This is a genomic window from Janthinobacterium sp. GW822-FHT07H10 (assembly GCF_058798675.1).
The window spans coordinates 1-45,012 of sequence record NZ_JBXAKS010000021.1; the positions used below are offsets into that span (position 1 = coordinate 1).

General features: G+C 63.0%; 46 protein-coding genes. 8 read left to right on the top strand and 38 right to left on the bottom strand.

Annotated features, from left to right (window positions below; genetic code table 11):
* From AC1RDJ_RS27125 to rpsO, 5 genes are all read right to left on the bottom strand, one after another.
* Positions 1 to 1,844 (bottom strand): methyl-accepting chemotaxis protein (locus tag AC1RDJ_RS27125; RefSeq protein ID WP_493029292.1); only part of this gene is annotated, 1,844 nt, incomplete at its 3' end.
* Between the two features lie 120 nt (positions 1,845 to 1,964).
* Positions 1,965 to 2,261 (bottom strand): hypothetical protein, encoded by a 297-nt coding sequence (locus tag AC1RDJ_RS27130; protein ID WP_071322779.1) that lies wholly within the window; start codon positions 2,259 to 2,261, stop codon positions 1,965 to 1,967.
* 9 nt (positions 2,262 to 2,270) lie between these two features.
* On the bottom strand, positions 2,271 to 2,966 hold the full coding sequence (locus tag AC1RDJ_RS27135; RefSeq protein WP_493029293.1) for a hypothetical protein: 696 nt from the start codon (positions 2,964 to 2,966) through the stop codon (positions 2,271 to 2,273).
* Between the two features lie 222 nt (positions 2,967 to 3,188).
* The gene (gene pnp / locus AC1RDJ_RS27140) at positions 3,189 to 5,306 is read right to left on the bottom strand and encodes a polyribonucleotide nucleotidyltransferase (RefSeq protein ID WP_071322777.1); all 2,118 of its coding nucleotides are present in this window, start codon (positions 5,304 to 5,306) and stop codon (positions 3,189 to 3,191) included.
* 233 nt (positions 5,307 to 5,539) lie between these two features.
* A complete protein-coding gene (gene rpsO, locus AC1RDJ_RS27145) occupies positions 5,540 to 5,809 on the bottom strand; it encodes a 30S ribosomal protein S15 (RefSeq protein WP_010399743.1) in 270 nt (89 codons plus the stop codon).
* A gap of 185 nt (positions 5,810 to 5,994) precedes the next feature.
* Between rpsO and bamE the strand changes: the two genes are divergently transcribed.
* Positions 5,995 to 6,492, top strand: coding sequence for an outer membrane protein assembly factor BamE domain-containing protein (gene bamE, locus AC1RDJ_RS27150; RefSeq protein WP_493029295.1), 498 nt, complete (start codon positions 5,995 to 5,997; stop codon positions 6,490 to 6,492).
* Between the two features lie 18 nt (positions 6,493 to 6,510).
* Here the strand turns inward: bamE and AC1RDJ_RS27155 are convergent, their stop codons facing one another.
* The 9 genes from AC1RDJ_RS27155 to AC1RDJ_RS27195 form a co-directional block, all read right to left on the bottom strand.
* On the bottom strand, positions 6,511 to 8,055 hold the full coding sequence (locus tag AC1RDJ_RS27155; protein WP_289885743.1) for a 2-isopropylmalate synthase: 1,545 nt from the start codon (positions 8,053 to 8,055) through the stop codon (positions 6,511 to 6,513).
* Between the two features lie 48 nt (positions 8,056 to 8,103).
* Positions 8,104 to 8,955 carry a CDP-diacylglycerol--serine O-phosphatidyltransferase gene (gene pssA / locus AC1RDJ_RS27160; RefSeq protein WP_071322774.1) on the bottom strand — a complete coding sequence of 284 codons (852 nt, stop codon included), beginning with the start codon at positions 8,953 to 8,955 and terminating at the stop codon, positions 8,104 to 8,106.
* 158 nt (positions 8,956 to 9,113) lie between these two features.
* Positions 9,114 to 9,866 carry an SIMPL domain-containing protein gene (locus AC1RDJ_RS27165; protein WP_071322773.1) on the bottom strand — a complete coding sequence of 251 codons (753 nt, stop codon included), beginning with the start codon at positions 9,864 to 9,866 and terminating at the stop codon, positions 9,114 to 9,116.
* A 175-nt stretch (positions 9,867 to 10,041) separates the two neighbouring features.
* Entirely contained in the window at positions 10,042 to 10,797 is a 756-nt protein-coding gene (locus AC1RDJ_RS27170) for an SIMPL domain-containing protein (protein WP_493029296.1), read from the bottom strand.
* 207 nt (positions 10,798 to 11,004) lie between these two features.
* Positions 11,005 to 12,243, bottom strand: a complete 1,239-nt coding sequence (locus AC1RDJ_RS27175; RefSeq protein WP_493029297.1) for an MFS transporter — start codon at positions 12,241 to 12,243, stop codon at positions 11,005 to 11,007.
* Positions 12,244 to 12,468: 225 nt separating this feature from the next.
* Positions 12,469 to 13,290: an alpha/beta fold hydrolase gene (locus tag AC1RDJ_RS27180; protein ID WP_083412110.1), complete on the bottom strand. Its 822-nt coding sequence runs from the start codon at positions 13,288 to 13,290 to the stop codon at positions 12,469 to 12,471.
* A 316-nt stretch (positions 13,291 to 13,606) separates the two neighbouring features.
* Positions 13,607 to 14,623, bottom strand: a complete 1,017-nt coding sequence (ilvC, locus tag AC1RDJ_RS27185) for a ketol-acid reductoisomerase (protein ID WP_034750044.1) — start codon at positions 14,621 to 14,623, stop codon at positions 13,607 to 13,609.
* A gap of 71 nt (positions 14,624 to 14,694) precedes the next feature.
* Positions 14,695 to 15,186: an acetolactate synthase small subunit gene (gene ilvN, locus AC1RDJ_RS27190; RefSeq protein ID WP_071076341.1), complete on the bottom strand. Its 492-nt coding sequence runs from the start codon at positions 15,184 to 15,186 to the stop codon at positions 14,695 to 14,697.
* A 2-nt stretch (positions 15,187 to 15,188) separates the two neighbouring features.
* Complete coding sequence (locus AC1RDJ_RS27195) at positions 15,189 to 16,940, bottom strand: acetolactate synthase 3 catalytic subunit (protein ID WP_083411684.1); 1,752 nt, start codon at positions 16,938 to 16,940, stop codon at positions 15,189 to 15,191.
* A 497-nt stretch (positions 16,941 to 17,437) separates the two neighbouring features.
* Here AC1RDJ_RS27195 and AC1RDJ_RS27200 point away from each other — a divergent pair, with 497 nt between their 5' ends.
* From AC1RDJ_RS27200 to AC1RDJ_RS27220, 5 genes are all read left to right on the top strand, one after another.
* Positions 17,438 to 18,007, top strand: coding sequence for an RNA polymerase sigma factor (locus AC1RDJ_RS27200; RefSeq protein ID WP_071322770.1), 570 nt, complete (start codon positions 17,438 to 17,440; stop codon positions 18,005 to 18,007).
* Positions 18,004 to 18,408 carry a DUF3619 family protein gene (locus AC1RDJ_RS27205; RefSeq protein ID WP_071322769.1) on the top strand — a complete coding sequence of 135 codons (405 nt, stop codon included), beginning with the start codon at positions 18,004 to 18,006 and terminating at the stop codon, positions 18,406 to 18,408. The genes AC1RDJ_RS27200 and AC1RDJ_RS27205 overlap by 4 nt, the downstream gene beginning before the upstream one ends.
* 2 nt (positions 18,409 to 18,410) lie before the next feature.
* The gene (locus AC1RDJ_RS27210; RefSeq protein WP_493029298.1) at positions 18,411 to 19,205 is read left to right on the top strand and encodes a DUF3106 domain-containing protein; all 795 of its coding nucleotides are present in this window, start codon (positions 18,411 to 18,413) and stop codon (positions 19,203 to 19,205) included.
* Entirely contained in the window at positions 19,195 to 19,731 is a 537-nt protein-coding gene (locus AC1RDJ_RS27215; protein ID WP_493029299.1) for an RDD family protein, read from the top strand. Before AC1RDJ_RS27210 ends, AC1RDJ_RS27215 begins: the two co-directional genes overlap by 11 nt.
* Before the next feature lie 63 nt (positions 19,732 to 19,794).
* Positions 19,795 to 20,223 (top strand): group III truncated hemoglobin, encoded by a 429-nt coding sequence (locus AC1RDJ_RS27220; RefSeq protein ID WP_493029300.1) that lies wholly within the window; start codon positions 19,795 to 19,797, stop codon positions 20,221 to 20,223.
* Here AC1RDJ_RS27220 and AC1RDJ_RS27225 read toward each other — a convergent pair.
* From AC1RDJ_RS27225 to AC1RDJ_RS27295, 15 genes are all read right to left on the bottom strand, one after another.
* On the bottom strand, positions 20,220 to 20,978 hold the full coding sequence (locus AC1RDJ_RS27225) for an rRNA pseudouridine synthase (RefSeq protein WP_493029301.1): 759 nt from the start codon (positions 20,976 to 20,978) through the stop codon (positions 20,220 to 20,222). The genes AC1RDJ_RS27220 and AC1RDJ_RS27225 overlap by 4 nt on opposite strands.
* A 191-nt stretch (positions 20,979 to 21,169) precedes the next feature.
* The gene (locus AC1RDJ_RS27230; protein ID WP_493029302.1) at positions 21,170 to 22,084 is read right to left on the bottom strand and encodes a class I SAM-dependent methyltransferase; all 915 of its coding nucleotides are present in this window, start codon (positions 22,082 to 22,084) and stop codon (positions 21,170 to 21,172) included.
* A complete protein-coding gene (gene iscX, locus AC1RDJ_RS27235; protein WP_071322763.1) occupies positions 22,071 to 22,265 on the bottom strand; it encodes a Fe-S cluster assembly protein IscX in 195 nt (64 codons plus the stop codon). The genes AC1RDJ_RS27230 and iscX overlap by 14 nt, the downstream gene beginning before the upstream one ends.
* A gap of 1 nt (position 22,266) precedes the next feature.
* On the bottom strand, positions 22,267 to 22,608 hold the full coding sequence (gene fdx, locus AC1RDJ_RS27240; protein WP_034750070.1) for an ISC system 2Fe-2S type ferredoxin: 342 nt from the start codon (positions 22,606 to 22,608) through the stop codon (positions 22,267 to 22,269).
* A gap of 194 nt (positions 22,609 to 22,802) precedes the next feature.
* Complete coding sequence (hscA, locus tag AC1RDJ_RS27245; RefSeq protein ID WP_071322762.1) at positions 22,803 to 24,683, bottom strand: Fe-S protein assembly chaperone HscA; 1,881 nt, start codon at positions 24,681 to 24,683, stop codon at positions 22,803 to 22,805.
* Between the two features lie 108 nt (positions 24,684 to 24,791).
* Positions 24,792 to 25,307 carry a Fe-S protein assembly co-chaperone HscB gene (hscB, locus tag AC1RDJ_RS27250; protein ID WP_071322761.1) on the bottom strand — a complete coding sequence of 172 codons (516 nt, stop codon included), beginning with the start codon at positions 25,305 to 25,307 and terminating at the stop codon, positions 24,792 to 24,794.
* A gap of 67 nt (positions 25,308 to 25,374) precedes the next feature.
* Positions 25,375 to 25,695, bottom strand: coding sequence for an iron-sulfur cluster assembly protein IscA (iscA, locus tag AC1RDJ_RS27255; protein WP_071322760.1), 321 nt, complete (start codon positions 25,693 to 25,695; stop codon positions 25,375 to 25,377).
* A 51-nt stretch (positions 25,696 to 25,746) separates the two neighbouring features.
* Positions 25,747 to 26,136 (bottom strand): Fe-S cluster assembly scaffold IscU, encoded by a 390-nt coding sequence (gene iscU, locus AC1RDJ_RS27260; protein ID WP_038493869.1) that lies wholly within the window; start codon positions 26,134 to 26,136, stop codon positions 25,747 to 25,749.
* Between the two features lie 52 nt (positions 26,137 to 26,188).
* Positions 26,189 to 27,445: an IscS subfamily cysteine desulfurase gene (locus AC1RDJ_RS27265; RefSeq protein ID WP_071322759.1), complete on the bottom strand. Its 1,257-nt coding sequence runs from the start codon at positions 27,443 to 27,445 to the stop codon at positions 26,189 to 26,191.
* Positions 27,446 to 27,487: 42 nt separating this feature from the next.
* Positions 27,488 to 27,964: a Fe-S cluster assembly transcriptional regulator IscR gene (gene iscR / locus AC1RDJ_RS27270; protein ID WP_065310626.1), complete on the bottom strand. Its 477-nt coding sequence runs from the start codon at positions 27,962 to 27,964 to the stop codon at positions 27,488 to 27,490.
* Positions 27,965 to 28,295: 331 nt separating this feature from the next.
* Positions 28,296 to 28,847 (bottom strand): riboflavin biosynthesis intermediates N-glycosidase, encoded by a 552-nt coding sequence (gene ybiA, locus AC1RDJ_RS27275; RefSeq protein WP_071322758.1) that lies wholly within the window; start codon positions 28,845 to 28,847, stop codon positions 28,296 to 28,298.
* A 38-nt stretch (positions 28,848 to 28,885) separates the two neighbouring features.
* Complete coding sequence (locus AC1RDJ_RS27280; RefSeq protein WP_493029303.1) at positions 28,886 to 29,665, bottom strand: uracil-DNA glycosylase family protein; 780 nt, start codon at positions 29,663 to 29,665, stop codon at positions 28,886 to 28,888.
* Between the two features lie 202 nt (positions 29,666 to 29,867).
* Positions 29,868 to 30,518: a maleylacetoacetate isomerase gene (gene maiA / locus AC1RDJ_RS27285; protein WP_493029304.1), complete on the bottom strand. Its 651-nt coding sequence runs from the start codon at positions 30,516 to 30,518 to the stop codon at positions 29,868 to 29,870.
* 14 nt (positions 30,519 to 30,532) lie between these two features.
* Complete coding sequence (locus tag AC1RDJ_RS27290) at positions 30,533 to 31,561, bottom strand: fumarylacetoacetate hydrolase family protein (protein ID WP_493029305.1); 1,029 nt, start codon at positions 31,559 to 31,561, stop codon at positions 30,533 to 30,535.
* Between the two features lie 55 nt (positions 31,562 to 31,616).
* Positions 31,617 to 32,150 carry a VOC family protein gene (locus AC1RDJ_RS27295; protein ID WP_493029306.1) on the bottom strand — a complete coding sequence of 178 codons (534 nt, stop codon included), beginning with the start codon at positions 32,148 to 32,150 and terminating at the stop codon, positions 31,617 to 31,619.
* Positions 32,151 to 32,275: 125 nt separating this feature from the next.
* Here AC1RDJ_RS27295 and AC1RDJ_RS27300 point away from each other — a divergent pair, with 125 nt between their 5' ends.
* Positions 32,276 to 33,241: a LysR family transcriptional regulator gene (locus tag AC1RDJ_RS27300; protein WP_493029307.1), complete on the top strand. Its 966-nt coding sequence runs from the start codon at positions 32,276 to 32,278 to the stop codon at positions 33,239 to 33,241.
* Between the two features lie 62 nt (positions 33,242 to 33,303).
* Positions 33,304 to 33,894 carry a gamma-glutamylcyclotransferase gene (locus AC1RDJ_RS27305; RefSeq protein ID WP_289887307.1) on the top strand — a complete coding sequence of 197 codons (591 nt, stop codon included), beginning with the start codon at positions 33,304 to 33,306 and terminating at the stop codon, positions 33,892 to 33,894.
* A gap of 33 nt (positions 33,895 to 33,927) precedes the next feature.
* On the opposite strand, the gene AC1RDJ_RS27310 is transcribed toward AC1RDJ_RS27305, so the two are convergent.
* The 9 genes from AC1RDJ_RS27310 to tssE form a co-directional block, all read right to left on the bottom strand.
* Positions 33,928 to 34,140 carry a hypothetical protein gene (locus AC1RDJ_RS27310; protein WP_493029308.1) on the bottom strand — a complete coding sequence of 71 codons (213 nt, stop codon included), beginning with the start codon at positions 34,138 to 34,140 and terminating at the stop codon, positions 33,928 to 33,930.
* 841 nt (positions 34,141 to 34,981) lie between these two features.
* On the bottom strand, positions 34,982 to 36,124 hold the full coding sequence (locus AC1RDJ_RS27315) for a PA0069 family radical SAM protein (RefSeq protein WP_493029314.1): 1,143 nt from the start codon (positions 36,122 to 36,124) through the stop codon (positions 34,982 to 34,984).
* A 128-nt stretch (positions 36,125 to 36,252) separates the two neighbouring features.
* Complete coding sequence (locus tag AC1RDJ_RS27320) at positions 36,253 to 36,945, bottom strand: tRNA-uridine aminocarboxypropyltransferase (protein WP_493029315.1); 693 nt, start codon at positions 36,943 to 36,945, stop codon at positions 36,253 to 36,255.
* A 382-nt stretch (positions 36,946 to 37,327) separates the two neighbouring features.
* Positions 37,328 to 39,115 (bottom strand): methyl-accepting chemotaxis protein, encoded by a 1,788-nt coding sequence (locus tag AC1RDJ_RS27325; RefSeq protein ID WP_493029309.1) that lies wholly within the window; start codon positions 39,113 to 39,115, stop codon positions 37,328 to 37,330.
* A gap of 259 nt (positions 39,116 to 39,374) precedes the next feature.
* Positions 39,375 to 39,887 (bottom strand): lipocalin family protein, encoded by a 513-nt coding sequence (locus AC1RDJ_RS27330; RefSeq protein WP_493029310.1) that lies wholly within the window; start codon positions 39,885 to 39,887, stop codon positions 39,375 to 39,377.
* A 21-nt stretch (positions 39,888 to 39,908) separates the two neighbouring features.
* Positions 39,909 to 40,727, bottom strand: coding sequence for a substrate-binding periplasmic protein (locus tag AC1RDJ_RS27335; RefSeq protein WP_083411683.1), 819 nt, complete (start codon positions 40,725 to 40,727; stop codon positions 39,909 to 39,911).
* A gap of 33 nt (positions 40,728 to 40,760) precedes the next feature.
* On the bottom strand, positions 40,761 to 41,795 hold the full coding sequence (gene tssA, locus AC1RDJ_RS27340; protein ID WP_493029311.1) for a type VI secretion system protein TssA: 1,035 nt from the start codon (positions 41,793 to 41,795) through the stop codon (positions 40,761 to 40,763).
* Between the two features lie 26 nt (positions 41,796 to 41,821).
* A complete protein-coding gene (tssH, locus tag AC1RDJ_RS27345; RefSeq protein WP_493029312.1) occupies positions 41,822 to 44,464 on the bottom strand; it encodes a type VI secretion system ATPase TssH in 2,643 nt (880 codons plus the stop codon).
* Positions 44,461 to 44,919, bottom strand: a complete 459-nt coding sequence (gene tssE / locus AC1RDJ_RS27350; protein ID WP_493029313.1) for a type VI secretion system baseplate subunit TssE — start codon at positions 44,917 to 44,919, stop codon at positions 44,461 to 44,463. The genes tssH and tssE overlap by 4 nt, the downstream gene beginning before the upstream one ends.
* Positions 44,920 to 45,012 lie beyond the last annotated feature (93 nt).

Genomic DNA, 45,012 nt, shown 5'->3' on the forward strand with positions numbered 1-45,012 from the left:
GCCTTCAGGCGCGCCACGGGGGCTGGCGCCGCGCCGGCACCGGCATCGCCGAGACGGAACATGCCGACGGCCTGCGCCAGGTCCACGGCCTGCTCCTGCAAGCTTTCCGCGGCGGCCGCCGCCTGCTCGACGAGGGCCGCGTTTTGCTGCGTCATGGTATCCATGTGCGTGACGGCCGTGTTGATCTCGCCGATGCCGGCGCTCTGTTCGCGGCTGGCCACCGTGATCTCGCTCATGATGGCAGTCAATTGCTGCACCGAGGCCACCACCTGGTCCATGGTCTGGCCCGCCTCATCGACGAGCCTGCCGCCGGCGCCCACTTTCTCCACCGAGTCGCCGATCAGCTCCTTGATTTCCTTGGCAGCACCAGCCGAACGCTGCGCCAGGTTGCGCACCTCGGACGCCACCACGGCAAAGCCCCGGCCCTGCTCGCCCGCGCGCGCCGCCTCGACGGCCGCGTTCAGGGCCAGGATATTTGTCTGGAAGGCGATGCCGTCGATCACGCCGATGATGTCGACGATCTTGCGCGAGCTTTCCTGGATGCCGGCCATGGTGCCCACCACCTGCTGCACCACGCGGCCGCCCTTGGCCGCCACTTCCGAGGCGGACACGGCCAGCTCATTGGCCGCATGCGCGTTTTCCGCATTCTGCTTCACGGTCGAGGTCAGCTCATCCATCGAACTGGCCGTCTCTTCCAGCGCGCCCGCCTGCGCCTCCGTGCGCGACGACAGGTCGGCGTTGCCGGCCGCAATATCGGCCGACTCGCTGCGCACCAGGGTGCTGATGCTGCGGATCTGCACCAGCACGCTGGCGATCTTTTCCACGAACAGATTGAACGCCTTGGCGATCTGCGCCAGCTCATCCGTGCCTTGCGCATCGAGGCGGCTCGTCAAGTCGCCGTCGCCCGTGGCGATCGCTTCCATCGCGTCGCGCACCAGGCCCAGGCGGCGCAAGGCGCGCGCCACCAGCGCGCTCAGCACCGTGGCGGCCAGGGCCAGCACCAGCAAGGCCGTCATGGCCGAGGCGCGCAGCATGGAGCTCAGTGCCTGCGTCGCTTCCGCGCGGTCCAGCACGGTGGCCAGCAGCCAGTCGCTGCCCGGCACTTTACTTACGTGCAAGATACCGTCACGCGCGCCCAGGCGGATGGCGGCGCCCACACCGCTCTGCTCAATACTGCCTAGCGCCTGCGGGCTGAGGCCGGCATCGAGTTCGGCCAGCGGCTTCAAGGTCAGCTTGCCGTCCGGATGGGCGATGATCTTGCCGCCGCCATCGACGAGGAAGGCGTAGCTGGCCGGCGTCGGCTTGATCGAGGCGACGTTTTGCACCACCGCATCCATCATCACATCGGCCGCCAGCACGCCCGTCATGCTGCCCTTGCCGCCCAGCGGTTCGGCGAACGTCACCACCAGCTTGCCCGTGCTGGCGCCGATATACGGCGGCGTGATGACGGGCTTGCCGGCCTCGGCCGCCTGCTTGTACCACGGACGCGCCGTGGGATCGTAGTCAGCCGCGCGCTGGCGCTCCTGCGAAAACACGGCGTGCTTGTCGGCAAAGCCGATATACGCCATGTCGAAGGTACCGGCCTGCTCGGCCGCCTTCAGGGCCGGCAGCGGATCGGCGGCGGTGGCGCCCTGCTTGAGCGAAGCCACCACGGCCTGCTTGGAACGCAGCCATTCGGCGATCGCCTGCGCATGGCTGTGCGACAGCTGCAGCATCTGCGTGTCGAGCGCGGCCAGCGTACTGCTACGCGTGGTAAAGAAATTGGCGATGGCGACGGCCAGCATGGCCAGCACGACGATGGAAACGGCGATGGCGATCAGCCGCGCCTTAAGAGAGGACAACATGGTGCACCCGATAAGAAAGAGGAAAGGGGAAGGATGCGCCATGGTCGGGGAATAAGATTTTGTCGTCAAGCAATACCGACTCTCAATTACCCATAAACAACAATTGATACCATATATCAATCAAATGTCGCCGCGCAGCTTGCGCAGGGCCGGCGACTCGCCGCCCGTCGCCGCGATGCGAAAGCGCGCGAAGGCCTGTTCGAGGTCGGCATACCGGCGCAAGCCGCCTTCGCTGAACCAGCGCCCGCCGGGGATCTCTCCCCACTCGAGCGGCGTGGCCAGGCTGCCAGCCAGCGCCTGCGCCAGCAGCGGGGCCAGCGCAGCGCGCAGCGCCTCCACCTCCGCATCGGCGGGCGCCAGGCGCGCCAGCAATTGATCGAGTTCGGCGGCAAGCACCTGCAAGCGCGACTGGTCCATATTCCCTCCTCAGTTCTTGATGGTGCCGATCAGCACGGGCGCCGACCACAGGCTTCGGTTGGGCAACAAGTACTGCTGCGCCCCGCCCTTGCGCCGCACCAGGCCGCCCAGCTCCTGCGTCGGCGCCACTTCGCTGACGAACACGTTGACGGTGCCCTTGGGCATGATTTGATACACATCATACAGCGGTGCTTCGCTCTTCAAGGGCAAGCCGAAGCAGTCCGCCAGGCTGGCGCAGCGGCCCGAAGCGAGCTGCAATTGCGCGCTGGTGGTGAAATACGGCGAATACGGCGATACGTTCTGACCCTGCGGCACGATTTTCACGAGGGCGGCCGCCATCGGCTGCAAGGTCGGCACGGTGGCGCCGGAAGCGAGCTGCTCGAGCGCCCGCGCATAGATGGTTTCCGCCGGCGCCGCCGGGTCGGCCGCGCTCAGTTCGCGCAGGAACTGCCGCCCTTCCACGCTGTCCAGGTAGGGATCGATGGCCTGGCGCTGCAAGCCCATCGTCTTGAAAGTGCTGAGGTCATTGATTTCGCGCGCATGCACGGCGCGCAAGGCGTCGATGTCCTGCACCGGCATGGCCGGGGTGGCGGCCGCCAGCGGGATCGGCAGCGGCACCGGCGTCGGGTTGTCGTCGGCCTGCGCCCAGGCGCCGGGGGCAAGCGCGATCAGGACCGCGGCGGCCAGCCAGTAAGGTTTCAGCATGCTGCATCTCCTTGATAGTAGCGAACGGGGAAAGAACCGTACCGAATCTACAAGGAGCAAGACAGGCCAATGCGAGCTGCATCAAGGCCGGCGCGGATAGCCGCGCCGGCCAGTGCGCGCCTTCGATGCAGCGCAAACAAGATGCAAAAAAACCGCCAGGCTTGCGCACTGGCGGTTTTTGATCAGGCGGCCGGAGCCGCCTTCAGGCACAGCTGAACGACATTACGCGGCTGGCGCTTCGTTGCCTTCAGCAGCTTTCATCGACAGCTTCAGGCGGCCGCGGTCGTCCGTTTCCAGAACCTTGACGCGGACCAGCTGGCCTTCTTTCAGGTAGTCGGCCACGGCGTTGACGCGCTCGTTGGCGATCTGGCTGATGTGCAGCAAGCCATCCTTGCCTGGCATGACTTGCACGATGGCGCCGAAGTCCAGCAGTTTCAGCACGGTGCCTTCGTAGGTCTTGCCCACTTCGACGGAAGCGGTCAGCTCCTCGATGCGGCGCTTGGCTTCCTGGCCGGCTTGCGCGTCAACGGAAGCGATGGTGACCACGCCTTCGTCGCTGATGTCGATCTGGGTGCCCGTCTCTTCGGTCAGCGCGCGGATCACGGCGCCGCCCTTGCCGATCACGTCACGGATTTTTTCCGGGTTGATCTTGATGGTGATCAGACGTGGTGCGAAATCGGACAGTTCGGTTTTGACGTGCGGCATGGCTTTTTGCATTTCGCCCAGGATGTGCTCGCGGCCTTCCTTGGCTTGCGCCAGTGCCACTTGCATGATTTCCTTGGTGATGCCCATGATCTTGATGTCCATCTGCAGCGCCGTGATACCGTTGCGGGTACCGGCTACCTTGAAGTCCATGTCGCCCAGGTGATCTTCGTCGCCCAGGATGTCGGACAGCACGGCAAACTTGCCGCCTTCCTTGATCAGGCCCATGGCGATACCGGCCACGTGTTCTTTCATCGGCACGCCGGCGTCCATCAGTGCCAGGCAGCCGCCGCAGACGGAAGCCATCGACGAGGAACCGTTCGATTCCGTGATTTCCGATACCAGGCGCACCGAGTAGCTGAACTCTTCAGCTGCTGGCAGGGCGGCGATCAGCGCGCGCTTGGCCAGGCGGCCGTGGCCGATTTCGCGGCGCTTGGGCGTACCGACACGGCCCGTTTCGCCGGTGGCGAACGGAGGCATGTTGTAATGCAGCATGAACGAATCGGTGAACTCGCCCATCAGCGCATCGATCTTCTGGCTGTCGCGGGCGGTGCCCAACGTCGCCACGACCAGCGCCTGCGTTTCGCCGCGCGTGAACAGGGCCGAACCGTGGGTGCGTGGCAGCACGCTGGTGCGGATCGAGATCGGACGCACGGTGCGCGTGTCGCGGCCGTCGATGCGTGGCTCGCCGTCCAGGATCTGCGTACGCACGATTTTCGCTTCGATGTCGAACAGGATGTTGTTCACTTCGGCGCTGTCGATGGACGCGCCGCCGGCGGCAGCCGCTTCAGCGCTCAGGTCGGCGATCACTTCCGACGTCGCCGCTTTCAGCTTGGCCGTGCGCTCCTGCTTGTCCTTGGTTTGATATGCATCGTTGATCTTGGCGTTGGCGAAATGCGCGACGCGGGCGATCAGGGCTTCGTTTTTCGGCGCAGGCGCCCATTCCACTTCCGGCTTGCCGCCGTCACGCACGAGGTCGTGAATCGCGTCGATGACAACTTTCATCTGGTCGTGGCCGAAGACCACGGCGCCCAGCATGATTTCTTCGGACAACTGTTTCGCTTCCGATTCGACCATCAGCACGGCCGTTTCGGTACCGGCGACAACCAGGTCCATTTCCGACGTTTTCAATTGCTGAACGGTTGGGTTCAGGATGTACTGGCCGTTGGCGTAACCGACGCGCGCGGCGCCGATAGGACCGTTGAAAGGCACGCCCGATACGCACAGGGCAGCCGAGGCGCCGATCATGGCGGCGATGTCCGGATCGATTTCCGGGTTGACCGACAGCACGTGAATGATGACTTGCACTTCATTCAGGTAGCCTTCCGGGAACAGCGGACGGATAGGACGGTCGATCAGACGGGATGTCAGTGTTTCTTTTTCGGAAGGACGGCCTTCGCGCTTGAAAAAACCGCCCGGGATTTTACCGGCAGCATAGGTTTTTTCAACATAATCAACCGTCAAAGGGAAGAAATCCTGGCCTGGCTTGGCATCTTTGCGTGCCACCACCGTTGCCAGAACGACGGTATCTTCGATCGACACCAGCACTGCGCCGGATGCCTGACGTGCGATTTCGCCGGTTTCCAGGGTCACTTGATGTTGACCGTACTGGAAGGTTTTCGTAACTTTGTTAAACATGGGGTATCCCTTTTCTAATTGCCGACAGATTTTCAGGGGCTGTCGTTCACCTCACCACAGGCGGCGTAAAAATGCTGCCTTTACTTGTTACCACCTTTGCTACATTGCTGCTAAAACATGATATCGGTAAGAGAATACTTCACTTACGGACATAAATCCGGAATTCAAATGACAAAATGCCCGCGTCAGCGAACTGGCGCAGGCATTTCTGTATAAACCTTGTACGGCAAAAATTACTTGCGCAGACCAAGTTTAGCGATCAGGTCGCGATAACGGGTAGCGTCTTTAGCCTTCAGGTAGGACAACAGGCTCTTACGACGGTTGACCATCATGATCAGGCCGCGGCGGGAGTGGTGATCTTTCGAGTGGGCTTTGAAGTGGCCGTTCAGTTCGTTGATGCGAGCCGTCAGCAGTGCAACTTGCACTTCAGGGGAGCCGGTGTCGTTTTGACCACGTGCGTTGTCCGCGATGATAGCGGCTTTGTTGATGTTTTCTACTGTCATGATAAACCTTTCACATGCGGTGCACAGAGTCTGAACCCTATCCACCGTGAACTACGATTATTAAAATACTGGCCTATGCTGCCAACCAGACGCGCAAGTATATCGGAAAAATGCCCGCCTGTATCCTGCCGTGCGCGCTTTTCTCGGTGCATCATAGGGTTTTCCTGCATTTCAGGAGCGCGACCATGAAAAAACTGCTTAAATTAGCAACACCGCTGCTGTTTGCCGCGCTGGCCGGCTGCGCCAGCTGGAACGTCCCGCCGCCGCAGCCGGGCGAACCGCGCGCCGCCGTCGAGGCGCGCCTGGGCCGACCGACAGCCATCTACCAGCTGCCCACGGGCGCGGAACTCGAATACGCCACGGGTCCGTACGGCCAATACACGTATATGGCCCGCTTCGGCCCCGACGACAAGCTCATTTCTTACGAGCAAGTTCTCGACACGCCGGGCTTCGCCCGCATCAAGGTGGGCGTGTCGACGCAGCAAGACGTGCTGCACATCCTCGGCCGCCCGACGGAAACATCGTATCTGTCGCTGCCGAAACTGCACGTCTGGTCTTACCGCTACAAGGAATCGGGCGTCTGGGATTCCATGATGCACGTGCATTTCGACCACGACGGCATCGTGCGCATGATGATGAACGGCCCGGATCCGGCCAAGGAAGAGCGGCGCTTCTTCTGGTGACGCTTGCCAGCGCCCCTCTTACGGCTGGGGATCGATGCGCTCATCCTTCGCATGCAGCTTGTTCAAGGCCGACAAATACGCCTTGGCCGAGGCGACGATGATGTCGGGGTCGGCGCCCACGCCATTGACGATGCGCCCGTCGCGGGACAAGCGCATCGTCACTTCGCCCTGCGACTGCGTGCCCGTGCTGATGGCATTGACGGAGAACAAGACCAGCTCGGCGCCGCTGGCGGCCGCGCTTTCGATGGCGTTGACGGTGGCGTCGACAGGCCCGTCGCCCCTGCCCTCGCAGCTGCGCTGTTCGCCGCCGACGAGGAATTCCACGCGCGCCTGCGGCACGGCGCCCGTCGTCGATTGCTGCGTCAAGGAAATAAAACGGTAGTGCTCACTCTCCTGCGCCTGCTGCTCCTCGCTGACGAGGGCCATGATGTCTTCGTCGAAAATCTCGGATTTGCGGTCGGCCAGCTCCTTGAAGCGAAGGAAGGCCGCATTGACTTCCGCTTCCGATTCCAGGGCGATGCCCAGCTCGTGCAGGCGCTGCTTGAAGGCATTGCGGCCCGATAATTTACCGAGGACGATCTTGTTGGCCGTCCAGCCCACGTCTTCGGCGCGCATGATTTCATACGTTTCGCGCGCCTTCAGGATGCCATCCTGGTGGATGCCGGATGCGTGGGCGAAGGCATTCGCGCCGACGACGGCCTTGTTCGGCTGCACGGCAAAGCCCGTGATCTGCGACACCATTTTTGACGCGGCGACGATCTGCGTCGTGTCGATGCCCACCGTCAAGTTGTAATAGGCGGCGCGCGTGCGCAGCGCCATCACCACCTCTTCCAGCGCCGTATTGCCGGCCCGCTCGCCCAGGCCATTGATCGTGCATTCGATCTGGCGCGCGCCGCCTATCATGGCGCCGGCCAGCGAATTGGCCACGGCCAGGCCGAGGTCGTTATGACAATGGACAGACCAGACGGCCTTATCGGAATTCGGGATGCGTTCGCGCAAGCGCTTGATGGTATTGCCGAAGATTTCCGGCACGGCGTAGCCCACCGTATCGGGAAAGTTGATGGTGGTGGCGCCCTCGGCGATCACGGCTTCGAGCACCTTGCAGAGGAAATCCTCGTCCGAGCGGCTGCCGTCTTCGGGACTGAATTCGATATCGTCCGTGAACTGGCGCGCGTAGCGCACGGCATTTTGCGCCTGCAGCAGCACTTGCTCGGGCGTCATGCGCAGCTTCATCTGCATGTGCAGCGGCGAGGTGGCGATGAAGGTGTGGATGCGCTTGCGCTCGGCGGGGGCCAGCGCTTCGGCGGCGCGGGCGATGTCGCGGTCGTTCGCGCGCGACAGCGAGCAGATGGTGGACTCGCGCACGGCGCCGGCAATCGCCCGTATCGACTCGAAATCGCCCTGCGAGGCAGCGGCGAAGCCCGCTTCGATCACGTCGACCTTCATGCGTTCGAGCTGCTTGGCGATGCGCAGCTTTTCCTCGCGCGTCATGGAGGCGCCCGGCGATTGCTCGCCGTCGCGCAAGGTGGTGTCAAAGATGATGAGTCGGTTGCTGGTGCTCATGGCTGCTCCTCGCTGAGGGAAAGAAGTGGCTACCGACCCACGGCCGCATCAGTGCTCCGGGTCGGTCTGGATGATGCTGACGGGCTTGCCCTTCGCCATGCGCCAGAAGAATACGGCGTAGCCGGACAAGCCATAGGCAACGAAAATCGGGAACAGCACTTTCGGCGGATCGATGGAAATGAGCGCAAAGAACAATGCCAGCAAGAACACCACGATGAAGGGCACGGACTTGCGGAAATTGACATCCTTGAAGCTGTAGAACGGCACGTTGGTGACCATGGTCAGGCCCGCGAACAGGGCGATGGTCCACGACACCCAGGCCAGCTGGTTGCCGGCGAATTCGAGGTCGTTCATGAGCAGGATGAAACCGGCCACCATGGCCGCCGCCGCCGGGCTGGGCAAGCCCTGGAAGAAGCGCTTGTCGACCACCTGGATATTCGTGTTGAAGCGGGCCAGGCGCAAGGCGGCGCCGGCGCAATACACGAAGGCGGCCAGCCAGCCCAGTTTGCCCATGCCGCGCAGCGACCATTCGTAGATCACCAGCGCCGGCGCGGCGCCGAACGAGACCATGTCGGACAGGCTGTCGTACTGGGCACCAAATTCGCTCTGCGTATTCGTCAGGCGCGCGATGCGGCCATCGAGGCCGTCGAGGATCATGGCGATGAAGATGGCCCAGGCCGCGTGTTCGAATTTCTGGTTCATGGCCATGACGATGGCGTAGAAGCCGCAGAACAGGGCTGCCGTCGTGAAGGCGTTCGGCAACAGGTAGATGCCGCGGCGGCGCAAGGTTTTCTTGCCTGTGCCATCGGCGGCCGGCTGGCGCGCGAATTTGCTGAAGCGGGACGCTTTGGAGACTGCGGGTGTGCCGTTCTTGCCTCTACGACGGGGGAAGTTTGCCATGTTGTTCCATATCTTGTGTACTGCCGGGGATTCGGTGCCAGAATGACGGGCGCACGGCCATTACACCATGCGCGCGCCGATCTTGCCATTATAGAGGAGCCGCCGCCAAAGAAAAGCGCGGCGGCGTCAAGCTGGCAATATTGATCCCGAATCAAGCCTTATTTGAACTTGACCTTGGCCACCAGCCCCATGTTCAGGGTCGTTTCGCCCGGTTCGAAGCTCGGTTCGGCCACTTGCTCGCTGTAATGCATGGCATCGGCGCTCATGTTGCGCGCACCGGCCACGTTGACGCGTTGCGTGTAATTGCCCGAACCTTCGAAATCGATGGTATCGATCACGGCGTCATTGACGTTGCGGCCCATGGCGCCGGCGATGCCCGCCACGCGCTGCTGCAGGTTGGCATAGGCGGCGGCGATGCGCTGGTCATCGAGCTTGCGCACGGTGGCGGGCGCCAGGCCGAAGTTCAGGCGGTTCAGGGTCAGCACGCCTTGCGCCGCGGACACGGTTTTCGGCAGGGCGGCCAGGTTCGTCGTCGTTACCTGCAGGTATTGCCCCACTCTCCAGCCCGTCGGCACCTTGGGCTTGGCAACGCTGCCTGGCGGCAATGGCGCCGTTTCCGGGTACACGGCATACGTGTAATAGCCCTGGGTCTTCAGCACGGCTTGCGGATCGGCTTTCTTGACGATGGCCACGCCCTGGTTCATCTTCTGGTTCACGCGCGAGGCGGCGGCGGCCTTGTCCTTGTCCTGCTCTTCGATGGCCAGGGTGACGGTCACCTGGTCGTTCGCATGCACCACTTCGCCATTCGCGGGCACCACCACCAGCGTGCCGGAGGTAGGCAGGCTTTGCGCCTGGGCGGACAGGGCAACGGTAGCGACGGCCGCAGCCAGCATCGATTTCATGACGGTCATTTATTTCTCCTAGGGAATTTTTACGAGACGCATGGGTCGGTTCGCTTGAACCGGCAAGCCCATGGCTTTTTACCAAGATATTCTAGCGCGGAAAAGATTGCTCTGTCGCAAGGACCACAAGCTCTTCCGCACTGCCGCGGCCGCAGGGTGCGGCGCGCGGGAGGGATCGCATCGCTTACTTGAATTTCACCTTGCCGACGACACGCATGTCGAGCGTGGTTTCGCCCGGCTCGAAGCTCGGTTCGACGACGGCGCTGTCGTCGGCCATCTTGGCGCTGCGCATCATCATCGGCGCGGCGGCAGGACGGCTTTCGCCAGCGTAATTGCCCGAACCTTCGAAGTCCACCGTATCGAGCACGGCGTCGGACACGTTGCGGCCCATGGCTTTCGCGATGGCGGCCACGCGCTCGTTCAGGTTCTTGTACGTGGCGGCGATGCGCTGGTCATCCAGCAGGCGGATGGTTTCCGGCTTCAGGCCGAAATTCAAGCCGTTCAGGGTCAGCACGCCTTGCGCCGCCGACACGGTCTTTGGCAGTCCAGCCAGATTGGCCGTCGTCACTTCCAGGTACTGGCCCACGCGCCAGGCCGTAGGCAAACGTGGCTTGGCCACGGCGCCGGCCGGCAGCGGACGCTCTTCCGGATACACGGGATACGTATAGTAGCCATACGATTTCAGTGCCGCCGATGGGTCGGCCTGCTTGACGATGGCGATACCCTTGTTCATCTTCTGGTTGACGCGCGAGGCGGCGGCAGCCTTGTCCTTGTCCTGCTCTTCGACGGCCAGGGTAGCGACCACCTGGTCATTGACATGTTTGACTTCGCCAAACGCGGGTACGACCACCAGGGTGCCGGAAGTTGGTAGGGATTGGGCTTGCGCGCTCAGGGCAACGGTGGCTGCGGCGGCAACAAGTACGGATTTCATCACGGTCATGGGGGACTCCTAGTTGGTTACAGTGGCTGACAAAAAGGGATGCGGCACTGTGATCGGCTGCATTCCCCTTGAGAAACTTGTCAAACTCAGTACATTCTAACGCCCCAACCATTCCTGTGGCGCAAATTAACAAATCGTCACAAAATGTGCCGGGCAGTCACATCTGCTCACATTTTAATAACAACGTTATTTTATATAACATTGATATCAATGTCCCGCCACGACGCCGCCGCTGCGCCGGCCCGGCTTGAAACTGTAGCGGCGGGCGCGCCAGGCGATGGCCAGCGCAGCCAACAGCAAGGCCAGCATGGCCCATGGGAACGAGGCCGCGCCATAGCCGTCCAGCAACATGCCGCCCGCCAGGCCGCCGCCCGCGATGGCCACGTTCCAGATGGTCGCCACCATCGCCTGCGCCACGTCCATGCCGTCGCCGGCCGCGTCCGCCGACGCCGTCTGCAGCAGGGTGCCGGCGCCGCCGAAGGTGATGCCCCAGATGGCCATGCTGAGATAGATGACGGCCGGCGAATCCATCGCCAGTCCCAGCGCGATCACCACCAGGGCAAAGGCGGCGATGCTGCCCAGCACGAGCTTGCGCAGCCAGCGGTCGATCAGCTGGCTGATCAGCCAGATGCCGGCCAGGGATCCCACGCCATACACGAGCAGCACCAGGTCGACGCGCGGGCGCAAGCCCGACGGCGCCAGGAAAGGCGCGATATACGTATACAAAATATTGTGCGCGAGCATCCACACGACGATGACGGCCAGGATGGGCCGCACGCCGGGCGTCATGAACACCTGGCGGATCGACAGGCGCTCGCCATTCTTTTGCCCCGGATAATCGGGCACGGCCACGAACACCCAGGCGATCAGCACCACGGCCAGGCCCGACATGATGCCGAAGATGCTGCGCCAGCCCAGCACGCCACCCATCAGGGTGCCCAGCGGCACGCCCAGCGACAGGGCCAGCGGCGTGCCGATCATGGCGATCGCCATCGCCCTGCCCTGCTGCTCGACGCTCACCATGCGCCGCGCATAGCCGGCCATCAGACCCCAGGCCAGCCCGGCGGCCATGCCGGCCAGGAAACGCGACACCAGGGTCAGAATGTAATGCGGCGACAGGGCCGTCACCGTGTTAAAGATCAAAAAGCCGACGATGGCCAGCAACAGCACATTGCGCCGGCGCCAGCCGCTGGTCAGCGCCGTCAGCGGGATGGCCGTGAGGATGGAGCCGATGGCGTAGACGGTGACCAGCTGGCCCGTCATGACTTCGGAAATGCCGAGGCCCTCGGCGATCTGCGGCAGCAGGCCGGCCGGCAAGGTTTCTGTCAGGATGGCGATAAAGCTTGTCATGGCCAGGGCCAGCAAGGCGGCCACGGGAAGGCGATTGGGAATGGGAGATTCAACGGCACCGGATGGCGGCACTGTCGCGGTAAAACGGTCAGTCATATGGGTCCTTCTGGTTGCGCAGGCGATGGGCGCCCGGCGTGGTACGAAAAGCGTGATGCGCGTTGCGGTCGGCAGAAACCGAAACAGATGCGGCGGCGAATGCCGCTGCAAAGGAAGGGCGGTATTGTATAGGAGAGCGTCACATTGCGTGCGCGCAAGAAAAAAAACAGGTTCCCGCAAGAAAACCTGTTTTCCTCCATGCCATCCGCTGCCGCAAGTCCGGTCTTATTGCTCTCGGCGCAGGAAAGCCTGGATGGCGTCCACCGTCGCGGCGGGCTGCTCTTCCATCAGCCAGTGTCCCGCATCGGGTACCACCAGCTCCGTGACGTTGGTGGCGGCATTGCGCATGACGACGGCCTCGTTGGCGCCGAAGGACTTGGCGCCGCCGATCGCCAGCACGGGCATGGTCAGCTTGGTCGCCATCGAGCGCAGATTGTCTTCGGCATCTTGCGGTATCGCCAGAAATTGCGCGAAGGCCGCATGCATGGCGCCCTTGCGCGCGTACAGCTTGGCGTAATGGCGCCGCGTTTCTTCGTCGATCCGGGAAGGCGTGCCGGCGAACTCATTCCAGAAGCGGTCCAGGTAGATGCGCTCGCGCCCCGCCACCAGGCGCTCGGCGTCAGGACCGCCAAACGAGAAGTGCCACAGCTGCGGGCTGCGCACGATCTGTTCCCATGGCGGAATGCCGGGCACGGGCGCATCCATCACCACCAGCCGGCGCGTCTTGTCCGGATAGCGGGCCGCATACGCGTAGGCCACCATCGTGCCGATATCGTGGCCGACCACGTCGGCGCGGTCGATGCCCAGCTTGTCGAGCACGGCGCGCATGTCGGCCGCCTGCGTGCGCTTGTCGTAGCCGCCGGCCGGACGCGAGGACAGGCCCATGCCGCGCAGATCGGGGGCCACCACCGTGTGCGTGCGGGCCAGGGCCGCCGCCAGCGGCGCCCACATGTCGCCCGTGTCGCCAAAGCCGTGCAGCAACAGCACGGCCGGGCCGGTGCCGCCCACGCGCACGTGGATCGTGCCGTCGGCGGTGGCGATGTCCATGGTCTTGAAGCTGCCCGGATAGGCGGGCACGGCCGCCTGGACGCCGGCGCTGGAAAATACTGTCAGAACGGTGCTCAGAAACAGGCCCAACAGACGGGTTGGGAGCGAAGCCAGGGCTATCGTGTACACGTGCGCCTCCTGATCAAGATGATGCCGAAACCGGCAGCAATCAGGGTAACACCGGCAGGCGGCGCTACCGCGCAGTATTTATAACAATCCAATATGCATCAATGCGCGGCAGGCCGGAAGCGTCCGCCATTGCTGACGAAAAAAAGCCGGCTTGCGCCGGCTTTTCATGGTGAATCAGGAAATTTGCTTAGTTCTTCGACTGGTCGACCATCTTGTTCTTCGCGATCCAAGGCATCATGGCGCGCAGTTTCGCGCCCACTTCTTCGATCTGGTGCTCGGACGTCAAACGACGGCGCGAAATCAGGGTCGGTGCGCCCGCCTTGTTTTCCAGGATGAAGCTCTTCGCGTATTCGCCCGTTTGAATGTCTTTCAGGCATTGACGCATCGCATCCTTGGTGGCCGACGTCACGACTTTCGGACCGGTCACGTATTCGCCGTATTCGGCATTGTTCGAGATCGAGTAGTTCATGTTGGCGATGCCGCCTTCATAGATCAGGTCGACGATCAGCTTCAGCTCGTGCAAGCACTCGAAGTAAGCCATTTCCGGCGCATAACCAGCTTCCGTCAGGGTTTCGAAGCCGGCCTTGATCAGCTCGACGGCGCCGCCGCACAGCACGGCCTGTTCGCCGAACAAGTCGGTTTCGGTTTCTTCACGGAAATTCGTTTCGATGATGCCGGCACGGCCGCCGCCGTTGGCCGAAGCGTACGACAGGGCGATATCGCGGGCGATGCCCGATTTGTCCTGGTACACGGCGATCAGGTGCGGCACGCCGCCACCCTGGGTGTAGGTGGCGCGCACGGTGTGGCCTGGCGCTTTCGGCGCGACCATGATGACGTCCAGGTCGGCGCGCGGCACGACTTGGCCGTAATGCACGTTGAAGCCGTGGGCGAAGGCCAGCACGGCGCCCTGCTTGGCGAACGGCGCGATGTTTTCGTTGTAGACCTGGGCGATGTTTTCATCCGGCAGCAAGATCATGATGACGTCGGCCGCTTTCACGGCGTCATTCACTTCGGCCACTTTCAGACCGGCCTGCTCGACCTTGGTCCACGAAGCGCCGCCCTTGCGCAGGCCGACGGTGACGTTGACGCCCGAATCGTTCAGGTTTTGTGCGTGCGCATGGCCTTGCGAACCGTAGCCGATGATGGCAACGTTTTTGCCTTTGATCAAGGAGAGGTCAGCGTCTTTGTCGTAAAAAACTTTCATGGTATTTCCTATAATTTGATGATGCGTTGTATGGGGGTGCGGCCGTGGCCGCCTGCTGCAACTGATATTTTTTATACTTTGAGGATGCGTTCGCCGCGGCCGATGCCGGAGCCGCCCGTGCGGACGGTTTCCAGGATCGAGGCGCGGTCGATCGAATCGATGAACGCGTCGAGCTTGACCTTGTTGCCGGTGAGCTCGATCGTGTACGTCTTTTCCGTGACGTCGATGATGCGGCCGCGGAAGATGTCGGCGGTGCGCTTCATTTCCTCGCGTTCCTTGCCCACGGCACGAACCTTGATCAGCATCAACTCGCGTTCGATATGCTGGCCCTCGGTCAGATCGACCACCTTCACCACCTCGATCAGGCGGTTCAAATGCTTGGTGATCTGCTCGATGATGTCGTCCGAGCCGCTGGTGACGATGGTCATGCGCGACAGGGTCGAGTCTTCGGTCGGTGCCACGGTCAGCGTTTCAATGTTGTAGCCGCGTGCCGAGAACAGGCCCACCACGCGCGACAGGGCGCCCGCTTCGTTTTCCAGCAAGACAGAAATAATATGGCGCATGATTAGAGATCCTCCGAGCCGAGCATCATTTCGGACAGGCCCTTGCCGGCTTTCACCATTGGCCACACGTTTTCGGACTGGTCGGTAATGAAGTTCATGAACACCAGCCTGTCTTTCATGCCAAACGCCTCTTTCAGGGCGCCGTCGACGTCGCCCGGTTTTTCAATTTTCATGCCCACGTGGCCATATGCCTCGGCCAGCTTCTCGAAGTCGGGCAGCGAATCCATGTACGACTCGGAATAGCGCGAACCGTAGTCGATCTCCTGCCACTGGCGCACCATGCCGAGGAAACGGTTGTTGAGCATGATGATCTTCGGCGTCAGGTGATACTGCTTGCACGTGGCAAGTTCCTGGATGCACATCTGGATCGACCCCTCGCCGGTAATGCAGGCAACGGTGGCGTCCGGATTGGCCATCTGCACGCCCATGGCGTACGGCAAGCCGACACCCATGGTGCCCAGGCCGCCGGAATTGATCCAGCGGCGCGGCTTGTCGAAGCCATAGTATTGCGCCGCCCACATCTGGTGCTGGCCCACGTCGGACGTGATGAAGGCGTCGCCCTTGGTGATCTGGAAGACTTTCTCGACCACCGATTGCGGCTTGATGACCAGGTCGGACGTCGGGTATTTCAGGCATTCGCGGCCACGCCATTCGGCGATCTGCTTCCACCAGTTCGAGAGCGCGTTGACGTTCGGCTTGGCCTCGGCCGCGTCCAGTTGCGCGAGGAATTCGATCAGCACATCCTTGACGTTGCCGACGATGGGAATATCGACCTTCACGCGCTTGGAAATCGACGATGGATCGATGTCCACGTGGATGATCTTGCGCGGATGCGAGGCGAAGTGTTTCGGGTTGCCGATCACGCGGTCATCGAAACGGGCGCCGATGGCGATCAGCACGTCGCAGTTCTGCATCGCCATGTTCGCTTCATAGGTGCCGTGCATGCCGGGCATGCCGACATACTGCTCGCTCGAGGCACGGTAGCCGCCCAGGCCCATCAAGGTGTTGGTGCAAGGGAAACCCAGGCGGTCGACCAGCTTGTTCAGCTCGGGGGCCGCATGCGCCAGGATCACGCCGCCGCCCGTGTAGATCATCGGACGCTCCGCCTGCAGCAGCAGTTGCACGGCCTTGCGGATCTGGCCCGAGTGGCCCTTGTCGACGGGACGGTAGGAACGCATCTCGACTTCCTTCGGATAGTCGAAATGGCATTTGTGCATGCTGATATCCTTCGGGATATCGACCAGCACGGGGCCGGGACGGCCGGTGCGGGCGATAAAGAAGGCTTTCTTGATCGTCGCCGCCAGGTCCTTGACGTCCTTGACGAGGAAGTTGTGCTTGACGACGGGGCGCGTGATGCCCACGGTGTCGCATTCCTGGAACGCATCCTGGCCGATGGCGTGGCTCGGCACCTGGCCGGAGATGACCACCATCGGAATCGAGTCCATGTACGCGGTCGACAGGCCCGTGACGGCATTCGTGACGCCCGGACCGGACGTGACGATGGCGACACCGACTTTGTTCGAGCTGCGCGAATAGGCATCGGCGGCGTGGATCGCGGCCTGCTCGTGGCGTACCAGGATATGCTGGAATTTGTTTTGCTGGAAGATGGCGTCGTAGATGTAGAGTACGGCTCCGCCCGGATATCCAAAGACGTGCTCGACGCCCTCTTCAGCCAGACAGCGCACGACAATTTCTGCGCCGGTGATCGGTCCTGTTGCGGAACCTGTTGCAGGTCCTGTTGCTTCGGTATTCATGAAACATTCCTTTCAAGGTCCATTGGAGATTGATCGGATGTTCTTTCCTGACGAGGTACGCCTAACGCAACAGTGCTCCTGCTTCCCTTTTCATGCGGTCACGACATTTCTTTGGGCACCCATAGATACCTTACAAAACAACGCTTAACGCAACTCGTTTGGCCGGAGTTTCTGTGGCGCCTGTACGAACCGCTCGCGCTTGTGGCGCGGGTTAGAACAAACTGCCTACAAATGAAAGCGCGTCGTGCCGCGGATGGCGTTGTGTGCCGGTCGCGACCTGACCATAGAGCTTTGGGGTGTTCAAAGCGTCCCATACGTTATCGCGTTGCACCATTATGGTCAAGGAAAATGTCGGCCTCGCTGCTTTTTTGCTCACACGACGTGCAAAAACCCTGCGGAAACGCACATTTTTTGCTAGCATGCGCTCAGTTTGCAAAAAGCATACCAGCCTCCCTTCAGCCCACAGCCCACGTAGCCGCTAGCTCGCCCCATACCGCATGGCAACAGACAAAGAATTATCCGACTTTCTAGAAAATGTCGAGCGGCGCGCTTTCAAGCAGGCCGCCTACGCGGTCCGCAAGGAAGAATCAGCCCTCGACATCGTGCAGGATGCGATGATCAAGCTGGCCGAGAAATACGGCGACAAGCCGGCCGCCGAATTGCCGATGCTGTTCCAGCGCATCTTGCAGAACACCATCCTCGATTATTTCCGCCGCGAAAAGGTGCGCAACACCTGGGTCAGCCTGTTTTCCGGCATGAAGTCTTCGGGCGACGAGCATGATGATTTTGATATACTTGATACTTATGAATCGGAACAGGGTTCCAGCGCCGCCGAATCCTCGGCCGACCAGGTCGAACGCGCGCAAATCCTTGATTTGATTGATGCAGAGGTACAAAAACTGCCCGCACGTCAACGCGAAGCCTTCCTCATGCGTTATTGGCAGGACATGGATGTGGCTGAAACAGCGGAAGCGATGGGTTGCTCCGAAGGTAGCGTGAAAACACATTGCTCTAGAGCTACCCACACGCTCGCCGAATCGCTGAAAGCCAAGGGAATAAAATTATGAACACCGACGATCTCAATTTCGCTTACAAAGTGCGCCATGCACTGAACGAAAAACTCGACGACCTGCCCGCATCGGCCACCGATCGCCTGGCAGCGGCACGCAAGCTGGCCCTGTCGCGCAAGAAGGCGGACGCGCCCGCCGCCGTCACCGCGCGCCAGAACGTGTTCGCCGGCATCGCCAGCAGCCTGTTCGTCGAGCCGCTGTCCTGGCTGGGCCGCATGAGCGTCATCATCCCCCTGCTGCTGCTTGTCGGCGGCCTGGCCGGCATTTACCAGTTTGAGCAAGAACAACATGTTGCCGAATTGGCAGAAATCGATGCGGCCGTGCTGTCGGACGAATTGCCGCTGTCGGCGTATATGGACCATGGCTTCAATGCCTACCTGACGAAACGCGAGCAATAAGCATGGCACGCATCAGCGTACGCAACGGCTGGATCGCCGCAGGCATCGGCCTGGGCGCCTGCGCCCTGGCCGGCGCTTCCTGGGTTGGCGCGCAGCAACATGCGGCGCCGCCCGCAGCCCCCGTCGTCGTCGCACCGGCAGCCAAGGCGGGCGACCCTGCCGCCAAGCCGGCCGCGCCACGCGCCGGCAGCAAGGCTGGCGCACCGCAGAGCACCGACAAACTGCAGTGGAACAGGCTGTCGCGCGCGCAGCAGGAAGCCTTGCAGCCGCTGGCCGGCGAATGGAACAAGCTCGACGCCTTGCGCCGCCAGAAATGGCTGGACATCGCCAACCGCTACGCCTCGATGAAGCCGGACGAACAGGCGCGCGTGCACGAGCGCATGCGCGAGTGGATCAAGCTGACGCCCGAGCAGCGCCGACTCGTGCGTGAAAATTACACGCGCACCAAGAAAATTGATCCAGGTCAAAAGTCCGCACAGTGGGAGCAATACCAGCAGTTGCCGGAAGATCAAAAGAAAAAACTGGCGGCCGAACCCGTGCCGAAAAAGCCGCTGGGCAAAGTCCCCGCGCTCAATTCGACTACCACCAAGCCGGCCGTGATCATGGCGCCCGCCACGCCCGTGACCGTCGCACCGGCGGCACCTGCAGCGCCGGCAAGCGTGGCGCCCGCATTGCCGGCGGCGGCCTTGCCCGCCACTGCGCCAGCCGCGCTGCCGCCTGCCGCCAGCCCGCCACCGAACGCCGTGCCCGTCACGCCACCCACCACGCCTGCCCCACTGCCAACCAATGCCAAATAGCACGCCTGCTGCCAGCAACACTTCCCTCCCGAGTATCAAGCGCCGCCTGATTTCCATGGTGTATGAGTCGCTGCTGGCCCTGGCCGTGCTGTTTCTGCCATTCCTCGTGTTCGAGCTGGCCGTGCAGGGCGCGCACACGCCGTTGACAGAACACATGCGCCAATGCCTGGCCTTCCTCGTCATGGGCGCGTATTTCATCCACCAGTGGAGCCGCGAAGGGCAGACGCTGGCCATGAAGACGTGGCGCCTGAAAGTGGTGCTGCCGGGCCACGCCCATGTGCCGCTGCGCGTGGCCGCCTGCCGCTACCTGCTGGCCTGGATGTGGCTGCTACCTGCGCTCGTGGTGTCGTATGCGCTGGACTTGCAGCACTGGGCGGCACTGGGCGCCATCGGCATCGGCATGCTGGCCTGGTCGGCCACGGCCCTGTTCACGGGCAATGGCCAGTTCCTGCACGACAAGCTGCTCGGCACGCAGATCGTGCAATTGCCGGCGCCAGCGAAGAAGTCGAAGAAAGTCGCCGCCTGAGTTTTCAGGCGGCTTGACCTGGGTCATTGAAGCGCCACAGGGGCTCTGCGATCATGGCATGCCATGAATAATACAGCCCCCCTCCCCCACACCCGTTTTGCCAAATACCGCGCGGAAGTCTGCAGCGAAGACGAAGTCAAGCAACTCGTGCATACCTTTTATGCGGCCGCGCGCGATGACGCCATGCTCGGCCCCATCTTTGCCGCCGAGGTCAAGGATTGGGACGCCCACCTGGCCACCCTCGTTGATTTCTGGTCCGGACTGCTGCGCGGCACCATGCGCTACCACGGCAAGCCGCTGGCCCAGCACGCGCAGATGGAACAGCTGACGCCATGCATGTTCCGCCGCTGGCTGACCTTGTTCTTTGCCACCACGGAAGCCATGGGCAACCCGGCCCTGCAAGAGAAGGCCGACACCATCGCCTTGAATATTGCCGAACGGCTATGGAAAAGCTTTGCGGAAAGCCACGCCATCACGGCGCCGCAGCTTTAGAAGCGCTCGTAGCCCTGCAGATAGCGCCATTGCCCGGCAGGCATGGCGCCCATCGAAATGCGGCCGATGCGCAAGCGCTTCATGGCCACCACGTCCAGGCCCACCATCTTGCACATGTGGGCGATCTGGCCTGGCTGCACGTTTTTCAGGGCGAAACGCAGACGCGTTTCATTCTGCCAGCTGACCTTGATCGGCGGCAAAGGCTTGCCATTGAAGGGCAAGCCATGGTTCAGCAGCGCCAGGCCGTTTTCCATGATGTCGCCGGTCACTTCGACGATGAATTCCTGCTCCACCGTTTTCGCCTCGTCGACCAGTTTGCGGGCGACGCGGAAATCCTGCGTGAACACCAGCAGGCCGGAAGCCATGGTTTCCAGCGGATTGGTGATGGTCAGGCCGATCAGGTGGCGTTTCAGGAAGCGCGTGACGGAGCTGGGCGCAACGTTCTCAGGCGTGAAAATCTCTTCGGGACGCAGGCAGCTCAGGGCCGGCTTGCCTTCCGCGCCCACGCCGCCATTGATGCCGGCCGGCTTGTGCAGCAAGATCGTCACGGGCGGCATTTCTTCCAGGGTGGCGTTCGGCAGCAGCACCACGGTCTGGTTGTCGGCCACGCGCGCGCCCGCCTCTTCCACCAGCACGCCGTCGACCGTCACCCAGCCGCCCTCGATATACAGCTCGGCCTCGCGGCGCGAACAGGGCACGTCTTCAGACAGGCGCTTGGCCAGGCGGACGGTGGGCATTGCAATTGGTGTGGTCATGGGGGGATGCGCAAAAAGCAAGAGGAGGAGAAAGCCGGTATTGTAACCGACTCGCTCCTCCCCTTTTACGACTTGCGCTGATGACTGTCGGCTTACGCTGCTGATTGTCGGATTACGCTGCGCTAATCCGATCTACCCGACCATGTGCGGCGCTGTAGGTTGGCTTAGCGGCTTGCCGCGTAAGCCAACAATCAGGCTTGCGCCTTCGCCAGTTCCTCGGCAAAGAAACGGTGGCCCATCTCTTCCAGGCCTAGGGTCTGCAGCACTTCCTGCAGGCGCTCGGTCGGACGCTGGCGCGGCAGGTTCTTGTAGCTGGCGATGATCAGTTCATTCTTCATCGAATGCTCCCAGCCCACCAGCTCCGTCACGCTGACCTGGTAGCCATGGGCTTCCAGCTGCAGGCAGCGCAGCACGTTGGTGATCTGGCTGCCGAACTCGCGCGTATGCAGCGGATGGCGCCACAGTTCCGTCAAGACATTCTTGCCCAGGCTCTTACCCTTGTTCTTCTTCAAGACGGAAGCCACTTCGGCCTGGCAACAGGGTACCAGCACCATGAATTTCGCCTTTTTCTTCAGGGCAAAGTGAATCGCGTCATCGGTGGCCGTGTTGCACGCATGCAGGGCCGTGACGATGTCGATCTGCTTGGGCAGCAGCTTCGATTCCGTCGATTCGGCCACGGAAAGGGGCAGGAAGGACATGCCGGGGAACTTGAATTTCTTCGCCAATTCCTGCGAGCGCTGCACCAGCTCTTCGCGCGTCTCGATGCCGTAGATGTGCGAACCGTCGTTGCCATTCTTGAAGAACAGGTCGTACAGGATGAAGCCCAGGTAGGACTTGCCGGCGCCATGGTCGACCAGCGACACGCCGGGATGGTCGAGCTGCACTTCGCGCAGCAGCGGCTCGATGAACTGCGTCAGGTGGTACACCTGCTTGAGCTTGCGGCGGCTGTCCTGGTTCATCTTGCCGTCGCGCGTCAGGATGTGCAATTCCTGCAGCAAGGCGACCGACTGGCCATCCTTGATCTCGGGCATGTTGCTGGCGGCCGTGATGATGTCTTTCGGCGCAGGAGCCGCGGCGGCGGGCGCCGCGTCCTTAGCGCGCTTCATCGATCCACGCCATCTGTATCGCCTCGAGCACCTTTTCGCCGCCGCGCGTGTGGTCATCGTCGAAGCCGTCCAGCTCCACCACCCAGTTATGCAGGTCGGTGAAACGCACGGTCAGGGGATCGATGTCCGGATGCGCGTCGTACAGCGCCTCGGCGATCACGTGAATGTCGGACCATTTCATGTTAGTGGCTGCCTTCGCTGACCTGGTTGATCGTGTATTTCGGGATTTCGACGACGAGGTCGGCCTCGGCCACGATGGACTGGCACGACAGGCGCGACACGGCTTCCAGGCCCCAGGCCTTGTCTAGCATGTCTTCTTCCAGTTCCGTCGCCTCGTTCAGCGATTCGATGCCCTCGCGCACCAGCACGTGGCAAGTGGTGCAGGCGCACGATTTTTCGCAGGCATGCTCGATGTCGATGTCGTTTTCCAGCAGGATGTCGCAGATGGACTTGCCGGCAGGGGCTTCGATGACGGCACCGTCCGGGCAAAGCTTGGCGTGCGGCAGAATGACGATTTGGGGCATATTACCTCTACAATTTCAATGATTTGGGGCGCTGCCGCAGCAATGGCACACGGCGCGCATGTCAACACTATTACAACACCTGACAAAACCGTAGCGAGCGGCAGTGATTTGTGGCCGAGAAGCGCAACCGCCTCCAGTACGGTGGGCATCGCCGGCCGCAAAGCGCGACGCGCAGCAGGTTTGGCCAGGTGTCCTCACACGACCTGGTCGAGCGATTTACCGGTCAGGGCCGTGCGCACGCTGCGGTCCATGCGGCGCGAGGCGAAATCCTCGGTGCCGTCGGCCAGCGCCTCGATCGCCAGCTTCAAGGCCTGGTGGTCGATGGCGCCGCTTTGCGACTGGGCAATGGCGTCGCGCACCTGCTGCATCAGGCCGTCGACGGCGGACCGTTCGGCGGCGTCCAGCAAGCCGCCGTCCTCGTCCAGCGCCGACTGCGTGGCCAGCACGATGCGTTCCGCTTCCACCTGCTCTTCGCGCAGGGCGCGCGCCACCATGTCGACGTCGGCCGAGGTGTAGGAATCCTGCAGCATGCGCGCGATGTCGTCGTCGCCCAGGCCGTAGGCCGGCTTGACGCTGATCGACGCTTCCACGCCCGAGCGCAGTTCGCGCGCCGAGACGGACAGCAAGCCGTCCGCATCGACTTGATACGTGATGCGGATGCGCGCGGCGCCCGCCACCATCGGCGGAATGCCGCGCAGTTCAAAGCGCGCCAGCGAACGGCAGTCGCTGACCAGTTCGCGCTCGCCCTGCAGCACGTGCACGGCCAGCGCCGTCTGGCCATCCTTGAAGGTCGTGAATTCCTGCGCACGCGCGCATGGGATCGTCGAATTGCGCGGGATGATCTTTTCCACCAGGCCGCCCATGGTTTCGATGCCCAGCGACAGCGGGATCACGTCCAGCAGCAGCCAGTCGTCGCCGGCGGCGCGGTTGCCCGCCAGCAAGTTGGCCTGGATGGCGGCGCCCAGCGCCACCACTTTGTCCGGGTCGATGTTCGCGTGCGGCGTCGTGTGGAAGAATTCGCTGACGGCGCGCTGCACGTGCGGCATGCGCGTGGCGCCGCCCACCATCACCACGCCGTCGACGTCGTCCGCATCCACGTTCGCGTCGCGTAAGGCCTTCTTGATGGCGTTCATGGTCTTGCCCACCAGGTGCTGCGTCATGGCGGCAAAATCGGCCGCCGTGATGCGCAGGTGGATTTCCTCGCCCGAGTTCAGGGCCGCGTCGATCAGCGTTTCCGGCTTGCTCGACAGCAATTCCTTGATTTCGCGCGCCTTGACCATCAGGATGGCCGTGTCTTCGTCCGACAGCGGCGCCAGCTTGGCCTGCTCGCTGATCCAGCAGAACAGGCGGCGGTCGAAATCATCGCCGCCCAGGGCCGAGTCGCCGCCCGTGGACAGCACTTCGAAGACGCCCTTGCTCAGTTTCAGGATCGAGATGTCGAAAGTGCCGCCACCGAGGTCGTACACGGCGTACACGCCTTCGGAGGCGTTATCGAGGCCATACGCGATGGCGGCGGCCGTCGGCTCGCTCAAGAGGCGCAGCACATTGATGCCGGCCAGCTGCGCCGCATCTTTCGTGGCCTGGCGCTGGGCATCGTCGAAATACGCCGGTACGGTAATGACGGCGCCCACCAGGTCATCGCCCAGCGAATCCTCGGCGCGCTGGCGCAGGGTGGCGAGGATTTGCGCCGACACCTCGACCGGGCTTTTCACGCCGGCCACGGTTTTCAGCTGCACCATGCCAGGCGTGTCCTGGAAGTCGTAGGGCAGGTTTTCCGCGTAGGCGATATCGGCCAGGCCGCGGCCCATGAAGCGCTTCACGGAGACGATGGTGTTTTTCGGGTCGGTGGTTTGCGCGGCCAGGGCCTTGTAGCCGATGTTCGCATGGCCGTTCGGCAGGTAACGCACGACGGATGGCAGCAGCGAGTGCCCTTCTTCATCGTTGAGCACCTCGGGAATGCTGTTGCGGACCGTCGCGACCAGGGAATTGGTGGTGCCAAGATCGATGCCGACGGCCAGGCGGTGCTGGTGCGGCGCGGTCGACATGCCTGGTTCGGAAATTTGCAGAAGTGCCATTGTATTCGTGCCTCGATTAATTTTGTGCGTAGTGCAGCTGATGCATGGCGTGCATTATAAGACGCGCGCCAGACTGGCGCTTGGCACGCAGGTCAAGCTATCGGCCGGTCAGGCCTCGATGGCCTCATAGGCAAAACGGACTTCCTCGCCGAATTTGTCGAGGAACATCAGGGCGCGCACGCTTTGCGCCGCGTTCACATAGTCACCACCGTCGAGCTGGGCGGCCACCTGGGCCAGCAGGGCCTTGCGTTCGCCGCGCAGCTGGCGGTCCAGCGCGTCGAGCGCGTCGGCATCCTTGCCGGCGCGCGCGTCGCCCAGTTCCTCGCGCCATTCCATCTGCTGCATCAGGAAGCTGACCGGCATGGCCGTGTTCGACTCCGTCTGCAAATCGACGCCATTGAGTTCGCACAGGTACTGCGCGCGTTTTTGCGGGCTTTTCAGGGTCTGGTAGGCTTCATTGGCGCGTGTCGCCCACTGCATGGCGACGCGCTTTTCGGCGCTGCTGGCATTGATGAAACGGTCGGGATGGACCTTGCCCTGCACGTCGCGGTAGGCCGCGTCGAGCGCGGGCATGTCGAGCGCGAACTGGGCCGGCAACTGGAATAATTCGAAGTGGTTTTGCATAGTCTGTCGGTGGTCGCTGTACCTCAATCGATGGGTACAGCGCACCGACCGGGGTGATACTTGCGTCTTAGATGCGGAAACTTTCGCCGCAGCCGCAGGCGTCTTTTTCGTTCGGATTGTGGAACTTGAAGCCTTCGTTCAAGCCTTCGCGCGCGAAATCGAGTTCCGTGCCGTCGATGTACGGCAGGCTTTTCGGGTCGACGAAGACTTTCACGCCGTGCGATTCGAAGACGCTGTCTTCGGCAGCCGCTTCATCGACGTATTCCAGCTTGTAGGCCAGGCCCGAGCAGCCCGTGGTACGCACGCCAAAGCGCAGGCCCACGCCCTTGCCGCGCCGTTCGATATAACGGTTGATGTGCTTCGCCGCTTTTTCGGTCAGTGTGATCATGTATTTCTCCGCAACTGCCCCGGCCTTGCGGCTGGGGCGGGCTGCCAACGTTTAAGCTGCTGCCGGGTGACGGGTCTTGTAGTCAAGCACTGCCGCCTTGATGGCGTCTTCCGCCAGAATCGAGCAGTGGATTTTCACTGGCGGCAGGGCCAGCTCTTCCGCGATCTGCGTATTCTTGATCGACAAGGCTTGATCCAGCGTCTTGCCCTTGACCCATTCGGTCACCAGCGAGCTCGAGGCGATGGCCGAACCGCAGCCATAGGTCTTGAATTTCGCATCTTCGATCAGGCCATCGGCGCCGACCTTGATCTGCAGTTTCATGACGTCGCCGCAAGCGGGCGCCCCCACCATGCCGGTGCCGATGGTTTCATCACCCTTGTCGAAAGCGCCCACGTTGCGCGGGTTTTCGTAGTGATCGAGTACTTTGTCCGAGTAAGCCATTTTGATGCTCCTTAAATATTCTTGCCGGCCCCGATTGAGGCCAGGGTGTTGGTTAGTGGGCAGCCCATTGGATCGAGTTGATATCGATACCTTCCTTGAACATGTCCCACAGCGGCGACAGGTCGCGCAGCTTGTGCACTTTCGATTTCAGCAGGTTGACGGCGAAGTCGATGTCTTCCTCGGTCGAGAAACGGCCGATGGTGAAGCGGATCGAGCTGTGCGCCAGTTCGTCGCTGCGGCCCAGGGCGCGCAGCACGTACGATGGCTCCAGGCTGGCCGAGGTGCAGGCCGAACCGGACGACACGGCGATATCCTTGATCGCCATGATCAGCGACTCGCCTTCGACGTAGTTGAAGCTGACGTTCAGGTTATGCGGCACGCGGTGTTCCATGTCGCCGTTGATGTAGACTTCTTCGATCTCCTGCAAGCCTTTCGCCAGGCGGTCGCGCAGGGCCTGGATGCGGCCGATTTCGCTGTCCATTTCTTCCTTGGCGATGCGGAACGCTTCGCCCATGCCGACGATCTGGTGCGTCGGCAGGGTGCCCGAACGCAGGCCGCGCTCGTGGCCGCCGCCGTGCATCTGCGCTTCCAGGCGCACGCGCGGCTTGCGGCAGACGTACAGCGCGCCCACGCCTTTCGGGCCGTAGGTCTTGTGCGCCGTGAAGGTCATCAGGTCGACCTTGGTTTTTTGCAGGTCGATGACGACCTTGCCCGTCGCCTGCGCGGCGTCGCAATGGAAGATGATGCCTTTCGAGCGGCAGAATACGCCGATCTCGTCGATAGGCTGGATCACGCCGATTTCGTTGTTCACCAGCATGACCGACACGAGGATGGTGTCCGGGCGCACGGCCGCAGCCAGCTGCTCGACGGTGATCAGGCCATTGTCCTGCGGTTCCAGGTAGGTGGCTTCAAAGCCGATGCGTTCCAGTTCGCGCACCGTGTCCAGCACCGATTTGTGCTCGGTCTTGACGGTGATGATGTGCTTGCCCTTGGTCTTGTAGAACTGTGCCGCGCCCTTGATGGCCAGGTTGTTGCTTTCCGTTGCGCCGGAAGTCCAGATGATTTCGCGCGGATCGGCGTTTACCAGTGCCGCCACGTGGCCGCGTGCCTCTTCCACGGCTTTTTCCGCCGTCCAGCCATACATGTGGCTGCGCGACGCCGGATTGCCGAACTGCTCGCGCAGGTAAGGAATCATCTTGTCGGCGACGCGTGGATCGATCGGCGTGGTGGCCGAGTAATCCATGTAGATCGGGAAATGCGGTGCGGTTTCAAAGTGCACTTGGCCTACGTTTTTTTCAGGGGCGTTCATCAATAACTCCAATGCAATCAGCAACTTAGTATTTTGTATTTATCAACCGAGGGCGGCGTGATTACGGTGCATCACCATCACGCTTTGCTCGGCATTCTTTTGTCTCTGCTGGTCGACCAGGTCCTGCAGCGACACAGAATCCAGATAATCGACCATTTTTTCGTTGAGTGTGGACCACAATTCATGCGTCATGCAGCGCGCGCCCGTGGCCGCGTCAGCGCCATGGCAATGTTCCTTGCCGCCGCACTGCGTTGCGTCCAGCGGTTCGTCGACGGCGATGATGATGTCGGCCACCGTCACCTTGTCGGCGCGGCGCGCCAGGCTGTAGCCGCCGCCGGGACCACGGATCGATTCGACGATCTCATGCCGGCGCAGCTTGCCGAACAGCTGTTCCAGGTAGGACAGGGAAATCGACTGGCGCTGGCTGATGCCGGACAAGGTGACCGGACCCTTGCCCTGGCGCAGGGCAAGATCGATCATCGCTGTCACGGCAAAACGGCCTTTTGTAGTCAGACGCATACATCCTCGGTTCAACTAGTTTAAAATATTGCGGTTTTTCAACTTCCCTAACCCCGAGTAGTTGAATGATTTAGTCAAGTATAACAAATTCGGCGGGGTTTGTCAGAGCGCCCCTCGATGACCACAGGGCTGGCAGGGGCATGGCAGGCCGCGCCAGGCGCGGCGGCATCAGGAAAACAACAATCGGAAAATCGCCGGCGTCACGGCACCGGGCAAAACCGTCGCGGGCGGAAGGGAACGGCGGCCAAGGAGCGCAGGCCAGCACGGGCGCCGACGTGGCGGGCATCGCCGGCCACCCATGCCGACGCGCAGCAGGTTTGGCCAGGCGTCATCAGCCGCGCAGGGCGGCGCGCACTTTCATCAGTTCGAAACCCAGCAGGTTCAAGCCGTCCCAGCGGGACGGATCGGCGATGCGCGGATTGTCCGCCGCCAGGCCCACGCCCCAGATGCGGTCGACGGGGCTGGCTTCGACGATGATGCGCTCGCCCGTGCCCAGCAAAAACTTGCGCAAGGCGGGCTTTTGCGAGAATTTGGCAAAATTGCCATCGAAGACGATGCCGGCGCGCGCCGCCTCCCACACCTTGGCGTCGAAATTGGCCACCTCGCGCCCCAGCTTTTTCACTTCCGACGGCCGCCCGGCCGCCACGATGCGCGCCTGCACGGCCGTATCGCCGAACAGGGCCGCCTTTTGCGCCATCATGTAATGCTCGGCCGTCGCATACGTCACGCCCGCCAGACTGAACGGCGAGGGAAACCACTGGCTGAAACAGCTTTTATCGGCCACCTGCGGCTGCGCCGGCGTGTGGCCCCAGAAATACAGATAGTCGGGCACGCCGCCGGCGCCTATCCATGCCTTCAATTCTTCAACGTTACTAATTTGCATATTCCCCGGACTTCCGCCAGACAGGCGCTAATTCAAGCTCAAGCACGCAATAGCTGCATCGGGCCAAACAGGGCCTGCATTTCGCCATTGCCGATAAAGGACAGATTATACGGATGTTCGGCCGTCACCTGCGGCAAGGATGCGGCCACCGGCAGGCGCTTGACGAGTTCGGCAATCTTGCCCCACAGCACCAGCTGCGGCAGATCCGCGCCACCCTGCCGCGCCAGCGCCTCGAGCACCACCTGCAGGAAGGGCAGCCAGCCGCGCGCATCCTGCACGGGCGGCACATGGGCGCGGAACACGAGGGCCGCGTTGAGCAGCAAAAAGCCCTGCTCCGTCATCTTGCGCTGCAGGTCGGGCAAGGTCTGGATCACGCCGCTGCCGGGCAGCAGCGCGGCGGCGGCCACGGGCGCCATGGCGACGCCGGACGTGTCGCCGCCCTGCAGCTGGCCATCGGCCGCCAGCAGCATCTTCATGAAGTTGCGCAGCGAGGTGGCGCGGTTGACGGGCTTCGACAGGCCCGTGGCCGACCACAGGCTGCCGACGGCGCCATCCATGAAACACACGCCCGTGGCGCTCTCGGCGCGCGGATATGGCCCCTCGCCCACCAGCACATGGCGCACCTGCGCCAGCGGCAGGGCAAAGGCAGCGAACAGCCGGCCCTGCGTGGGCAGGTAATCGTCGACGGCCAGCGCCGGCAGGTAGGCAGGATCGGCCGCCATCACGGCGTGCAGGCCGCGCAGCAGGATGGGGCGCCAGGAAGCATGCGCCAGGGACAGGGCGTCGGCGATGCTGGCGGGGAGTGTGGGAACGGTCATGGAACTCGTAGTCGATTGCGCAAACGCAAATTGTAGCGCACCGCCAGGCCAACCTTAACGAAAACACAAAGTTACGCCCATGAAGAATGTCGCTCGCAGAATAAAAAAGTCCCGGCCTGTTGCCAGGCCGGGACTTGCTTTCGCTTGCGCTTGCTTTGAATCAAGCCCATGGTTCAAAGGGCGGCACCCCGCCTGCTCGACGCTATTCGGCGTCCGGCTGCTGCGACGGATGGGCGGCGGCAAACGCGGGCAAGCCGCTGCAGTGCGCGTGGATGCGTGCCACGCGCGGGTATGGCGCCAGGTCGATGTCGAAGCGCTGCGCATTGAACACCTGCGGCACCAGACAACAGTCGGCGATGCTGGCGGCGTCGCCATGGCAGAACAGCTTCATTCCGGCCGCATCGCCCTGGACCAGCAGCGCTTCCACGGCCGCCAGTCCCTCGGCCATCCAGTGGCGGTACCATTCCTGCTTGGCTTCCTCGGACAGGCCCAGCGTATTTTTCAGGTATTTCAGGACCCGCAGATTCGTCAGCGGATGGGCGTCGCAGGCGATCGCCAGCGCCAGCGCGCGCACGCGGGCCCGCCCAGGCGCATCCGCCGGCAGCAGCGGCACGCCAGGGCGCGTTTCATCGAGGTATTCGAGGATCGCCAGCGACTGCGTCAGGATGGCGCCATCGTCGTCGAGCGCCGGCACCAGCGCCGACGGATTGACGGCGCGGTAGGCCGGCAGCAGCTGCTGGCCGCCATCGCGCAGCAGGTGCACGGGGATGCTGTCATAGGCCACGCCCTTCAAGTTCAGGGCGATGCGCACGCGATAGGCGGCCGAACTGCGGAAATAGGTGTACAGCTTCATGGGACGCCCTCCCCTCAGGCGCGCGCGGCACCGGCGTACAGGGCCACGGTCTGCTCGATGCTGCCGAAGATGCTGGCGCCGGCCGCGTCGCGCATCTCGATGCGCACCGTGTCGCCGAATTGCAGGTAGGCCGTCTTCGGCGCGCCATGTTCGATGGTTTCATACATGCGCACCTCGGCCAGGCAGCAATAGCCCACGCCGCCGTTGTCGATGCTGGAACCGAACAGGCTGCCCTGCTTGTTCGACACGGTGCCCGAGCCAACGATGCTGCCGGCGCCCAGTTCGCGCGTTTTGGCCGCATGCGCCACCAGCTGCGCAAAGTTGAACGTCATGTCTTCGCCCGCATTCGGCTTGCCGAAGGGCTTGTCGTTGAGGTCCACCAGCAGCGGCAGGTGCAGCTTGCTGTCAGCCCAGTCGGCGCCCAGTTCGTCCGGCGTGACGGCGACCGGCGAAAACGCGCTGGCCGCCTTCGACTGAAAGAAGCCGAAACCTTTCGCCAGTTCGCCCGGAATCAGGTTGCGCAGCGAAACGTCGTTGACCAGCATCACCAGGCGGATAGCTTTCGCCGCCTCCGCCACGCCGGCGCCCATGGCGACGTCGCCCGTGACGACGGCCACTTCCGCCTCCAGGTCGATGCCCCACTCTTCCGACAGGGCGAAGATCGGGTCGCGCGGACCGATGAAACTGTCCGAGCCGCCCTGGTACATCAGCGGATCCGTGTAGAACGAGGCCGGCACTTCTGCGTTGCGCGCCTTGCGCACCAGTTCTACATGGTTGATGTAGGCCGAACCGTCGGCCCACTGGTAGGCGCGCGGCAGCGGCGAGTGGCATAGCGTTGCGTCAAACGGCTGGGCGTCCGGCGCCTGGCCCGCGTTCAGGGCGGCGTAAGCCTGTTCCAGCCGGGGCGCGACGGCGTCCCAGTTGTCGAGCGCCGCCTGCAGGGTCGGCGCGATGGCGGCCACGCGCTGGTACTGGCGCAGGTCGCGGCTGACGAGGATCAGGGCACCGTCGCGGCTGCCGTTTTTCAGGGTTGCGAGTTTCATGGTTTTCCTTGTGTGGCGTAGTGTTCAGGTGTCGGATGGAGCAGGCAGGCGGCGCTCAGGCGGCGGCCGGCGCGTGCATCCAGGCGGCGTGCTTGGGCGCGCGGCGCGTCTGCGACCATTCTTCCAGCATTTCCCATTTGACGGCGTCCAGTTTGGCCATCATCTCGGGCGTGCCCACATTGGCCGCCAGCTCCAGGCGGTGGCCGTTCGGGTCGAAGAAGTAGATCGACTGGAAGATGGCGTGGTTGACGGGACCCAGCACTTCCACGCCGCCGGCCACCAGGCGCGCCTTGGCGGCCAGCAGTTCGTCCATGCTGGCCACTTCCAGCGCCAGGTGCTGCACCCAGGCCGGGGTATTGCGGTCGCGGTCCATCGGCGGCTGCGTCGGCAATTCAAAGAAGGCCAGCACATTGCCCTGGCCGGCGTCGAGGAAGACGTGCATGTACGGGTCCGGCGCCTTGGTCGACGGCACCAGGTCTTCGGCGATGGCGAGGACGAAATTCATGTTCAAATGCTTGACGTACCACTCGACGGTTTTCTTCGCGTCGATGCAGCGGTAGGCGACGTGGTGGATTTGCTTGATCTTCATGCTGTCTGTCTCCAATGGATGCGCGCGCGGCGCGATGGCTGGCGGTTTTTTCAGTTTTCACCATTAGAATCGAGTTCCAGCTATCATACAAACAATATTTAACCATTGATTTATCGGATTATCTTATGAGTCCCAGCCTGCGACAGATGCGCGCTTTCGTCGCGCTCGCCAAGACCGGCAGCTTTACCCTGGCCGCCGAATACCTGCACGTGACGCAGTCCGCCCTGAGCGGCTTGATCAAGGAACTCGAAAGCGTGCTGGGCGTGCGCGTCGTCGAGCGCAGCACGCGCAGGACGCAGCTGTCGGAAATCGGCCGCGAGCTGTATCCGCTGTTTGAAAAGATGATCGAGGATCTCGACGGCGCCATGGCCGGCATCGCCCAGCGCAAGGCCCTGAAGACGGGCCTGGTGCGCATCGCCGCGCCGCAGATGATGGCGTGCACCCTGCTGCCGGAAGTGATCGCCGCCTACCGCGAGGCGCACCCTGACGTGCAGCTGCGCCTGGTCGACTGTCCGGTGGAGAATGTGTCGGCGCGCGTCTTCAGCGGCGAAGTCGATTTCGGTATCGGCCCCGAACGCGACCCGACGGCGGAAATCGGCGCCCAAGTGCTGTTCGAGATGCCCTTCGTGCTGGTTTTTCCCGAGCAGCACCCGCTGCGGCAGAAAGAGCGGGTCACCTGGGCCGATGTGGGCGACTACCCGTTCATCTCGCTGCAGGGTCAGTTCACGGAGCGCCTGCTGCGCGACATGCACGGCAGCTTCCGCGACCTGTCGCTCAATCCCTACAACGAAGTGACCTTCATGACGACGGCGCTGGCCATGGTCAGCGCCAACCTGGGCATCACGGTCTGCCTGCCGTACGCGGAACCGATGGTCAAGCTGTATCAACTGCACATGCGCGCGCTGCACGAGCCGGAACTGACGCGGCGCTTTTTCGTGTACACGAAGACGGCACGTTCGCTGTCGCCGGCGGCCGAAAGCTTCATGGCCTTCCTGTTCCAGTTCGTCGAGACGCACGAGTGGAATGTGGGAGCGAACGGCGGCGCACGCGACGCCCTGCCTGCGGGCGGCGCGGCCGGCGCACCTTTATAATCCACCATCGCCCTTTCACCGCTTACGCCATGACCCAGCCTGCGCACAACGACCTGTCGCCCATCGACGCCGCCACCATCGCCATCAACCAGCGCATGAACACCTTCGACGGCCATGCACAAGTCTGGCTGTTCGGCTATGGCTCGCTGATCTACAAGGCCGACTTCCCTTACCTCGAGCGGCGTCCCGCCAGCATCAAGGGCTGGACGCGGCGCTTCTGGCAAGGTTCGCACGACCACCGCGGCACGCCGATGGCACCGGGCCGGGTCGCCACCATCGTGCCGCAGGCGGGCGCCGTGTGCGACGGCATGGCTTACCTGATCACGCCCGAAGTCTTCGCCCACCTCGACCACCGCGAAAAGAACGGCTATTTGCGCCTGGCCACCGAGATCACCTTCGACGATGGCAGCAAGGTCGATGGCCTCGTCTACATCGCCAATGAAGAAAACGCCGCCTTCCTAGGCGCCGCGCCCGAACTCGACATCGCGCGCCAGATCGCCCGCTCGGCCGGCCCCAGCGGCCCGAACAGCGACTACCTGCTGCACCTGGCCAGCGCCCTGCGCGAACTGGGCAAGAGCGACCCCCACGTCTTCGCCATCGAGCAGCATTTGGCGCAGATCAAGGACGGCACGGCAGACAGTGCCGGGAACTGAAACAATAGAACCAGGGTCAGTCATCTGATACAGCTAACGCGCCATCATGGCCAAACGGGCTGCTAAAACGGAAAATTGGAGCCTGCACGCCAGGGAATTCTCCAAAGATGATCCGGAACAACACACGAAGCACGTGGCCAGATAGCCTTCGACACCACGCAGCAAATACTGACGGCTGCCCTCAAAGGCTGCGACCTGCCCTAGGCCCTGGAAGACGCGATCGCGCAGCACGCGGCCGTCGCTCATATGATCACCATGCTGGCAGACTGCTGCACCGCCATTCCTGCCTGCCTACCGTCTGGCCTGAACTACCTAGCCAGCGGCAAGCGATGCTTGCGCTATCGGGTCCAAAGATCGAAATTCAGCAACACGATTCCTACGCCGAAATAAAATTCCAATATTTATCAAGCCTTCACTATTGAGCTATTTTTGTTGCAGAAGCCCTAAGTCTCATCGTTTTATTTATATGCAAGTTGTCCTGCATATTAATGAATGTTAAGGTGGCAACTCCCTCAGCCATCATGCTCACTTATGAAACCTATTTATGTTGCTCTCATGTTTTTGGGCCTGACTGGTTGCGCAACATCGGAGAAATTTTCTGCAAAGATGGACGGATTCATCGGTCAGCCGGAAATATCCGTGATATCGACGTATGGTATCCCCCAAAGCAATTACACTCTACAAGATGGATCACGTGTTATTCAATACACCCGTGGATCAGATATTATGCTGCCTGGCGCCATCACGGTGCAGCCGGTAACAACTAATACAAGCGGAAATCTAACGCTCAATCAAGGCATCCGACAAACAACTGGAAACTACGCACAACAATCCACGACCTATGTTCAGAGCCAAGGGCCAGCAAGCAATATTTCTTTTTCGTGCACGGTAATGTTCACACTAGATGCGAATGGGATCGTAAGGCGTTGGAGTGCAAAGGGGAACCATTGCATCTCCCAATAATCATGATCAAACAATGTCGAAATGTAGTTAACCCATGACAAAAAAATGCCGCCAGTTACCACTCAAGCGATGCGTTTTCTGATCTTCTCATAATTGTTACGATCCAGTTCTATATTGGTTTTCCCTAAAACAAATCCAGCTGCCCCGCATTGCTCCCTTTCGCCTTGGCGCCCAGCGGCGGCACCACCAGCGGACGGCGGAACTGGGTGCAGTCAAGCTGCTTGAAGCGGCCTCCCCTGCCATGCAGACCCAGGCGGTGCACGGCCTTCTCGAAGCGCTGGCGGATGAGGTCGGCCCATACGCCCTCGCCCTGCATGCGCGTGCCGAAGGCGCTGTCGTAATCCTTGCCACCACGCATTTCGCGCACCCTGTTCATCACGCGCTGGGCCCGTTCCGGGAAGTGCGCTTCCAGCCATTGCTGAAACAGGGGACTCACTTCCCACGGCAGGCGCAGCACGACGTAATGGGCGTGGATGGCGCCCGCGTCACGTACGGCTTCGAGCAATTGCTCGATTTCCGGTTCCGTCACAAAAGGAATGATGGGGGCGATGCTGACGCCCACGGGAATGCCCGCGTCCGTCAAGGTGCGGATCGTGCGCAAGCGCCGCGCTGGAGCGGCAGCGCGCGGTTCCAGCGTGCGCGCGATGGCCGGGTCGAGCGTGGTGACGGTGACGGCCACGGCGGTCAGGCGCTTGGCCGCCATCGGCGCCAGCAAGTCGATGTCGCGCTCGATCAGCGAGGATTTGGTGATCAGCGCCACCGGATGCTCGCATTCGTGCAGCACTTCCAGCACGCGCCGCGTCAGTTGCCGCTCGCGCTCGCACGGCTGGTAGGCATCCGTATTCACACCCAGCGCGATCGGTTCCGGCACATAGGACGGCCTGGCCAGTTCGCGCCGCAGCAATTCCGGCGCATTCACCTTGGCATAGATGCGGCTTTCGAAGTCGAGACCCGGCGACAGGCCCAGGTAGCTGTGCGTGGGACGGGCAAAGCAATAGATGCAACCATGTTCACAGCCCCGGTACGGGTTCAGGGACACATTGAACGGCAAATCGGGCGAAGCGTTGCGCGTGAGGATGGTGCGCGCCTGCTCGTCGTTGACCTGCTTCTTCCATGGCGCGACACCCTCCCCTTCAGCGTCCGCGTCCGCGCCAGCCACGCCCCAGCCGTCATCGAAGCCGTCGCGCGCATGCACTTCGTAGCGTCCTTGCAAATTTGATACGGCGCCACGCCCCTTCAGGGCTTTCAGCGACTGGGGCGGCAACATGGCTTGCCCGGCGAAACTGTCATCATGCTGTGGAATGATTGCTTTCATGAACGGCCCCATCAACTGTATATACGTACAGTATACTATGCCGCTCGCGGGGCAAGATCAAGGGCTGCCGTGATGCTCTTTCAAGCTTTTTCACCGTGCGGTATGACATAACTCAACTGCTGCGCGACAAAACCGTCAAATGCCGTGATCAAAGGAACAAAACGCGGCGCGTCCTGCTCTAACTGCATCAGGGCATAGCAAGTCGCTTCCAGGGTCGACAACTGGTCTGGTGCGTGCGCCTTGCGGATCAGGTAGTGGGAGGCTGGCGTATCGCGCAACGGCAGGCGCGGCATTTGTTGCAACAGGGGATTCAGGTACAGCATCTTGCGGCTCTTGCGCCATGTGCCATCGAGCACCACCAGCCGCAGCTGTGACGGGTCCAGCAAGGTAGCCGGATCCAGTGCGGGCGGCGGTGCGATGCCCAGCGAACGGTCGCCAGGCGTGTCTGGATACAGCAATATGTTTTGTTTGCCAGCGAGCAATGTGACGAGGGTGCCGGGGGCGAACTGCTCTCCGGTCAGCAGGCGGCTGTTGGGCAGGCTCAGGTGCAGCAGGCGGGCGCTGCCCTTGGCATTGTGTACCTCCAGCGGGTGCTGGAGAATCAGCACTTCCACCGCGTGGGCAACGGGGGAAGTCCAACGGCAGATACAGCTGGCTGCGGCGCGCAGGCAGACCGGACAGCGTGCGCGTTTGGCGGGGTCGGTTCGCCTGGTGGCGTCAGCTGGCCTGGTGACGTCAGCTGGTCTGGCAGCTTGCGTCGGGGATGGCGCCACGGCTTGCGCCAGGGGGGGCGCCAGTTTGCTGGCGTCCGCTGGTTTGGCGGCGTCCACTTGCGTGGCGGCCGGGGTCTGGGAGGATGGATGGTTGCTGCTGGTGGTCATGGCGGAGCACGTTCGCGGGGTTCTTCAAGCCGCGATTGTAGCGCCCACGCCATGCCGGCGGAAATGTTGGCGCGAGGTACAGCTTAAAACAACTGTAAAACAACTGCTAACCAAACGACTGCTAACAAGCACTGGCAACAAGCACTGCCAGTAACTGCTAGCAACCGCTGGAAACTGCCAGCAGGCGATGCACGCCAACTCGATTCAAGGCAACGGCTTAGCACCGCCTAAAACACTTAAACACTCAAAACAACACTTAAACACTCAAAACCGCTTAAAACTCTTCCCACTCGTCGGCGCCCGAAGCGACCGGCGCGCGCGGGGTGCTGGTGCGCGCCGCGTCCGGCCTTGCTACCTTTGCCGGGCCGCCAGCGGAGTGGGCGACGAAAGTGGCGGTGGAACCCGCGGCGCCACCGGTCACGGCCCGTCGCGCGGCGGGCTTGACGGCAGACCTGGCAACAGGCTTGGCGGCAGGACGGGCGGACACGTTCGGGGACACGCTCGCCGACACATATTGCTGCGTAGCATCGAGCTTGAACAGGCCCACCACGTCGGCCAGCTTGGCGGCCTGCTCCTGCATGGATTCGGCCGCCGCGGCCGCCTGCTCCACCAGCGCCGCGTTCTGCTGCGTCACCTGGTCCATCTGGCCGATGGCCTGGTTGACTTGCTCAATGCCGGCGCGCTGCTCGTCGCTGGCGTCCGTGATCTGGTTCATGATTTGCGTCACATGGCTGATGCTTTGCACGATTTCATCCATCGTGCGGCCCGCCTTGTCCACCAGTTGCGAACCAGCCTCGACCTTTTGCACGGAATCGTCGATCAAGCCCTTGATTTCCTTGGCCGCCGCCGCCGAGCGCTGCGCCAGGTTGCGCACTTCGCTGGCCACCACGGCAAAGCCCCGGCCCTGCTCGCCGGCCCTGGCAGCTTCGACGGCCGCGTTCAGGGCCAGGATATTCGTCTGGAAGGCGATGGCATCGATGACGCTGATGATGTCGACGATCTTGCGCGAGGAATCATTGATCGAGCCCATGGTGCTGACCACTTCCGACACCACCACGCCGCCCTTGCTGGCGATTTGCGAGGCGTCGATGGCCAGCTGGTTGGCGCTGCGCGCATTGTCGGCATTGAGTTTCACGGTCGAGGTCAGCTCTTCCATGGATGAGGCCGTCTCTTCCAGCGAGCTGGCCTGCTCTTCCGTGCGCGAGGACAGGTCGAGGTTGCCGGCGGCGATTTCGCTCGACGCCGTGCTAATGGAATCCGTGCCGGCGCGCACCTGGCCGACGATGCCGACCAGCTTGTCATTCATGTTCTTCAGCGCATGCATCAATTGCCCTGTCTCGTCGCGGCTTTCCACCACGATATGGCTGGTCAGGTCGCCGGCCGAGACGGCTTCAGCCACTTCCACGGCGCGCGTGATGGGGCGCGTGATCGAGCGCGTAATCCAGTAGGCGCAGGCGATGCCCAGCAGGATGGCGGCCACGCCAAGCGAGATCAGCAGCATGCGGCCGTTTTCATAGCGCGAGCGGATCTGCGCGGCCGTTTCGTCGAGCAATTTGGCTTCCAGCACTTCCAGTTTCTTCAGCGACGCCAGGTAAATGTCGCGCTTGACGGCCATGTCGCCTTCGTACAGGCGCTTGCCCAGTTCCAGGTCGCCTGCGTTCTTGGCCTTGAACACGTCCTTGCGCACTTCCGTGTATGCCTTGCGCGTACTCAACACTTCCTGGTACAGCGCCTGCTCTTCGGCGCTCAGCTGGCTCTTGCCGATATCGTTCTGAATTTCCGTGGCGCGCGCGGACGAAGCTGCCATTTCCTTCTCGAACTGTTTCTGGTGCTCGGGGTCGCTGACCTTCCAGGCGGCGGCCGTGCGCGCCGCATTGACCTCGATGACCTTGGTCCACTCACCGATCAGGCGCTCGTTGCGCACCTTCACGTTGACCAGCTGATCGGTTTCCTTGCTGGCGCTTTGCATCTGCACGATGCCCACCACGGTCAAGGAAGTCAGCAGCAGCAATACGGCGGCAAAGCCACCACCGAGACGCACGCCAATCTTGAGGTTTTTCATTACGAGATTCCTATCTGAAAGAACAATGCACGGATGCCGCCGGTCAGATACCGCTACAACTCACTATAGCAAGCATTTGCCGCCAGACAATCGCGAATGGGACTGGGGGACGCAGTTCTGCCCGGCGCCGTGGCGCCGCACACGCACTACTTTGGTGCTGATTGTGAGTGAATCAGGGTGGCATTGCAAGAAATAACATGCAGAAAAGCAACAACCAGAAGGCGGGATGCCGCCGCGTATGAGCGGCAGGCAAGAATACTCAGTTTTGCTTTACATAAATCAATTTTGGCGTGTCGAAACCCAGGCCCCTAGCCTTCTCGATCAGGCGCCGTTGCAAGGCGGGGTCCATGGTGGGCGTGCGCGAGAGCAACCACAAGTACGATTTATCGGGACCGCTGATCATGGAATAGGTGTAGCCGTCCTGGTCCAGGTCGAACACCACGTAAGCACCGTAGAAGGGGCCAAAAAACGACACTTTCAGGTAGCCCACGTCCTTCCTGTCGACGAAATAGGCCTTGCCTTCCGCTTCCTTCCACGCCGCGTCCGTATCCTTGTAGCCACGGTTGACCACTTTCAGGCCGCCATCCTGGCGCAGGCTGTAATCGGCCGTCACGTGGCTGAGTCCGCGCTCGAACGAGTGGTCGAGGCGTGCGATCTCATACCATTTCCCCAGATACTTGCTCGTGTCGAAGTGGCTAACCGGCACAACATTCTCGGACCGGCCCACGCAGCCGGCCAGCACGAGCACGCTCAGGAACAGCAATTTTTTCATGGTTTTCTCCGTCATGGTGCATCAGGGTTGCAGCGCGCGCTCGACGATGCGGCGGATCGCCCCACTGTCCTGCATGCGCGCGATGGCGGCATTGAACTGGTCGATAAAGTCATCGCGATAGGGATAGGCGCCCGGCTGGCGCTGCGTAAAACCCAGGTGGCCTTGCTGGCCGGCCAGCTGCGCCGTTTCATGGATCGCCTGCATCGGCGTGCCGGCCTGGCCAGCGCGCCGGATGCGCTGCAACTCCCACTGCGCCGAGAGGCGGTCGCTGACATAGCAATCGATGCGTCCGCGCATCAGCTTGAGCAAATTCGTGCGCGTGCCCTTGGCCGCGTCGAGCACGATTTGCCCCGAGCGCAAGGCCGCCGTCAGCCCCGCGTCGCCCAGCAGAAAACCGGCGTTGACGCCGATGTGCAGGCCGGCGTAATCGGCGGGCCACTGGCGCAGCGCACGTTTCGCCACCACGTCCTGATTGCAGAACACCACCAGCTGCTCCATCAGCAGGGGTACGGAATAGCGCACATACGGCCGCTCGCTGCGCCACGAATACGGCGGATACAGGCCAAACGCGTCGCCCGTCTGCAGCATCAGCACGCCGCGCTTCCAGGGCACGGGGCGCAGCTGCACGCGGTACTGCGGCATGGCTTGCACGGCTTCGCGCACGATGTCCGTATAAATGCCTTTCAGCTGGCCGTTTTCGACATACGAATACGGCGGATAGTCGTCGTCGCCATACAGCACCACGGGCTGCGGCGCGGCGGCCCACGCCACGGGGCCGGCAGCGGCGCACAGGCAGCACGCGGCAGCTAAAAAGTATCGTCGGAAGGGCAGTCTGGGCATGCCGGCAGGGTAGCATGGAAGGCGCCGGGACCATCATCCGTTTGCGCTGCCCGTGCCCAGCATGTCGTCGAGCTGCGCCAGCGTGCCCTGGTCCTTGACGACCGCGCGCAGCCACAGGTGCAGGGGCAGCTCGCCCCAGCTGGCCGCCTTGTCGGCCAGGTAGGCGACGGGGCTGTGCGGCTCCGTACGGCGAAAGAACTCGGCCACCTGGCGCAGCTGGGCCAGCGCCTGCTGGCGCTGCGCGATGACGTCGCCGCCGGTGCCGCTGGCGGCGACGGCGCCTGGCGCAGTAGCCGACGGCGCGCCGGAGAAGTGTGCCTCGGGCGCCAGCGGCGCGATGAAGTGGATGGCGTTTTCCAGCGCTTCGCGGGCGGCGCGAAAGCTCGGGCCGTCCGTGCCGAAGCGCGCATCGACGCTGCGCTCAAGCGCCAGCAGCGACTGCATGCAGTACTGTGCATCGGCCAGCAAGGCATCGGCAAAGGCGCGCGTGTTTTTCTGCCGCGCCGCCTCCATCTGTGCCAAGGTCGGCCCCTCGTCGTGGCGCAGGTCGCCCCAGCCCTGCTCGGGCACGGCCGCAGCGGCTGCGCGCTGGCGCGCCGCGTCGAAATCCTGCAGGGAAAACAGGCCGTCGGCGCCGGTAGTGAGGGGCATTTCGCGCACCAGCTGCGGCGTGCGCGACAACAGCCAGAACAGGTTGCCGATGCGCTGTTCATGCTCGCCTTCTTCTGCCAGCGGATACAGACCGTCCCAATAGCGTTCGCACAGCCCGGCCAGCAGCGCATAGCCATCGCCCAGGCCGCGGAAATGGCGCGTCTTGGCGTGCGCCTCTGCCAGCCACACGGCCACGCGCAAGTCCTTGCTGTGCGAGGCGATCAGCTGCTCGCAGCGCGTCGCCACGAACGGCCAGTCCGCCTCCTTCAGGGCCACCACCCACTCGCCCTGGTCCAGGCTCGGGTCGTCGTGCTGGCGCGCCCGCGCGATGGCGTCGAGCTCCTGGCTGAATGTGAGGTCGCCGCCGCACGGCTGCACGGCATTCACGGGTTGCAGCAACTGGTCGAGATTGAACATGGCACGCTCCGTCAGCTAGGCCTGGACTACTTGATCGTGTATTTGAACTGCCCCTGCTTGCTGGCGCTGACGCGGATGCTGGCCAGCGGTTCGCCTTCCGCCATGCGCGCCAGCACCGCGTCGGCAATCGCCGGCAGCACGCTGCCGTTGAGGATATGGTCGACATTGCGCGCGCCCGAATCGACCTCGGTGCAGCGCGCCAGCACGGCCTCGACCAGCGCCGCGTCGTGGCTGAACTGCGCCTGGTGGTTGCGCGCGATGCGCGCGCCTATCCTCGCCAGCTTCAGGTGGATGATCTCGGCCAGCACGGCGTCGCTCAAGGGATAGAACGGCAGCACCTTCAGCCGGCCCAGGAACGCCGGCTTGAAATGCGCCACCAGCTGCGGACGCACCAGTGCTTCCAGCGCGGCCGGCGTGGGCAAGGCGTCGTCCGCGCGGTTCAGGCAAGCGGCCATCATGGCGCCCGAGCCCAGGTTCGAGGTGGCGATGATGATGATGTTCCTGAAATCGACTTCGCGCCCTTCCGCGTCATCGAGCACGCCCTTGTCGAACACCTGGAAGAACAGTTCCAGCACATCGGGATGGGCCTTTTCCGCCTCATCGAGCAGCACCACGCTGTAGGGCTGGCGCCGCACGGCTTCCGTCAGCACGCCGCCTTCGCCATAGCCGACATAGCCGGGCGGCGAGCCTTTCAGGCCGGCCACGCTGTGCGCCTCCTGGTACTCGCTCATGTTCAGGGTAATGAGCTTGCGCTCGCCGCCGTACAGCAAGTCGGCCAACGCCAGCGCCGTTTCCGTCTTGCCCGTGCCGGACGGCCCCGTAAACAAAAACACGGCTTGCGGCTTGTGCGGGTCGTCGAGGTTGGCGCGCGCCGTGCGCACGCGCTGCGCCACCGCGTCGATGACGTGCTCCTGCCCCAGCACCCGTTCGCGCAGCGCCACATCCAGCGCCAGCACGCTGCGGATGTCGTCCTTGACCATCTTGCCCAGCGGGATGCCGGTCCAGCCGGCGACGATGCCCGCCACCACCTGCGCGTCGACTTCCAGCGGCGCCAGCGGCGCTTCGCCCTGCAGCGCCGCCAGCTCCTCCTTCAATGCCAGCAGGGTGGCGGCGCCGTCCTCGCCCGGACGTTCGCCGCGCAGCTGCAGGCGCAAGTCGCCGATCTGCGCCACCAGCGCCTTTTCGCGCTCCCAGCGCTGCGCCAGCGCCTTGACCGCCGCCTGCCCATCCTCGTGCTCGCGGCGCAGCTGCGCCAGCCGCGCGGTACCCGCCTTGCCGGCGACTTCGCCATCACCGGCCTCGCGCTCCAGCGCGGCGATCTCGACGCCGATGCGCTCCTGCCGCCGGCCGGCGTTTTCCAGCTGCGCCGGCGTGGCGCTCTGGCCCAGCGCCACCTTGGCGCACGCCGTATCGAGCACGCTGATGGCCTTGTCGGGCAGCTGGCGCCCGCTGATGTAGCGGTGCGACAGGCGCACGGCGTCGACGATGGCCGCATCGCGCACGCGGATGCCGAAATGGCGCTCCATCAGCGGCGCCATGGCGCGCAGCATGGCGCAGGCGATCTCCTCGCCCGGCTCCTCCACCTTCACCACCTGGAAGCGCCGCGCCAGGGCCGCATCCTTCTCGAAGTATTTCTTGTACTCGCTCCAGGTGGTGGCGGCGATGGTGCGCAGGCCGCCGCGCGCCAGCGCCGGCTTCAGCAAGTTGGCCGCATCGTTCTGCCCCGCCTGGCCGCCGGCGCCGATCATGGTATGCGCTTCGTCGATGAAAAGGATGACCGGGTGCGGGCTTTGCGCCACCTCGTCGATGACATGCTTCAAACGGCTCTCGAATTCGCCTTTCACGCTGGCGCCGGCCTGCAGCAGCCCCATGTCGAGCGCGTGGATATGCGCCCCCTGCAGCACAGCCGGCACGTCGCCCGTGGCGATGCGCAGGGCCAGGCCTTCCACCACGGCCGTCTTGCCCACGCCCGCCTCGCCGGTGAGGATGGGATTGTTCTGCCGGCGGCGCAGCAGGATATCGACCGCCTGGCGTATCTCCGCTTCGCGGCCGATCACGGGATCGAGCTTGCCGTCGCGCGCCAGCTGCGTCAGGTCGGTGGTGTACTGGTCCAGCGCCGGGGTTTTCGCCGCCAGGACGGCGACGGGGTCGGCGGGCGCCACGGACAGCGGATGTGTCGCCGGGCCTTCCTCCTCGCCGGAACCGGCCGTGAGTCTGTCCGCATGGTGCTTCAGCTGTTCGACGCTGAAGCGGGCGAACAGTTTCGAACCGCGGTACGCAAGCTGCGCCAGTTCCGGTTCCGTCAGCAGCGCCAGCAGCAGGTGGCGGCTGCGGATGGGGCCCGGCTGCGCCGTGTCCAGCGACGCGATCAGCCAGGCGTGTTCGAACAGCAGCGGCAGATGGGGCGAGAACACGGGCGTGCGCGCGCTGCCCGTGCGGAAGCCGCCGATCTCGCGCCGCAGGTCCGCCTCCAGCGCGGACAGGCTGATCTCGCTGCGCCGTGCGATGGTAACGAAATCGCTGCGTTCCTGCTCCAGCAGGGCCAGGAACAGGTGCTCGATATCGACCTCGTACTGGCCCAGACCCACGCAGATACTTGCGGCGCGCGTGGCGGCCGTGCGCGCCGTGGCATTCAGCTTGGCGATCAGGGTTTTCAGGTGATTGCTCATGCGGCGGCTCCCTTGCGGTGGATCGAATAGCGCAGCGACGACGGCTGCAGCACGGCGTCGAAATTGACCATCTCGCCGCCGGACGCCACGGCCAGGGTGGCGCTGATGACGAAGCCGACGCGGTTGATGGCGCCCGCCTCGCGTTCCAGGCGCGCGCGCACGTTGCGCAGGCGCGGCTCATGGCGCTCGATGGCCGCCTTCAGGGCGGCGCAGATGCGCGCGCGGTCTTCGCTGCTCGACAGGCACATGCCGGCAAAGTCGATCAGGCCATAATTGACGATGGAGGCCGCGCATTCCGGATACGCGTCGAGCGCGCCGGGCGGCAGGGCCACGCGCGTGTTGAGCAAGTCTTCCAGGTCGCGCGCCACCGCGTCCTTGAGCTGCTCGAGCGACAGGCGCCCCGCCGCGCCTTCGCCCATCAGGCGGTCGAACAGGCCCGCTGCATAACTGTCCATGCATGCTCCCGAAAGTCGGGGGGGGGGGGGGGGGGGGGGGGGGGGGGGGGGGGGGGGGGGGGGGGGGGGGGGGGGGGGGGGGGGGGGGGGGGG

Bases quoted from the DNA above. Each gene is read 5' to 3' on its own strand.
- AC1RDJ_RS27130 (WP_071322779.1), bottom strand. From the start codon at position 2,261: ATGGACCAGTCGCGCTTGCAGGTGCTTGCCGCCGAACTCGATCAATTG.
- AC1RDJ_RS27135 (WP_493029293.1), bottom strand. From the start codon at position 2,966: ATGCTGAAACCTTACTGGCTGGCCGCCGCGGTCCTGATCGCGCTTGCC.
- pnp (WP_071322777.1), bottom strand. From the start codon at position 5,306: ATGTTTAACAAAGTTACGAAAACCTTCCAGTACGGTCAACATCAAGTG.
- rpsO (WP_010399743.1), bottom strand. From the start codon at position 5,809: ATGACAGTAGAAAACATCAACAAAGCCGCTATCATCGCGGACAACGCA.
- bamE (WP_493029295.1), top strand. From the start codon at position 5,995: ATGAAAAAACTGCTTAAATTAGCAACACCGCTGCTGTTTGCCGCGCTG.
- AC1RDJ_RS27155 (WP_289885743.1), bottom strand. From the start codon at position 8,055: ATGAGCACCAGCAACCGACTCATCATCTTTGACACCACCTTGCGCGAC.
- pssA (WP_071322774.1), bottom strand. From the start codon at position 8,955: ATGGCAAACTTCCCCCGTCGTAGAGGCAAGAACGGCACACCCGCAGTC.
- AC1RDJ_RS27165 (WP_071322773.1), bottom strand. From the start codon at position 9,866: ATGACCGTCATGAAATCGATGCTGGCTGCGGCCGTCGCTACCGTTGCC.
- AC1RDJ_RS27170 (WP_493029296.1), bottom strand. From the start codon at position 10,797: ATGACCGTGATGAAATCCGTACTTGTTGCCGCCGCAGCCACCGTTGCC.
- AC1RDJ_RS27175 (WP_493029297.1), bottom strand. From the start codon at position 12,243: ATGACTGACCGTTTTACCGCGACAGTGCCGCCATCCGGTGCCGTTGAA.
- AC1RDJ_RS27180 (WP_083412110.1), bottom strand. From the start codon at position 13,290: ATGGACATCGCCACCGCCGACGGCACGATCCACGTGCGCGTGGGCGGC.
- ilvC (WP_034750044.1), bottom strand. From the start codon at position 14,623: ATGAAAGTTTTTTACGACAAAGACGCTGACCTCTCCTTGATCAAAGGC.
- ilvN (WP_071076341.1), bottom strand. From the start codon at position 15,186: ATGCGCCATATTATTTCTGTCTTGCTGGAAAACGAAGCGGGCGCCCTG.
- AC1RDJ_RS27195 (WP_083411684.1), bottom strand. From the start codon at position 16,940: ATGAATACCGAAGCAACAGGACCTGCAACAGGTTCCGCAACAGGACCG.
- AC1RDJ_RS27200 (WP_071322770.1), top strand. From the start codon at position 17,438: ATGGCAACAGACAAAGAATTATCCGACTTTCTAGAAAATGTCGAGCGG.
- AC1RDJ_RS27205 (WP_071322769.1), top strand. From the start codon at position 18,004: ATGAACACCGACGATCTCAATTTCGCTTACAAAGTGCGCCATGCACTG.
- AC1RDJ_RS27210 (WP_493029298.1), top strand. From the start codon at position 18,411: ATGGCACGCATCAGCGTACGCAACGGCTGGATCGCCGCAGGCATCGGC.
- AC1RDJ_RS27215 (WP_493029299.1), top strand. From the start codon at position 19,195: ATGCCAAATAGCACGCCTGCTGCCAGCAACACTTCCCTCCCGAGTATC.
- AC1RDJ_RS27220 (WP_493029300.1), top strand. From the start codon at position 19,795: ATGAATAATACAGCCCCCCTCCCCCACACCCGTTTTGCCAAATACCGC.
- AC1RDJ_RS27225 (WP_493029301.1), bottom strand. From the start codon at position 20,978: ATGACCACACCAATTGCAATGCCCACCGTCCGCCTGGCCAAGCGCCTG.
- AC1RDJ_RS27230 (WP_493029302.1), bottom strand. From the start codon at position 22,084: ATGAAGCGCGCTAAGGACGCGGCGCCCGCCGCCGCGGCTCCTGCGCCG.
- iscX (WP_071322763.1), bottom strand. From the start codon at position 22,265: ATGAAATGGTCCGACATTCACGTGATCGCCGAGGCGCTGTACGACGCG.
- fdx (WP_034750070.1), bottom strand. From the start codon at position 22,608: ATGCCCCAAATCGTCATTCTGCCGCACGCCAAGCTTTGCCCGGACGGT.
- hscA (WP_071322762.1), bottom strand. From the start codon at position 24,683: ATGGCACTTCTGCAAATTTCCGAACCAGGCATGTCGACCGCGCCGCAC.
- hscB (WP_071322761.1), bottom strand. From the start codon at position 25,307: ATGCAAAACCACTTCGAATTATTCCAGTTGCCGGCCCAGTTCGCGCTC.
- iscA (WP_071322760.1), bottom strand. From the start codon at position 25,695: ATGATCACACTGACCGAAAAAGCGGCGAAGCACATCAACCGTTATATC.
- iscU (WP_038493869.1), bottom strand. From the start codon at position 26,136: ATGGCTTACTCGGACAAAGTACTCGATCACTACGAAAACCCGCGCAAC.
- AC1RDJ_RS27265 (WP_071322759.1), bottom strand. From the start codon at position 27,445: ATGAACGCCCCTGAAAAAAACGTAGGCCAAGTGCACTTTGAAACCGCA.
- iscR (WP_065310626.1), bottom strand. From the start codon at position 27,964: ATGCGTCTGACTACAAAAGGCCGTTTTGCCGTGACAGCGATGATCGAT.
- ybiA (WP_071322758.1), bottom strand. From the start codon at position 28,847: ATGCAAATTAGTAACGTTGAAGAATTGAAGGCATGGATAGGCGCCGGC.
- AC1RDJ_RS27280 (WP_493029303.1), bottom strand. From the start codon at position 29,665: ATGACCGTTCCCACACTCCCCGCCAGCATCGCCGACGCCCTGTCCCTG.
- maiA (WP_493029304.1), bottom strand. From the start codon at position 30,518: ATGAAGCTGTACACCTATTTCCGCAGTTCGGCCGCCTATCGCGTGCGC.
- AC1RDJ_RS27290 (WP_493029305.1), bottom strand. From the start codon at position 31,561: ATGAAACTCGCAACCCTGAAAAACGGCAGCCGCGACGGTGCCCTGATC.
- AC1RDJ_RS27295 (WP_493029306.1), bottom strand. From the start codon at position 32,150: ATGAAGATCAAGCAAATCCACCACGTCGCCTACCGCTGCATCGACGCG.
- AC1RDJ_RS27300 (WP_493029307.1), top strand. From the start codon at position 32,276: ATGAGTCCCAGCCTGCGACAGATGCGCGCTTTCGTCGCGCTCGCCAAG.
- AC1RDJ_RS27310 (WP_493029308.1), bottom strand. From the start codon at position 34,140: ATGAGCGACGGCCGCGTGCTGCGCGATCGCGTCTTCCAGGGCCTAGGG.
- AC1RDJ_RS27315 (WP_493029314.1), bottom strand. From the start codon at position 36,124: ATGTTGCCGCCCCAGTCGCTGAAAGCCCTGAAGGGGCGTGGCGCCGTA.
- AC1RDJ_RS27325 (WP_493029309.1), bottom strand. From the start codon at position 39,115: ATGAAAAACCTCAAGATTGGCGTGCGTCTCGGTGGTGGCTTTGCCGCC.
- AC1RDJ_RS27330 (WP_493029310.1), bottom strand. From the start codon at position 39,887: ATGAAAAAATTGCTGTTCCTGAGCGTGCTCGTGCTGGCCGGCTGCGTG.
- AC1RDJ_RS27335 (WP_083411683.1), bottom strand. From the start codon at position 40,727: ATGCCCAGACTGCCCTTCCGACGATACTTTTTAGCTGCCGCGTGCTGC.
- tssA (WP_493029311.1), bottom strand. From the start codon at position 41,795: ATGTTCAATCTCGACCAGTTGCTGCAACCCGTGAATGCCGTGCAGCCG.
- tssH (WP_493029312.1), bottom strand. From the start codon at position 44,464: ATGAGCAATCACCTGAAAACCCTGATCGCCAAGCTGAATGCCACGGCG.
- tssE (WP_493029313.1), bottom strand. From the start codon at position 44,919: ATGGACAGTTATGCAGCGGGCCTGTTCGACCGCCTGATGGGCGAAGGC.